Below are 48908 nucleotides of genomic sequence, written 5' to 3'. Positions count from 1 at the left end.
CGTGGCCCGTGGCCTGCTCGACGACCCAGTGGGCCACCTTCTCGCCGTTGCGGCCGGGGCGGGTGCTGCCGAGGATGATGCCGATCCTGGTCATGGTCGCAATGTCCTGATCTGTGGGTACGTGAGGGTACATGGAAAAGTAACTTGAAGCTTCAAGTCGTCTCACCGTACACCCGACCGACTTGAAGCTTCAACTTATTCGGCTAGCGTGGGCCGCATGACGATGAATCTGGACGAGTCGCGGGACCGCGAGGCGGCGGAGCCGCGCTGGCTGCGCAGCGACGAGCTCTCCGCGTGGATGTCGATGGCCCGGGTGCTGACGCTGCTCCTGCCCGCGCTCGAACGGCAGTTGGAGCGTGAAACCGACCTGAACTGGATGGAGTACCACGTTCTGGCGAGGCTTTCCGAGCAGGAGGGCCACACGATGCGGATGAGTGGGCTGGCCGGCCTCGCGAGTGCCTCGCTGTCGCGCCTGTCCCACGTGGTCAAGCGCCTGGAGGGGCAGGGTCTGGTCCGTCGTGAGACCGACCCGTGCGACGGGCGGTACACCAACGCCGCCCTCACGTCCGAGGGCTACGGCAAGCTCGTGGCCTCCGCGCCCGCGCACGTCGAGAGCGTCCGTCGCCTGGTCCTCGACCCGTTGGAGCCCGGTGAGTTGCAGATCCTCGGAGCGGTCTTCGACCGCATCTTCGCGGCCGTCGACGAGGTCGATCCCTGCCGCTGACGCCGGCGGGGCGTCCTGGTCCCCGCGCGGCGGGGCTCGCTGGTCCGTGATTGCTTGAAGCTTAAAGTCATGTGTTAGGTTAAGTTGAAGCTTCAAGTTGGAGCTCTGGCTGCCGGGCCTCGCCCGCCGCCGGACCGCACTGTCGCATCGGCCCCCGCCGGCCGACCACGGAAAGGAACACCCATGCCCGATTCGGTCACCGTCCAGCAGCCTCGCGCCCAAGCCGCCTTTGCGCTCGGACATGGCACCGGCCGGCATCGAGGTCACCCCTCCGAGGAGGACGTGCCGTCGCTCCCGGTCGTGGCGACGGCCGGACACGGCAGGCACCGTCGGTACTCTCACGTCCCGCGTACCCGGCCCGTCGTGCGTTCCGGGACGCCCGGCATGCGCGACGACGAGCGCTTCGAGAGGGAGGTGCTGTCCCTCCTCGGCCTGTCGTACCGGGCCGCGCTGTCCATGACGGGCCATCCCGACGACGCCGAGGCCCTCGTCCTGGACGCATTCGAACGGGCCTACCTGTCCTTCCCCGACGTGCCTCCGGATGCGGACCTGAAGTGCTGGATGCGGCGGATCCTCACCGCCGCGTACTTCGATGCCGGCCTCCCGCGCCACGGCGTCGAGCTGCCCGATCGGACAGCCACCCCGGCCCACGTCGGCCAGGACACCGACATCGCCGCCCTGGGCATCACGGTGACGACCGACGTCCACAAGGAACTGCAGCCGTGCTGAACCGCCACAGTGCGCGATCGCGCCACCGACGCGCTGTCCGGGACGGGCGAAAGCGCTCGCATCCTCCGCGCTCTGCGCAATCGACCACCCACCCGCCCGTCCGGAGTGACGGCCCCCGACGGGAGGCCGCCGCGCCCCTCGTCCCCGGTCCGCGACCCGGAGGGCGGCCGCGGCGTCCCGGAGTCACGGACCGCATCAGGTACGGCGTCCGGCACATCCGCCGCCTGCTGCACGACGGCGTGAGCGGCGGCTTCCGCCACCTGGCGCGGTCGGCCGCCGCTTCCTCACGCCTTCTGGCACGGACGGGCATCGTCCTCGCCGCCGTCGTCGGCTATTTCGCCGTCCGGGGCCTGACGCACAGCTCCCGGGCCGAGGCGCTGCGCAATGCCGCACGGATCGAGGGCGCGGAGCACCTCCTGCGCCTGGACAGGGAGTTCTGGCTGCAGGACCACGTGGTCCACGAGCACGCCGTCACCCGCATCCTGAACTGGATATACATCTTCGGCCACTGGCCCGTCATCGCGCTCACCCTGATCTGGCTGCTGACCCGGCACCCCGACCTGTACGTCCGGGCGGCTGGCGCGATGCTCGTGTCCGGGACCGCCGGCCTCATCGCGTTCGCCGCGTTCCCCGTCGCGCCACCCCGGCTGGCGGGTCTGGGCATGACCGACACGGTCACCCAGCAGTCCGCGGCCTACCGGCTGCTGCAGCCCCCGGCCTTCACCAACCAGTACGCCGCGATGCCCAGTCTCCACGTCGGCTGGAACCTGCTCATGACGCTGGCGATCCTCGCCGCCACCCGCAGGGCGTGGCTCCGCGTCATGGCCGTGACGCTCACCGTCGCCATGGACACCGCCGTGGTCCTGACCGCCAACCACTACCTGCTCGACGCCCTCGCGGGCGCCGCACTCGCACACATCGGCTGGTACGCGGCCGGGCAGTTCCAGCACCACCGTGACCGGCGCGGCACCAGTACGGCCGACTCCAGCGGCCTTCCGCCATCCGGCGCGGTGCTGCCCGTACAGGCCGACCGGCGGTCACGGGCGGCGTCCGCGCCCGGGTGGGGGACGCAATAGCGGGCCAGGCGCTGCACCCTGCCGCGCGGCCTGCCCTCGGGCGACGTCCGCGCAGGTCGGGCGGTGAGATCCACGACCAACCGGCTCGGGTGCCGGCACTCGCCCTGGCGCCCGGCCGTGACGGACGTCGCAGGCCGTCACGTCCCCGTGACCGACGAGTCCGTCCGGCCCGAACGGATTTCCCGACCCGCGGTTCCCGGGTGCGGCAGGCTCCACCCAGAATGCCTTGCATGAAGATCCTCACCATCGACGAGATCACCGGCTCGGAGACGACCGCCTACGGCAGCCGAGGTGTCCGACGGGTCCTTGTTCACGGCGGGGGCGGTTCCGCTGACGTGAACATCATGCATGTGGCGCCAGGTGGACGCCTTGGGCGGCACGCGGCGCCGGTGCCGCAGGTCCTCCTCGTCACGGAGGGCCAGGGGTGGGCCAGCGGCGCGGACGGTGAACCCGAGGCCCTGACGAGAGGGCAAGCCGCCTGTTGGGCCGCGGGCGAGGAGCACGAGACCTGGACCGATACCGGTATGACCGTACTCATCGTCGAAGCTCAGTCGCCGGTCCTGGAGAGCATGTTGGGGGAAGCGGCTCGGGGACAGCAGGAGTCCGGAGCTGTGGAGGGCACTTCTGTGCGCGTTCCGAGTGATCCGGTCAGGCCGTAGGCGCGTCCGGCCCCGGCTTTCGTTTCACGTCGGTCACCTCCACGGTCTCCGTCTCGGGAACCCCGAACGCTTCGACCGTCACCCCCCTGCCGGCGGCGGTGATCTCAAGGGCCAAGTGGCCTCCCATGAAGCGCAGATCGATCCTTGCCCGGGGCGCGCCCGCGGGATCCGGCATCCGGCGGATCTGTGACGCCGGGTAATCCAGGTCCGCCAGCTTCTGCTCAAGTGCCTGATAGGCGGTCGTCCTGGTGTTCTCGAACGCCTCGGTCACGCGCTCGGCGTGCTCGTCGCCCTCGCACTTCTCGATGCCGGTCAGCGTCACTTCCTGGGCCGGCTCGGGTTGAGTGGAGTCGGGGGTCGCCTCCGGCGGCCCGGGATCATCGAGGGGTACCGGTATGTCCCCCACGGCGTCGGGGACCCCCGGCGGGGTCTCGCCCGGGCCGTACACCGGCGTGGGCTCATCCCGCCCACCCAACACGTCCTCGGGTTCGGGCGGGGTGTCGCCGCCCTTGTTGCCGGCGGCGCCCGGTGCGCAGCCTTGCGCGACGCGGGTGATCAGCGCGAGGAAGCGCATCTGGGCATCATCGTCGCCGGACAGGGCGTCCTGCCGGGGTGCGGGGGAGACGGCGTGGTCTGCGGCGGTCTGAACGGTGGCGGTGGTCCGGGCGGCGCAACCGGACAGGATCACGCAAGTGAGTGCGGTCACCACCAGCAGTGGCTTTGCGAGAGATGTCGATGGCATGCAGGCATCGTGGAGGGAGCTGACCGATGCTCACATGAGTACGCGTACTCACCCTTCGCCCGGCTCGTACCCAGCTCCGACGCCGATGTCCGGCGTCGGCGTCGAGATCGGAACGGCCGGGGGCGGCCGCGTCCGGGCCGCCCCCGGCGTCGCCCTCGTCTACCAGGGAACGTCCCCGTTCTCGTCCTGGAACGTTCCCGTCGGCCCGTCCGCGTCGAGAGTTGCCAGACGTACGACGACCCTGGCGCTCTCCTCCGGCGTCCTTCCGATTCCGAACGCCGCGGTCAGGTCGGTCGCGGTGGTGCCGGGCTCGACCGCGTTGAACTTGATGCCCGGCTGGGATTTGGCGTACTGCACCGTGAGCATGGTGGCCGCGGCCTTGGACGCGGAGTAGAGCGCCAACGGCAGGTTGAACTCGGGCCGGTCCGGATTGGTCACCGCCCAGAAGGACCCGGCACTGCTCGAAACGGTGACCACGGTCGGGTTCGAGGACTTGCGCAGCAGGGGCAGCGCCGCTTCCGTGACGCGCACGACGCCCACCGCGTTGGTGTCGAAGGCCCGCAGCGCCGTGGGGCCGTCGGTGACTCCGTGCCCCAGGATGCCCGCGTTGTTCACCAGGACGTCGAGCCGCCCCTCGGCCGAGTCGATCGTCGCCAGCGCGGTGCCGACCGACGCGTCGTCGGTCACATCGAGCCGCACGAAGCGTGCGCCGAGCGCGGCCGCGGCCTTCTCGCCTCGTTCGACGTCGCGAGCGCCGATGTAGACAACGTGCCCCAACGCCAGAAGCTGCCTGGCTGTCTCGAAGCCGATGCCCTTGTTGGCCCCGGTGATCAGTGTGACGGTCATGCGTTTCCTCACGAGTCATGCGGCCCGAGCGGACCGCTTGGTGATGTTCGGACGGGTCTTTGCGTTGCCGGCACCGGTTCCGCGGGTCAGCCGGTCAGCTGCCGGAGAAGTCCGCCGGCGTCGTGCAGGGCGGTCATGTGCACGAACCGTCCGTTGCGGACCTGGTAGACGGCGTATTCGACGATCTCGAACGAGGCGCCGGTGGGAGTCACGCCGAGCCATTCCTTCACCGGCGTACCCGTGTTGACCAGACGGGCGGCCAGCCGGTCACCGTCGAAGAGCAGTTCCTTGAGCTCCCAGTGGAGGTCCGGAACCGCGTCCACGTCATGCCGTTGAACCGCGATGAGATCGTCCCGGGTGGCCGGCTCGCCGTTCAGGGTGGTGCGGTCGTCGATGAACTCGTCCATACCGTCGAACTCGTGTGCGTTGAGCGCCTCGATGTAGCGCAGGTAGAACGCGCGCAGATCGCTGTCGGACATGGGATGGCCCTTCTGTGGAGCGGTTCCCGACGGGAGCCGCGACCGGACGCCGGGTGAGACGGGACGCCCTCCATGGCCTCCCGGGCAGTGCCATGGGGGCAGCCCTCCTCGATTTCTGTAGCGATCGCTGCCGAAGTCGAACGTTAGCACTTCCGCAGTGATCGCTGCAGAAGCGGTAGGCTGCGGGGGTGGAGACGAGACAGAGCGGCCCGATCGGCCGACCGCGAGGATTCGACGCGGACGAAGCTCTCGAGCGGGCCATGCTGGTCTTCTGGAGGCACGGCTACGAGGGCGCCAGCACGTCCGGCCTGACGAGCGCGATGGGCATCTCCACGACCAGCATGTACGCAGCCTTCGGCAACAAGCAGCAGCTGTTCCGCAAGGTCCTGGAGCGCTACACCGAGGGCCCGAGCGCCTACCTGGCCCGGGCCATGGAGGAGCCGACCGCCCACGCCGTGGCCACCGCGATCCTGGCCGGCACCGTTCGCACCACCACCCGCCCGGCCCACCCCCATGGGTGCCTGGGCGTCCAGGGCGCCCTGACCACCAGCGACTCCGGGCAGGAAGTCCGTGACCTCCTCGTCGCCTGGCGCAACAACGGCTACTCCTGCGTCCGGGAGCGGTTCCAGCGAGCGATCGACGAGGGCGACCTGCCTCCGCAGGCCGATCCCGGGCTACTGGCCCGCTACCTCACCACCTTCGCCTACGGCCTCGCCGTGCAGGCCGCGAGCGGTGTCGGCCGCGACGAGCTCCAGGAGATGGCCGACGCCTTGCTGCGCAACTGGCCGCTCTCCTGAGATCTGCCCGGGCGTGCCACGGCCGGGCCGCCTGCCCCCGTACGGCGTCGCGCACCGGTGAATCGTCCGTGAACGGACGTTACGGGGGCCTGTCGTGCCGGAACAGCCGGGCGCTCCCGGAATTCCTGGGGGCCGGCTGCGGCGGCAAGTGCCGTGCGAGTGATCCACGACCGCTTGAGCACAGGGCAATCCATCGAGGGTCTGGACATGCGAAGGCACCGGCAGGGTGGCCGGGGCTTCGGCGGACTGTCAGAGGTGGGTGGCGGTGGCGTACGTCGATCCTGATGCCGGTGTGCAGGACGAACACCTCTTCGACCCGGTCATGCGCTTGTAGCGCCGGTGCGGCAACTTCTTCGCTCCGGCGAGCAAACTTTCGTATGAGCGTGATTCGTTCACGTCGGGACGGTAGCGACGCCTGCGGTACGGGCGTCGCGCAATGTGGGAAGCCTCAGCTCGGCCGGGGAGTTGGTGCTTCGAGTACAGGTGAGCGCTCCTTCGTCGGCTACGTCGAAACGGGTGAGCCGGGGGCGCGAGGTTTCCTGGCCGTCCACCGTCCCACCGTGCTCGTAGCAGTGCCGGGATCGGTGTCGAGGAGGACTTCTGCTCGGTGGGCACCTGCTCGGTGGACTTGGCGCGGTCGGCCGGGGAGGCGCCGAAGCCGATCGACTCACGGCCGAAGATCGAACTGTGCGCGGGGGTGTGCCGATGCTGCAGCGTGGGGTAGTCGGTGGTGAACCCGGCGAACTTCTGCCGGAGCAAGCGCCCGATTGAGTGCGCCCAGGTCGGCGGTGCCCCATTGATCGGCGGGTGGGCGGGGGGTGCACCGGCGGGTGGTGTCGAGGCGGGCACGGCCGAGCAGTTCGGCGAACGAGCCGAAGGCAGCCCCGTCATGTGTCACCGTCCGCGGTGGACTGCTTCGCGCACCCGCTCGGACAGGTCAACGGCGCACCCGATAGCGCAGGTGAAGCACCCGGTTGCCCTGAATCACCACGTCAGGATCCTCCAACAGGTGCTGCGCGTCGGCCGACCCGAAGTAGCGCTTGCCGGACGCGAACACGACGGGTACGACGTCCATGCGCACCTCGTCGATCAGGCCCGCGGCAAGCACCTGGCCACCGACGTCGCCGGCGGCGACCTCGACGATGCGGTCACCGGCGAGCTCCTGCGCCTTGGCCACGGCTGCCTCGACGCCGTCGACGAAGTGAAACGGCGCCCCGGGGTCCCAGCCCTCGGGCTCCGGCCGGTGCGTCACGACGACCACGTGGTCGATCCCGCCCGGCGGTTTCCCGTCCCAGCCGTCCGTCAGGTCGAAGACGTGGCGGCCGACGATCGTGACCCCGATCCGGTCCCAGTACGGCCGGGTGTAGTCGTAGGACGTCTGTGACACCGTGAGCACGCCGCTCTCGTCCAGCGGGACGTCACCACTGGACAACCAGTCGAACAGCGGTCCGGGCTGGTCATCCTCGTCCGCGACGAAGCCGTCCACCGACACCGAGCTGTACATGACCACCTTGCCCACGGGGCACTCCTCTGCTTCGGGATGCCCCAAATTAGCGTGCCGTGGCTGCCGCGCAGGTGAGAAATCAATCGCGGGCGGAAGCAGGACGTCCGGTGCGTGGCCGGGATGTCCGCGCGGGAACCGCCGGCCCGCCGTGGCGCGGGTGAACCGGCGTTGGATGCGCGAGCACCTGCCGCCGCCGGCGCTGGAAGCGCCGCGTTCGGTTCACCTTCCGGATCCCGCCCCGTTCGCCAGCAGCATCCGGGCGCCGCACCGTGCCTCGCGGGCCGGAGCGGCGCTGTGCTGCACGGCCGCCGTCGCCACGGCGCCCTCCACCAGGAGGTAGACGGCGTTCGCGACCGCGGGGGAGTAGCCGGATGCGGCGACGATGCCGGTGACCAGGGCGCGGAACGCCCGTTGATGGTGGTGCACTTCGGCCGCCACGACCGCGTTGGTGGGCCCGAGTTCCCCGTACACGTTCATCCACGGACAGCCGCGGAAGTCCGGTTCGTGGAACCACTCGTCGAGGTAGTCGAAGATCGCCAGCACCCGCGGACGCGGCTGGTCGACATCCGCGACGCGGTCTTCGATGGCGGCCATCATGCGGTCGTGGCGTCGCCGCAGGAACGCGACGACGAGGTCGTCCTTGCTGGGGAACAGCTGGTACATGCGCTTCAGCGGGAGGTCGGCCGCGGCGCGGACCTCACTCATGTTCACGGCCTGGATGCCGCGCGCATAGAAGACCTGCTCGGCCGCGTCGAGCAACTGCCCGCGCATGACCTCCTGGGCCGCTGTCGTCGATGGCACGGGACCCCTCTTGCTGGTGAGAACAGGCGTTCTCTAGACTACAGGCGACAGTGAGAATGGATATTCTCGCACCGGTGCGGCTCGGGAACCCCGCCCTCCCCGGTACCCGGGTCGCCCTCGATCGGCAGGAACCACCAGCATGAGCACGCAGAGCCCTCCCGCACCGGCCGGCCCAGGCATCGGCGCGCGCCGGCTGCGGCCGCTCGCCCTCAGCCTCACCCCCATCCTCGCCATGGCCTCCGCCTCCCGGCACTGACGGCCGGCCCGGCGGATCCCGAACTCGGCAAGGAGAACAACCGAATGCCCCTGTTGGAACGCATCAACGAGCCCGCGGACCTGCGCGGTCTGAGCCCCAGGCAACTCGACGCCCTCGCCGAGGAGATCCGCGGCTTCCTCGTACGGAACGTGTCCGAGACCGGCGGCCACCTCGGACCGAACCTGGGCGTGGTCGAGCTGACCCTGGCCCTGCACCGCGCGTTCGAGTCGCCCCGGGACATCCTGCTCTGGGACGTCGGCCACCAGGCCTACGTCCACAAGCTGGTCACCGGCAGGGCCGCCGAGTTCGCCGGCCTCCGCCGCCGGGGCGGGATGTCCGGCTATCCCAGCCGCGCCGAGTCCGCGCACGACCACATCGAGCACTCGCATGCCTCCATGGCACTCTCGTACGCCGACGGCATGGCCAAGGCCCGCTATGTGAAGGACGGTCCGGACCACCACATCGTGGCCGTCGTGGGCGACGGTGCCCTGACCGGCGGGGCCGCCTGGGAAGCGCTCAACAACATCGCGGCGGCGCCCGATCGCCCGGTCGTGATCGTCGTCAACGACAACGGACGGTCGTACGCGCCGACGGTCGGCGGACTGGCACGGCACCTGTCGGCGCTCCGCACGCACGCGGGCTACGAACGGGTGCTGGACTGGGGGAAGCACACCCTCGACAGCGCCGGGCCCGCAGGGCACACCGTCTACCGGGCCCTGCACGCGGCCAAGCGGGGGATCAAGGACGCGCTCGCACCCCAGGCGCTGTTCGAGGACCTGGGGTTGAAGTACCTCGGCCCCGTGGACGGCCACGACATCTCAGCCCTGGAGGAGGCGCTCGAACGCGCCAAGAGCGGCCCCGGCCCGGTGATCGTCCACTGCGTCACCCGCAAGGGACAGGGATATCCGCCGGCCGAGCAGGATCAGACGGACCACTTCCACGGGATCGGCGCCATCGACCCGGTCACGGGCAGCCCGCTGCGCCCGGGCGGGCTCACCTGGTCCGCCGCGTTCGGGCAGGAGCTGGCCGCGATCGCCGCCGAGCGCGAGGACGTGGTCGCGATCACGGCCGCCATGCCCGGATCGGTCGGTCTCACCGGCTTCGCGGCGGAGTACCCCACACGCTTCTTCGACGTCGGCATCGCCGAGCAGCACGCGGTCGGCTCGGCCGCGGGACTGGCCATGAGCGGGCTGCATCCCGTGGTCGCTCTGTACGGGACCTTCCTCAACCGGGCCATCGACCAGGTGCTGATGGACCTCGCGCTTCACGGGCTCGGGGTCACGATCGCGATCGACCGGGCCGGCGTGACCGGGGACGACGGTCCGAGCCACAACGGAATGTGGGACTTGGCGCTGCTCCAGGCGGTGCCCGGCCTGCGAATGGCGGCACCCCGTGACCTTCCGTCGCTGCGCGAGGAGTTGGGCGAAGCACTGGCGATCCAGGACGCCCCGACGGCGATCCGCTTCCCTCGCGGCCCGGTGGGTACGGCCGTGCCGGCGGTACGCCGCTCGGACGGGGTCGACGTGCTGCGGGAGTCGGGCGCCGGGGTCCTCGTGGTCGCCGTGGGAACGATGGCGCGTACCGCGCTGGAAGCCGCGGAACTCTGCTCCCGTCAAGGCCTGGAGACCACCGTGGTGGACCCCCGTTGGGTCAAGCCCCTGCCGCGGGAGCTGTTGCGGCTGGCCGCCCTGCACCGGCAGGTGGTGACCGTCGAGGACGGGCTGCGTACCGGCGGCGTCGGAACCACCCTCCTCCAGGAGTTGTCCGACGCGGGGATCGCCGCCGACGTCCACGTGCTGGGAGTGGCCGACGGCTTCCCCGGGCAGGGCACTCGCGCGGAGGTGCTGGCCGAGGCCGGACTGACGGCACGGTCCATCGCCGACGCGGTGCTGTCGAGGGCGGCGTCCGGCCCGAACGCCCTCTCCCACCTGGCGACGCAGTGACCTCCTGCACCGTGCCGGCGCTGTGGAGTTCGCCGGGTGGCGGGGGTCGGTTTCCGGGGTCAGCGGGCGGGTGTCCGCGGTGTCCTGCGCGGCAATGACCCCTTCAGGCTTCAGCGATCCCCGCGGCGGGTGCGCGCCGCGATCCGGAGCAGTTCTTCGACCGCGCCGGTCAAGGGGCGGTCCTTCGGCCACACGGCGCGCAGTCGGCGGCGCAGGTCGGCTCCTGTCACCGGGACTTCCGCGATGCGCCCCTCGGCCAGGTCGTCCCGGACACTCACCGCGCTGAGCACCGCCGGGCCGGCGCCTTCGGCGACAGCCCTTCGCACCGCCACGTTGGCGTCCAGCACCATCAGAGGTCTGGCCGGCTCGGCCCCCGCGCCGGCGAGTACACGCTCGATCGTCTCCCGTGTGCCCGAACCGGGCTCGCGGACGATCAGGCGGGTGCGGGCCAGCTCGGCCAGTCCCACCGGCTCCCGCCGTCGTGCCCAGGGATGCTGCGGCGCGACCACGACGACCAGCCGGTCGGCGCCCACCTGCCGCGAGCTGAGCCCGGTCGGCACGGTGGGCGCCTCGATGAACCCCAGGCTGATCCGACCACTCGTGGCGAGCGCGGCGACCTGTTCGGAATTGGTCACCTTGAGGCTGACGTAGACATCGGGCGATCCCCGCTGCAGCGTGCCGATCCATCGCGGTACGAAGTGCTCGGCCAGCGTCATGCTGGCCGCGAGATGCAGGTCGAGTGCATGGTCGCCGCGCAGTGCCGCGACACCCACCATCAGCGAGTCCACTTCGGCGAGCACCCTCCCCGCCCATTGGCACACCGCCTTGCCCTCCACGGTCAGCGCGGAGCCGCGGGTGTCGCGGTTCACCAGTGTCAGCCCCAGACGCAGCTCGAGCTGGGTCAGGCGCTTGCTCGCTGCGGGCTGGCTGATCCCCATCCGCCCGGCGGCCCGACCCAGGCTGCCGAGCTCGGCGACCAGCGTCAGCAACAGGAGACTGTCGAGGTCGGGAGGCGACGTGCTCATAACCTCAGTTTATGAGGGCATTCCCGATGTGGAGGTACCGGGCGGGTGCCCGCCCGGCGAGGATGAAGAAGTCCGGAAAACGCCCGGCACCACGGCGATCCGAACAGTGAAGGGCATACGGATTCACCCGACACTCTTTCCTCGAAAAACGCCGAGAGAATTGAGGACCGACCATGTCGCACCATCTCGACACTCCGCTGGCGGCCCAGAACGGCCAGCTGTTCATCGACGACCTGTACGTCTTTCCCGGTGGGCGCAGCACGGTGTTCGTCATGGACGTCAACTCCGACATCACCGGCGTCTACGCCGAGCCCGGGTTCCACCCGGAAGCACGGTACGAATTCAAGGTTCACTTCGACGGCGCCGAATTCGAGACCCTGACCTATCGGGTCTCCTTCGACGAACCCGGCCCGGACGGCAGGCAGAACCTGCGGCTGCACGTCCTGGCCGGCGACGCCGCGCGCGAGGACGCCGCGGACGGCGACCTGGTGCTGGAAGGCCGCACCGGTGAGTCGGCTGCCGCCGACGGCACCCGCATCTGGGCCGGGCGCGTCTCGGACTCCTTCTACATCGACCTGTCCCTGCTGGCCGTCGTCAACGGGGCGGTGGCGAAGGGGACGGCAGTGGACCTCTCGGACTGGCGCCCGCAGGAGGCGCGGAACAGCTTCGCCGGCACCACCGTGGAATCGATCGTGCTCGAGATTCCGCACGAGCACGCGCAGCTGAGGCCCGGGGCCCGCACGGGCGTATGGTGCGCGACGAAACTGGCCACGGACGCCGGTGGATGGCGGCAGATCAACCGCGGCGGGCACCCGATGATGTGGCCGATCTTCTGGCCCGGCGACACCGACTTCAGCAACCCCGCCAACGCCCGGCACCCCTCGCAGGACCGGGCCGCCGTCGGTGAAGCCGTTGCCGGACAGGTCGCGGCTGTTGTCGCGGCCACCGGAACCTGTGCCGACCCCGAGGGCTACGGCCGCACCGTGGCCGGGCAGCCGTTCCCCGATGTGCTGCCCTACGTCGTCGGGACGCCCGCTTCGTACGGCTTCGCCGCCCGCAACGGCCGCACCCTGGCCGACAACGCGCCTGAGGCGATGCTGTCGCTCGTCACCGGCACCGCTGTGCCGGCCGGACTCAAGCCGTCCGTCGCCGAGCACCTGCGGACCGACCGCTTCCCGTACGTCGTGCCCGTATGACCGTCCCCGCGTCCTGACCGGCGCCTTGCGCCGGCCCTGCAGAAGCTCGCTGGTGCCGGGGACGATCCGGAGTTCACCTCCCGGGCGCTGCGGGACTTCTGCGGGGCGTGACGTCCCCTCCGGCCGCCCGCAACCGGGTGTGATCGTCGTCGCGCGGCTGCGCGCCCTGCCCGACCGGGTGCCGGACGCCGGGCTCGCGCGGAAGCCGATCAGCCGGTCGTCAGTGGTCCTGGCCGGCGCGGAGGAGGCCGAGAAGCGCGAGGCGGTCGGCCGTGTCCGTACCGGGCACGGGAACGAAGAGCGCCAGGATCTGCGACCGGTCTTCCTCCAGGAGCGCCTGGCAGTCGAGTTGGAGGAGGCCCGTTTCGGGGTGCTGGATGCGCTTGCGGCGGCTGCGCAGGACGGCGACTTCGTGTGCGGACCACAAGGCGGCGAACTCTGTGCTGTCCCGCAGCAGGCGGTCCACCAGCGCCCGTGCCCGCGCATCGCCCCGCCGGACCGTCGTGGCGCGCAAGTCGGCCACCAGCGTGCGTGACTCCTCTGTCCTGTCCTCGGGCGGATAGGCCGCTCGGGCGTCGGGTGAGGTGAACCATCGGTACACGGCGCTGCGTTCCGGCCCGTCGAGTCGAGTGTGGTCGCCGAAGACCGCGGTGGCGAGCGTGTTCTGCGCCAGGGTCTCGCCGAGGTCGGTCATCACCTGCGCCGGCATGTCGTGCAGGCGGTCCAGAAGGCCGAGGAGTACCGGGGAGACGTGGTCGTCGGGGGAGAGCCGGTCAGGCGCGGTGTACCCGGCGAGCCGGAAGAGGTGGTCCCGCTCGTCCAGGGTCAGCCGCAGCGCCCGTGTCAGTCCGCGCAGCACCGACGGTGACGGCTGCGGGGCGCGGGCCTGCTCCAGGCGCGTGTAGTAGTCGGTGGAGATGCCCGCGCGTACGGCGACCTCCTCCCGGCGCAGGCCGGGCGTGCGCCGTCGCGTCGAGGAGACGACCCCCACCTCGCCCGGTGTGAGCGCCTCGCGCCGCACTCTCAGGAAGTGGGAGAGCTGTCCGGAGTCCATGGGCCCCAGTGTCACTCGGGAGCCATCGGTCAGCCAGGGACGGCCGGTCCCTGGAAAAGCCCGCTCTGCCTGCGCGGCCGCCGACTGCGGACAGTGGTGCGGGAAGGGCCGGACCACCGACCCTTCCGCCACGTACGACGACAGAGGAGTACCGTCATGACCGATCACCGCCCGAGGACCTGGTTCCTGACCGGGGCGTCCCGTGGACTGGGCGCTCAGTGGGCACGGGCCGTACTGGAGCGCGGCGACCGGCTCGCGGCGACGGCCCGGGACGCCGCGTCGCTGAAGCCGCTCGTCGATGCGTACGGTGACCAGGTTCTGCCGCTGGGGTTCGACGTCGCGGACGCGGCGGCCGTACGCGAAGCCGTGGCAGCCGCCGAGGCACACTTCGGCGGCATCGACGTGCTGGTCAACAACGCCGGGCACATGCTCGTCGGGGCCGTGGAGGAAGCCACGGACCAGCAGGCCCGTGAGCAGATGGACACGAACTACTTCGGCGCGCTGTGGGCCACCCGTGCCGTCCTGCCGGGCATGCGCGCCCGCGGTGGGGGCCGCATCCTCCAGGTTTCCTCGCTCGGCGGTGTCGTCGCATACCCGGCGCTCGGCCTCTACCACGCGTCGAAGTGGGCGCTGGAGGCCGTCAGCCAGTCGCTCGCGGCGGAGGTCGCTCCCTACGGCATTCACGTGACGCTCATCGAGCCGGTCGTCTTCCACACCGGCCTGATGGCCTCCTCGCCCCAGGCCCGAAAGGACGACGCCTATACCCACGCCCGCCAGGCGCTCTTCGCCGGCGCCGCGCACATCGTCCCGGGCGACGTAGCGGCCTCGGGCCGTGCGGTGCTCGAACTCGCCGACGCCGCCGAGCCGCCGCTGCGGGTTCTGTTCGGCATCGGAGGCCTGGACGAGGTGCGCGAGGAGTACGCGAGCCGCCTCGACGGCTGGCGGAAGTGGGACGGTCTTTCACGTGCCGCTCACGGGTCGCCTTTCGGCGGGGCTGACGGCGCGTAGGAACACCGTCGGTCCGCTCGCCCGCCCGTCCGTCCGCCTGCGGAGCGATCGGACCGAACCGGACACCGGGACGGTGCTGCCGCTCAACTGATCGGCCAGCGGGCGCCTTTGGCACGCGACCGCGCGCCCAGAGCCGAAGCGCGGGCCGCTGAGCCCAGGGTTGAGCGGCTGGTTCCACTCATGGACGCTTGAGCGGTGAACGATGCCGGCGCATACACGCGGAGAGGACTCCAGTCGCTGGATCCCGCGGTGCGGGCGGACGTCCCGCGTGTGCTGGACTGCGTCTGCCGGGGCCTCCCCGCCCACTGGCCGCGCCGCAGGGGGGTGCCGCAGCTCATGGTCTTCCTCGACGGCCCTGAGGACGTGCGGATGGAGAGGATCACCCTGCGGGAGCTGTCCGGTGACGGGTATCTCGACGAGTTCAGCCGGTGCGACAGCGGTGTCCCGGTGTCGAAGGCCCGGGAACACGGCTGTGCCGCCCTGGTCTACGGGAACCGGATTCACGCGAGGATCCATCGCATCGGGCCCTTCGGATCGCCTGGGACGCGTGCGTCACCACCACTGTGTGTCATTGCGCTGCCCGGCCGCGGCGCGGGCCGGCGATCCCGGCAGAAAAGCAGTTGCCCTGTACTTGGTCCTCCTGATGCGATCAGGATGTGACCACGTTGTTCCTGACGATCGGCCTGCCCGGGGCCGGAAAGACCACGAGGGCTCGGCAACTCGCCGAGGAGCACAGCGCCCTGCGGCTGACGCCGGATGAGTGGATGATTCCGCTGTTCGGCGAGTCGGAGGCGGATGGGAAGCGCGATGTGCTGGAAGGGCGGCTGCTCTGGCTCGGTCTTGAGGCGCTGAGACTTCGAACCAACGTGGTCCTGGATTTCGGATGCTGGTCCCGTGACGAGAGGTCCGCGATCCGCTGGTTGGCGGAGTCTGTCGGGGCAGCCTGTCGCCTTGTGTACGTGCCGGTGGACCGTGAGACTCAACGTGCTCGAATCGCCCAACGCCAGTTGACCGCCCCGGATCAGACCTTCCCGATGAGCGAAGCAGACCTCGTGCACTGGAGAACGCTCTTCGAGGAGCCCGACGCCACCGAACTCGGCGGGCACGAGATCGCGGGTCCGCCTCCTGGATGGTCGGGATGGCTGGAGTGGGCTGCTGATCGGTGGCCGTCGCTCGCGTGAACCCAACCTTGGCGCGGCCCAACGCCGGGAGCGTCAGACTTCGCTGGGGATTCGGCCACGAGGTCGTGCCAAGCATGCCGAGTCGAAAGATCCGCTGGACGGGCCCTTAGGCGGCCTGCAACGGGCGTGATCGGGTGCGGGATGCGCCGGGCAGTTCTTGTTCGGCCCAGACGACCTTGCCTTCCGGCGCCGGCCGCGATCCCCAGCGCCGGGAGAGCTGGGCGACCAGGAACAGGCCGCGGCCGTTCTCGTCGGTGATGCCCGCGCTGCGCAACTGGGGGACGCAGACGTTGGTGTCGGACACTTCGCAGGTCAGGGCGTTGTGTTGTTTCAAGCACAGGGTGACGGTGCCGGTTCCGTGGCGTACGGCGTTGGTGACGAGCTCGCTGACGATCAGCTCTGTCGAGTCGGCGAGGGCGTCGAGACCCCATGTGCGGAGCTGACCGGTCACCAACTGCCGTGCCTTGCCCGAGGCGCATTCGTCGCTGGGCAGCGTCCAGGAGGCGGCCCGGTTGGCGCCGAGTGAGCAGGTGCGCACCAGGAGCAGGGTGACGTCGTCGCAGGACGTCTGCTCCAGGAACGACTCCGTCGCGCGGTCGCAGAGGTCTTCCAGGGCCTGGTCCGGCTCGGCGAGGGCAGCGCCCAGGCTGTTCATCCCGTCGTCGATGTCGTGGTCGCGGGACTCGACCAGGCCGTCGGTGTAGAAGGCGATGAGGCTTCCTTCGGGGAGTTCCAGCTCCACCGACTGGAAGGGGTCCCCGAGGCCGAGGCCGAGGCCGAGCGGGGCTCCGGTGGGCAGATCCGGGAAGGCGACCCGGCCCTGCGGGTCGATGATCGCGGGCGGGGGATGCCCGGCCCTGGCCATGGTGCACACGCGGGTGGCCGGGTCGTAGACGGCGTACAGACAGGTGGCCCCCACGACCGCCGCCGTGCCGTCCGCGGGCTCGGGGTCCTCCTCGACCAGTCGCTGGAGCGTGTTGTCGAGGCGGGACAGCAGCTCGGCCGGTGGCAGTTCCAGATCGGCCAGGGTGCGGACGGCGGCGCGCAGCGTGCCCATCGTCGCCGCGGCGTGGAGGCCGTGCCCGACGACGTCGCCGACGACCAGGGCGACGCGCGCTCCGGACAGCGGGATCACGTCGAACCAGTCGCCACCCACGCCGTGTTCCACGTCGGCCGGCAGGTAGCGCGAGGCCGTCTCGACGGCGGTGCCACCTCGCAACCGGCGGGGGAGCAGGTTGCGCTGCAGGGTCAGGGCCGCGGTCTGCTCGCGCGCGTACCGGCGGGCGTTGTCCAGCGCCCGCACGGCGCGCCGGACCAGTTCTTCGGCGAGCAGCAGGTCACCCTCGTGGAACGGCGTGGGGTCCTCGGTGCGGAGGAACAGCACCACACCCAGCAGGGCGTTCTGCGCACGGATCGGGACGACCATCAGCGAGTGCACCCCGTGGGAGCGGACCTTCTCCCCGATCGCGGGAACCTGATCCATCCAGATCCCCGGTGTCCTGTCGAGCATCGGTTCCAAGTGCGACCTGCCCGTGCTCAGGACCGCGGCGAACGGCGAGGCCTGCGGCACAGTGACCGGCCCCCCGCGCACCCACGGCGATTCCGGAACTCCCGCGTGGATCGAGGCATGCCCGGCACGGCGCAGAGGCGGGCGGTGTCCGCCGGCCGAAGGCACACGGACCGCGGAGTGGTCACCGGACGGCGTCGACTGCTCCAGATCCACGGCGACGAGGTCGGCCAGCAGCGGTACCGCTAGGTCGGCCAGTTCCTGGCTGATCCGCATCACATCCAGGGTCCCGCCGAGCCGCGCTTCGGCCTCTCCCACCGCGGCGAGGCGCTCCCTGGCCAGACGGCTCTCGGCGAGGTCGGCGCTGACGAGACACACCCCGAGCGATTCACCGTCGGCCCCCTGGAGGCAGTGGAACGACGCCGCGAGCGGGTACCCCCGGCCCTTGCCCATCGGCAGCCACGTCCGGTACTCGTGCACCTTCGTGGTGCCGCTCTGCAGCACCTGCTGCGTCATGGCCTCGAGCGCCTCCGACCTGGGACCGGGAACGACCTCGGTCAGGCGGCGTCCGAGCCGCTTGTCGCAAGGGATGCCGTCATGCTCCGCCATCACGTCGTTGGCGAACACGCACCGCAGCTGCGGGTCGCGCACAGCGACCCCGATCGGTGCGCGGCCCAGGAGCGGTCCACTCACCAGGCTGCTCATCGCGTCCCCGGAGAGAGTGCCGGTGTCGATCAGCGAGACGAACCACCGCACCGCTCCGGCCATGCCGCGCAGCATCGTGATCCGCAAGCACGCCTCCATGACGCGTCCGTCGCGATGGCGCACGGCTGTGGTCCCCGACCAGCCGTTCTGGGCGCGGCAGTGCTTGACGAAGTCCGAGGTGCTCTGCCGCTCGCCGAACAACGGCAGCACAAGTGCGGCCGAACGCCCCACGACGGATTCGGCCGAACGTCCGACGAGGTGCTCGGCGGCCTGTGTCCATCCGACGACGGTCCCCTGCTCATCGAGCATCGCGAGTGCCGTGTCCGGCATGTCGAGCCCGTTCGAATGTTTACCGAGCGTCAAAGTGTCGAAGCTCTTCGTGGTCATCGAACCGTCGTCCTTGTGTGGGTGTGATGGGTTGGGCGGAGGGTGCGGCCGAAAATCCGCCGCACGTGATGGAAAGACCGGCCAAGGCTCCCGTTTGTGACAAATCGGACGCCTTGCTCCGTGGGGCCGCACACCCTGCCTGTCGACAGGGTGCTGCGCCATGCGAAGGGAGTGAGCGGCAGAGCCCGGGGGAGTCGACGGCCTCAGGGACCGGTGGAGCGGGTCCGCCGCCAGCGCGTCCGCCGGGAGATCCGCGACCACATCCACCACGCGTCCGCGAGGCGTCCCGGACGAACGGCCTGCTCGGATACGTCGGAACGCATACGCAGCAGTCCGGCCCGCGCGACCTCACATCCGGGATCTGAGCACGTCGGCCTCGCAGCCCGGCGCGAACGGGTCGAAGCCGTGCTCGGCCAGCCAGCGGATCACCAGCAGGCTTCGCAACGACCACCACCCGTGGATCACGTCGAGGTCGATGTCGGCGCCGTAGCCGGCGACGAGATCGTCGAGGTGCTCCTCGTGTCCGAGCGTGAAGGTGGCGAGGTCGTACAGGGCGTCACCCTGGCCCGCCTCGGACCAGTCGATGATGCCCGTGACCTCGTCGCCGTCGAGGAAGACGTGCGCGATCTGCAGGTCGCCGTGCGTGAAGGCCGCGGTCCACGGCCGGAGCGCGGCCTCGGCGACCTGGCGGTTGCGGGTGACCATGTCGGCGGGCAGGAGGCCGCTGGTCACGAGCAACGCGCACTCGGCGTCGAGTTCCGCCGCCAGCGCGGCGATGCTCCGCCCGGCCCGGCCCGGCCGGGGTGGCAGAGGGGCGTCGTGCAGCCTCCGGATGGCGGCGCCCGCCGCGGCCCACGCCGCGCGCGACCCGGTCGCGGGCCCGCCGAGGACCCCGAGTGTCGTCCCGGGGAGTGCGGCGAGCGCGAGTACGGGCGGCCTGCGCCACAGGATTTCCGGGGTCGGGACCGGCGCGAGGGACATCACCTCGACCTCGACGTCGATGCGTGCCTGATCGGCGTCCACCTTCAAGAACACGTCACCCACGCGCAGCGTCGCGCGCTCGGAATGGGCGACGACGACTTCGACCTCATCCATGGTCGACCAGTATCCCGGGGACGATCGCCGACGTCGCCGGGTTTGCCGCGTGCGACGACGCGGCTGTCCGCGCCCCGATACCCGGCGGGTCGCCGGACTCGCCCTGGCGGTTGTATGCGGACACGATCGCGACGTCGGTGCTGCCGGCTGCCACGGCTGCTGCCGCGGGGCCGGATCCGTTCCGTGCGACCCGGCGCGCGCGGTGTCCGCGCCCCGGCAGGATGGGTGCATGCATCTCGATGTCCTGCGAATCCGTGACGACTTCCCCGCGCTGAAGGAAAAGGTGGCCCACTTCGACGGGCCGGGCGGCTCACAGGTGCCCCGCAAGGTCGCCGAGGCGATGGCCGCGGCGATGTGCTCGGGCATCTCCAACCGGGGCGCGGTGACAGCCGCCGAGCGCCGTGCCGAGCACGTCGTCAAGGAGGCGCGGCAGGCCATGGCGGACCTGCTCGGCTGCGCGCCGCGCGGCGTCGTCTTCACCCGGTCGGCGACGCAGGCGGCGTACGACGTCTCCCGTGCCCTGGCGCGGCAGTGGACAGCCGGTGACGAGGTGGTCGTCACCCGCCTCGACCACGACGCCAACATCCGGCCGTGGATCCAGGCGGCCGAATCCGCCGGTGCGGCGGTGCGGTGGGCCGCGTTCGATCCCGCGAGCGGTGAGTTGAGCGTCGACGCCGTCCGGGAACAGCTGTCCGGCCGGACCCGGCTGGTGGCGGTCACCGGGGCGTCGAACGTCCTGGGTACCCGCCCCGACATAGCGGCGATCGCCGCGGCCGTCCACGAGGCCGGAGCCCTGCTGTACGTGGACGGGGTGCACGTGACGCCGCACGCGCCGGTCGATCTGGCCACCCTGGGCGCCGACTTCTTCTCGTGCTCGCCCTACAAGTTCTTCGGCCCCCACCACGGTGTCGTGGTCGCCGATCCCGGACGGTGGGAGCAGTTGCACCCGGACAAGCTGCTGCCGTCCACCGACGACGTGCCGGAACGCTTCGAACTGGGCACCCTGCCGTACGAGATGCTCGCCGGCACCACCGCCGCCGTGGACTACATCGCCGCACTGGCGTCCTCGGCGGGCGACCGGCGCAGCCGGGTACTGGAGTCGATGCGAGCGGTCGAGGCATACGAGCAGAAGCTGCTGGAACGGCTGCTGGAGGGTCTGTCGGGCATCGGCGGGGTGCGGCTGTACGGCGCGCCGGCGCGCCGTACCCCGACGGTGTTCTTCTCGGTGGCGGGAGTGCCCGGCCGGGAGGTCTACGAGCGGCTGGCACGGCGCGGTGTGAACGCCCCCGCGGGCAACTTCTACGCCCTGGAGGCATCGCGGCTGCTGGGGCTCGGCGACACCGGCGCGGTGCGTGCCGGGCTCGCCCCGTACGTCGACGAAGAGGACGTGCAGCGGCTGATCGACGGCGTCGCGGCGGTGGCCGGGTGAACCGCGGAGTGCTGGTCACGGGCGCGTCCCGGGGCATCGGCCGGGCCGTCGCCGAGGCGTTCGCGCGGGCCGGGGACCGGGTCGCGGTGCACTGCAACAGGTCGGTGCGGGAGGCCGAGCAGGTGGCCGCGTCGCTTCCGGGCCAGGGGCACGTCACCGTCCGGGCGGACATGGCCGACGCGGAGGCGGTGCGGCGTGCCGTGGACACCGCCGCCTCGGATCTTGGGGCGCCTGGACGTGCTGGTCAACAACGCCGGCGTGTTCCTGGCGCACCCGCCGTTGAGTACCTCGTACGAACAGTGGCAGGCGGTGTGGTCGGCGACGCTGGCAACCAATCTCACCGGCGCGGCCAACGCGACCTTCTGCGCGGTGCCGCACCTGGTGGCGGCGGGCGGCGGTGCGGTCGTCAACGTGTCCAGCCGCGGGGCGTTCCGCGGCGAACCCGACTGCCCGGCGTACGGCGCGTCCAAAGCGGCGCTGAACGCCTTCGGGCAGTCGATGGCCGTGGCGTTGGCCGGCCGGAACATCAGCGTGGCCACGGTGGCGCCGGGTTTCGTGGACACCTACATGGTCCGCTCGGTCCTCGACGGCCCGGAGGGCGAGGCGGTGCGCCGGCAGTCGCCCTTCGGGCGGGTGGCCCACCCGGAGGAGGTCGCGGCCGCGGTGCTGTGGCTGGCCTCGCCGGAGGCGGTGTTCGCCAGCGGCACCGTCATCGACGTCAACGGGGCCTCCTACTTGCGCAGCTGACCACAGTGGCGGACGGGCGGCGGGCACTGCGGGCGGCCGGTCGCCCGGCGGCGTACGGCACAGGTCGCCGGGTTAGACTCGCGGCCCGGCTGTGGGAAGGAACGGACACGTGAGCGCAGCACCCATACGGTTCGGCATCGTGGGCAGTGGCTGGCGGGCCGAGTTCTTCGCCCGGCTGGCGAGGGCGCTGCCCGAACGGCTGGCGGTGGCGGGCGTGGTGACGCGCTCGGCCGAACGCGCCGCCCAGGTGGAGGCCGAGTGGGGGGTGCCCGCCTTCCGGACGGTCGGCGAACTGTGCGGCAGCAAGCCGGAGTTCGTGATCCCGTCGGTGCCGTGGGAGGTCACGCCCCAGGTCGTACGGGAACTCGTCGAGCAGGAGGTGCCGGTCCTCGCGGAGACGCCGCCGGCGCCCGACGTGAACGGGCTGCGGGAGTTGTGGGACGCCGTGGGAGGCGCGACGCGCGCCGGGGGTGGCGCACTCGTCCAGGTCGCGGAGCAGTACACACTGATGCCCGGCCACGCCGCCCGTATCGCCCTCGTACGGGAAGGGGCGATCGGCGAGGTCACGTCCGTCCAGGTGTCCTCGACCCACATGTACCACGCGATGTCGCTGATCCGGCACACGCTGGACGTCGGTTGCGGGCCCGTGACGGTGACGGCCCGGGCGTTCACCGCCCCGCTCGCCGACCCGTTGTCGCCCGGCGGCTGGTCGGACGACCTGACGCCCAAGGACGCCGTCACCACCCTTGCTCTCCTGGACTTCGGCGGGGCCCGCACGGGCGTCTACGACTTCACGGACAACCAGTGGTGGAATCCGCTGCGCGCCCGCCGGATCGTGGTGCGCGGCTCGCTCGGCGAGATCGTGGACGACACGGTGGTGCGGATGGCCGACCCGCGCACGCCGGTGGAGTCGGCGCTGATGCGCCGCCGTACCGGCACCGACCTCAACCTCGAAGGGGCGGAGGTGCACCACATCTCGTTCGACGGACGGGTGCTGTGGCGCAACGACTACCTGGGCGCGAGCCTGTCCGAGGACGACCTCGCGGTGGTGGACCTGCTGTGCCGTACGGGCGCATGGGTCCGGGACGCCGGCCCGGAACCGTATCCGCTGGCCGAGGGCTGCCAGGACCATCTGCTGGCATTGGCCGTCGAGGAGTCGGCGCGTACGGGGGCGCCGGTGACGACCGCGCTGGAGGCGTGGGCGGCCCGCTGATCCCGCGGCCGTGAAGCGCCGCGGTTCGTACCCCGGCACCTCACGGGCCGGCGCACACTGAGCGGCGTCCCGAGCTGCCGATCCCGCGGTTCGGTTTCTTGCCGAGACCCGGGAGGGACGGATCTCCGGGGACGCATGGACGCATGGACGCATGGACGCGTGTACGTCGTGCCGGGCGCCGGTCAATACGACGATGCGCGGCTACGGCGCGGGCGCCGGTGGCCCGCTTCGCCCTACGGCCGGCGGACCTGTGCGCTCGCCGTGCCGGCGTACGACGTGCGACGTACGACGTACGACGTACGAGTGCACGGTCTGCCGGGGCGGGACGTCGTACCGCACTTGCCGCCACGCGCAGCCCGTCTGCACCGCGTGGAAGACCGCGTCCACGATGCGTTGTCACGTGTGCTTCTCGCACCGCCCGCGCTTCGGCCCCGTCCGCGGTGGCGGGAGCAGCGGCTCCACCGGCGTCGCGGCGGCGCGGCCCCCGTCCGGAACCCCCCGGCTCGCGGCCCCCGGCCACCCTCCGGCGGTGGGCCCGCTCCGGGACGGCCGCCCCGGTACCGGCCGGCCTGATGTAACATACCTTGTTACATCAGTGTGCGGCGGTCCAGGCTGAACGTCGCCCGGGCGAACGCCCGCCCGCGTTCTCAGGTCACACCGGCGTGACCGCTTGCCCGCTTCCGTCTCTGTGAAGCGCAGCCTTCGTGTCCCACGCGGGACGCATCAACGGGGCCCAGGCCCTTCCAGGAGAGAGCATGAGTAACCCTTCCCGCACGGCTTCGGCCGTCCAGCAGCCGGAGTCGATGCATGGCGTGGTCGGAGGCGGGCGCTCTCCGCGAGGCGGCTGGTCGGCCGTCGTCTCCGTCGCGCTGATGTCCTTTGTCCTGGTGCTGTCGGAGTTCCTGCCGATCGGGCTGCTGCCGGTGATCTCCTCCAGCCTGCGTGTGTCCATCGGGACGGTCGGCCTGGTGGTGGTCGTGCCCGGTCTGATGGCCGCGGTGACGGCTCCCTTGGTCACGATGGCGTCAGGGCGACTGGACCGGCGCAGAGTCCTGATCGTCCTCGCCCTGTTCATCGCGGCATCCAACGCCCTGGCAGCCATGGCACCCAACATGGCCGTGATGGCGACCGCCCGGGTGCTGCTCGGCGTCGGCGTGGGCGGATTCTGGGCCATGGGCGCCGGTGTCGCCGCGCGACTGGTGCCCGCCCGGGCCGTCCACCGGGCCACATCACTGATCACCGCCGGAATCTCGGCGGGCACGGTGGTCAGCCTGCCGCTCGGCGCGCTGGTGGGCCACCTTGCCGGGTGGCGCACCGCGTTCGTCGTGGCCGCCGGTGCCGCTCTACTGGCCCTGGCCACCCTGGCGGTGAGGCTGCCCGCGCTGCCGCCCACCGGGGCGATCCGCCTGGCCGCACTCACCTCCGCTCTGCGCAGTCCCGCGGCCCGTGTCGCCCTGCTGGCCACCGTGCTGATCTTCTTCGGGCACTTCGCCGCCTACACCTATGTGACGCCGTACCTGGAGGATCGGGCACACTTCGGGTCCTCGGCCGTGACCGCGGTCCTGCTGATCTACGGTCTGGCGGGGCTGGCCGGCAACTTCGCCGCCGGCGCGGTGATCGGCCGCCGTCTGCGCTCGGTGTACGTCGTCTCGGCCGTCCTGGTCGCGGCCGCAGCCGCCCTCCTCAACGCCGCGGCAGGCGCGGCACCCGCGGTGGTCGCCCTCGTCGTGGTCTGGGGAGCGGCATTCGGTGCGGTGCCCCTGGCGCTGCAGACCTGGATTCTGCGCGCGACCCCCGAAGCCCCCGAAAGCGGCATGGCGCTCCTGGTCAGCGCATGCCAAATCGCACTGGCCGCAGGGTCGTTCATCGGCGGCATCGTCGTCGACGGATACGGCACGTGGGCCGGCTTCGCCGTCGGCAGCACGCTCGCACTGCTCAGTGCGGCCACTCAGATCCGCCCCCGCCTGCCGCTCGGCTGACCTCCGGGCGGTGACGGCGCGTGCATCGCCCACGTGCACGGCGCCGCGGCCCGGTGAGGGACTGCGCCATGGCGATGTAACCTTGAATGTTACGATGCGGGATCGTGAGGAGCGGGGTGGACAAGGGCCCCGGACAGCCGGAGAGGAGGCCAAGGTGAGTGCCAACAGCAGAATGACGATCGGGACCCATGTACTGACCTGGATGTCTCTGGACCGGCAGAACAACGAGGTCGCCACCTCGGAGCGCATCGCGGGAAGTGTCAACACCAACCCCGTGGTGATCCGCCGATGCCTGGGCGACCTCCGCAAGGCGGGACTGGTGGAGGCCAAAAGGGGTGTGGGGGCCGGCTGGATCCTGAAGCGGGAGCCCGAAGAGATCACCCTGCTCGAGGTCTACCTCGCCGTGGAGGGTGAAGGCCCGTTCGGGATGCACCACACCCCGCCGAACGCCGACTGCCCGGTCGGCTTCGGAATCCGGCCGGCCCTGCAACAGGTGTACAGCAGCCTGGAACAGCAGATGCGGCAGCAACTGGCCCGCACCACGATCGCCGACATGCTGCGGGATGTCCTCGCCGAGCAGGGGGCGAAGGTCCGCCCCCTCTGAAGCCCGGACTCCGATGGCGTCCTCCGCCGGCGGGAGAGGTGATGCCGCCCTGCGTCAGGACCTGGCTTCGGACACGCCGGGGGAGTTCCGCAAGGGCGCCGGCCTCACAAGCCGCTTGAACGGCATGCGAGGCGCGCGTCCCGGCACAAGGAACGCTCCCGCCTGAAACCGCGCCTCAGTGATCGCGCCTCGACTCCGGCTTGGCAGGTCCGACGGGCAGGCCGCGTGGCGGGATGACGGGCGTCGAGGAGGGGCGTCGAGGAGGGGCGGCGACCGAGGTGCGGCCATTCGGCCATGCAGAACGCCCCGCGATGGGGCAAAGTGGGCGGAGGGTCGAACGGCAGAGACAGCGCCTCCTCGGGGCGCGGGCCCCCAAGGTGAGCGCGGCACTCGCGTGCGGCCGATCGGCGACGCAATCCGCCGCATCCGCTCGGGAACAGACCTCGCGTCACCGGACCACCGGAATGTGCTTCGGAAAGACCTCCGCTGTACCGAACAATTGTCACCCCGCACCAGTGGTGTGTGATCGCGTGAGGAGCGTCACGTGGAAATCAAGAAGGCCGACACGGCGGTGGTGTTCATCGACCCGCAGAACGACGTGCTGAGCGAGCACGGGGCGAACTGGGACGTGGTGGGAGCGAGCGTCACGGAGAACCGGACCGTCGAGAACATGGAGAGGATCTTCGAGGCGGCGAAGGCGGGCGGATACGAGGTCTTCATCTCGCCCCACTACTTCTACCCGACCGACAACGGGTGGCGAATGAACGGGCCGCTGGAGACGAGCGAGCTCGAGACCCACACGTTCGCACGGGCGGGACAGCTCGATCTCACCGGGTTCCGGAACTCCGGAGCAGACTGGCTCGACCGCTTCAAGCCCTATATCGAAGACGGCAGAACGGTGGTCGCCAGCCCACACAAGGTATTCGGACCGCAAACCAACGACCTGGTACTGCAACTGCGCAAGCGCGGAATGCAGAGAATCATTCTCGGCGGGATGCTGGCCAACATGTGCGTCGAGTCCCACCTGCGTCACCTCGTCGAGGAGGGATTCGAGGTCGCCGTGGTCAGGGATGCCACAGCCGGACCCCGGCACCCGGTCTGGGGCGACGGCTACCAGGCGGCGATCATCAACTACCGCTTCTTTGCGCATGCGCTGCTGTCGACTGACGAAGTACTCGATGGAATGCGCTGAGGAGTGCGGAGCCGGGAGACAGGGATGACGTTCCGACGGGTGTTCCGGGCCGATGATCCTGAGCGGACGCGTGCCCTGTGATCCACGGCTCTCCGCATTGTCGCCGCCGACCGCCGACTCCGCTGGTCAGGAGCGGCCGTGTTCCAGCCGGGAGGCCGCGTACCCCGTTTCCCCCGCGTCGACAGGTCGAGCCGATCAGGCGGTTCGAATCACTCGCCCAGTCACCCGCGTGGGATTGATGCGGACCCACAGGTCGCGTTTCCCGCCGGCCCATGGGGCCGTCGCCGCTTGTTCGGACAGTTGCCGCACGACGCCGGGATCGTCGACGTGCTCGGCCCTGCCGACGGTCAGGATGCTCCATCCCGAGCTCATCGCCTCGTCGACGTGATCGACCTCGAAGGCGACCTCGGTTCCCGGCGCGGCAGCCGTCACCGCGTCGGGATCCGTGCGGTAGACGATGCTGCCGGCGAGGACGGTGTAATTGACCGGCAGGACCACCGGTCCCTCGGAAGTGGCCATCGCGACGCGGCCGATTCCGTGCGTGCCGAGCCTGTCCCGGCATTCCTCAGGACCGAGTTTTTGCAGAACCGGATGAGACGCGGTGGGGCCCTGCCCCGGAGGCTGGTCAGCGGCGCCCCCGAGCAGTTCGCCAGGGGTGGTGCGCAGCGCCGCGGCAATCCGGAGCAGACCGGCGGGATCGAAGTCGGCACCGGCTTCCTGCAGCAGTTTCAGATAGTGGGGGGACATGCCTGCCCGACGCGCCACCTCCTCACGGCTGATCCCCAGCATCGCGCAGCGCTGCGTCACACGGCGAGCCACCTCGCCCGGCTCAGGTTTCGGCGTGCCGATAGGCGCGTGGGAGGGTATGCGGTTCTCGCTCACGGCTCTGCACCTCCTACCGTCGAGGATGTCACCGTCGGCGGCCGCGGTCCTGTCGGCCGGGCGACGGGGTTCATCGGCAGGCCGAGTGCAGCGGCTGCCTGTGTAGCCGTTCGAGCCAGTGCGGATCTGGTGCCTCTGCACCGCGGCGTTCCCAGCGCGGCTGGGGCCACTCGGCTGGAGACCCGAGGCTCCGGGGCTTCCGACGCCGGGCCCGCCGTTGCCGCTGCGACGGCACCCGACGAGGCTCTGTGGCCGGAGGCCGTCCCGATGGACACCAGCGGCGATCGCGAGAGCGGTGGCACAGGCACGGGTGTCGATTCATCCGCCGGCCATCTGTCCGGCCAGGCCGTTCCGCCGCGAAGGGAACCGGGCTGACGTGCCGGACACGGCCCCCGGGCGTCCGAGGTGCGTCGTGCGATCGAGGCCGTTCGGCGCTGTCCGGCAAGGCGGTGCAGCGGTTGGCTGGTCCGCGGATGGTCATCGGCCATGAGCGTGCGAGCGGCACGTCGCGGGGACGCATCCTTCCACACGTCGGGCCGCGGCAGCTCCCGCTCGGTTCCATGGCCGACGCGGTCAGCCGGTCCCGCTGCGGCAGAACGATCCCACCACGGACAACCCGGCGCCGGCAGGGACCGAGGTCTCGGAGATCCACGACTTCACGGAGGACGCCCACCCCATCCACGTCCACGAGGTCCAGTCCCAGATCGGCGGAGCCACCGAATCGCCTCCCTCGGCAGTCCGGGCCCGCCAGGCGGTCCCCCCGCCCCACCCGGGCTCGACGGGGATGACCCGCGAGGCCCTCGTCGGCGAGGCAACCGCCGGGGGTACGCCCCCGCCCGCTGAGCCTCGTGTACCCGGCGACGGACGAGGGACCACACGGCTATGTGACATGCCGTCAGATGCGGCCGCCGGACGCGGAATCCGGTCCCGCAGGCGCCGCGGGGCGCTTCGGCCCGTGCATGGGGGCCGTCCGGCCCCGGGCGCCGCCGGCTCACCGCGTTCACGCTGGTCTCGACGGCCGATGAAGCATCGCGCCTGGAGAGCGAAGGAGGGGCACGATGGACGCGGATCCGGACCAGGACTTGGGCTCCACGTGGTGGGAGCCGCCGCCCAACCCGGAGTTGTTCGGACATGTGGTCGTCGGGGTGGACGGCTCGCCGGCCTCCGGGCGTGCGCTGGACGCCGCGGTGGCGGAGGCCGACAGGCGTGATGTGCGGCTGGAGATCCTGCACGGGCAGCCCTGGGGCGGCCACCGCAAGGCCGCGCGCCAGGGGGTCCGCCCCTACCATGTCGCGCAGGCGTTGCTCGCGTCGGCCGCCGCACGCGCCGCCGAACTGCGCCCGGGCCTGCGGGTGAGTACCTCGCTGGTCGACCGGCACGCCGGGGGAGTGCTGGTGCGCCGCAGTCGCGACGCGGGTCTCGCCGTGGTCGGGACGCGGGGGCACGGCGCTGTCACGGGCGCGCTCCTGGGCTCGGTGAGCCTCCATGTGGCCGCGCACTCGGCGTGTCCGCTGCTCGTGGTGCGCGGGGAGTCACCTGCGCGACCCACTGGACACGGTCACGTGGTGCTGGGCCTGGAAAGCGACGCCGACACCGAGGCGGCGGCGTTCGCTTTGGCCGAGGCCGACCGCCGCCACGTCTCGTTGACCGTCCTGCATGCCTGGACCTCCCAGCCGACCGCGCCCCGAAGGCAGCGGACGGGCGAGTGTTCCGAGGGAGTGTTCACGGGGCACTCGGAAGTGATCCGGACGGTCGCTCGGCTGGGCAAGGCCCACCCGGAAGTCGCGACCGACATCGAAACCGTCCACGGTACGGCGCCCCACGTTCTTCTTGAGGCCACGCGTACCGCCGACGTGGTCGTTGTGGCCGCGCATCGCCGCGCAGGCGGGCCCGGTCCGCGGCTCGGTCCTGTCACCCGCGCGCTGCTGCATGGTGCGCACTGCCCGGTGGCGGTCGTTCCGGTCCCTACGACGGCACAGCCGTGAGGACACGGCAGGCATTCCCGCGCCCGGACACCCACGCGGATTCGGCCGCGACGCGCATGCGGGCCGAGCGGGACAGGCCACGACCGTCAGTGCGGCGGCGCGCAAGGCGGATCGGGCCGGGAACCGCTGTGCTCCTCCGTCCCCCGAGCGACCGCGGGGACGCCGGCGGTCGTGGGTGCGTACGGTCGCTGCCCGTGCCGTCTCCGGAACCTCGGCCACCCGGTCGGCCCAGCCGACGGGGTCGGCTCCGGCGGACGGCGGACCGCCCGGCGGGAGAGCCGCCTGCCCGGTACGTCACCAGGCAGGTCCGCAGAGGCCGCTGCGGGGAATCCGGCTGTCATGGTGGGTGTCCCTCCTCGACCGAGGGCCGCTCCCGCGGAAGCGCGGTTGGGCGCGCATCCGTGGCGGACCCCGCACGCCGCGGGTGCCGCCCCCTGCCGTCGCCACGACCGGGCCTCCGGCCTGTGGTGCACGCGGCGCTGTCACTGTCATCGGCGCGGTTCCCCCACCGGCACGACCCTGCCTTCGGTTCCGGCGGCCACCTCGCGCCGCCGACAGCGCCCGGTGACTTCGTAGCGATCAGCGATGAGTGCTTGGGCTCCCTCCCGCACAAACGCAGCAGGGGAGGGACGGAAACGTCAGTGCCGGGCTGTACCGTCATCGCCCCCGCGATGCGGACGGTGTCGCCCCCGGACCTCGGACATCCGCCGACGCAACCGAACTGTGCCGGCCTCCGGTGGGGGCGCCGCGGCATTGCGGCTCGGCAGGTCCGCGCACACGCTGGGACGTGCGGGCCCAGCGGGCGCCGTACCCGTCGGTGCCCCGTCGCCGTGCCGCGCCAGGCGCGCCGTGGGTCCCTTTCCCACCGCGTGCGAAGACCGTTCCCGCGGGCGACGGTGACGCGGCGAGGGTCGCATGGGAACCAGTGCGCCTGGGAGGCAATGATGACGGTTTCACCAGGTCACCGGCCCATCGTGGTCGGTGTCGCTCCGGAACCCGAGCGCCGGTCCGCGCTGACCTGGGCGGCCGACGAGGCCGCGCGGCGACGGCTTCCGCTGCTGCTGCTGCACGCCCAGGGTGTTCCCACCGCCGGATACCGGCCGGACCAGGTCCCGCCTTCCTGGGAGCAGTGGAACGCGGCCCTGCACACGGCGGGGGAGCAGTTGCTGGCCGAGGCCGTGGCGTTCGCCGAGTCCCGGCAGCCGGACGTGAAGGTCTCCGCACTGCTTGCCGAGGGCGATCCCGTGTGGGTGCTGCGCGAGCAGGCCCAGGACGCCGCGCTGGTGGTACTCGGCTCCCGGCATCCGGCCACGGCCCAGGATCTGTTCCATTCCGCGTCGGTCACCCTTCCGGTGGTCGCCCAGGCCCGCTGTCCCGTGGCTGTCGTCCCGGAGTCGGCAGCCACAGGGCAGACGCAGAAGCACTGGGTCGTCGGTGTGGACGGCAGCACGCATTCGGCGGCAGCCGTGGACTTCGCCTTCGACGAGGCATCCCTGCACGGTGTGGGCCTACATGCCGTGTACGCCTGGCACCCGGGGCTGCTCGGCGGCCCGAACAGGTCGGCGGCGGAGGAGGAGGCACGGCAGGCTCTGACCCGAGCGGTGGAAGGGCCTGCCGCCGGCCATCCGGACGTGGACCTCCGCCAGGAGGTCGTACGGGGGCACCCCGTCCAGGCGCTCACCGACGCCTCGGCCGACTGCAGGGGACTGGTCGTCGGCTCGCGCGGCCTCGGCGGCTTCACCGGCATGCTGATGGGATCGGTCAGCCAGGGCGTTCTCCACCACGCGCGCTCGCCGGTCGTCGTCGTACCGCACCCGGACGGCGGGAGCGGCGATGAGACCTCACGTCACCAACGGTCGCGCGGTCGCGCCGACGGGACCGTCGCCGAGGAGGCAGTGTGAGTACGCAGCAGGACAACAGGCCGCGGATCGTGGTCGGTGTCGACGGTTCACCGTCCTCGAAGGAGGCGCTCGCCTGGGCGGTACGGCAGGCGTCGCTGGTGGACGGGGTGATCGACGCAGTGATCGCGTGGGAGTACCCACAGTTCTACGGCTCGTTCGGCTGGATGCCCCCCATGGGACAGGATCTGAATCTCGATGGCGCGGCGGCGCAGGTCCTCGACGACACCATCGCCACCGTGACGGGGGCGGAGCCCGCGGTGGACATCCACAGCCGCGTGGAGTACGGCACACCGGCGGGTGTGCTGCTCGCGGCGGCCGAAGGCGCCTCGTTGCTGGTGCTCGGGAACCGTGGACACGGCGGGTTCGCCGAGGCGTTGCTGGGATCGGTGGGACAGCACTGTACCCAGCACTCACCGTGCCCGATCGTCATCGTCAGAGGCCAGGAGCAGCCGCAGCCGGCCGCGCCCGGACCCGAGGCGGCGAGCCTGCGCCGGGACGCACCGGACGCGCCGGACGCGCGGGACCAATGATCGACGGCAGGCGCCGGATACCGCCGGCGAGGGGCTCGACGCCATGGACCGCGGGCGGCGCGGTCCGTTCCCGTCGGACGGCGATCATGGCCACGTCGTCGCCCTCGTCGTGGAGGGCCGCGGGCAAGTCTTCGGGCGGCAGAGCGGTCCGTGGCTCCCGCGGTAAACGCGAAGACGGCTTCGGGGGTGCCGACCCCGTCGAGATCTGCCAGGCCCAACGGCAGGGCCGTGGCAGCGGGGGCCACAGCCGTGGCCGTGCCGCCGTGGAGCATGAACGGCGCGGGATGCCCGCTGCGGGACGCGGTCCGGTTCCCAGCGCGCTCACGGCGTGCCGCCGATGTTCCTTGCGGCGGTGCGTCTCCGGTGCGCGGTACGCCGTCGACACGTCGGCGGATCGTGCCCGCGAGCCCTACTCGCACAGGCCGGCCGCGTGGTCCGGCACGAACGTCTGCAAGTCGCGCGGCGGACGCTGATAGCCCGTCGAAGGCGGCCTCTGCGGCAGTTCGATGGCAGACAGCGGAACCTCCTCGTAGGGGATGCTCGACAAGAGATGCGCGATCATGTTGATGCGCGCCGCGCGTTTGTCGTCGCTCTCGACGACGTACCAGGGGGCCTCGGGGATGTCGGTGTGCACGAACATCTCGTCCTTGGCACGTGAGTACGCCTCCCAGCGCGTGATGGACTCCAGATCCATACCCGACAGCTTCCAGCGGCGGGTCGGGTCGTCCAGCCTGGCCCTGAAGCGCTGTTCCTGGACGGCGTCACTGACGGAGAACCAGTACTTGCGCAGCAGAATGCCGTCCTCGATCAGCAGCCGCTCGAAGATCGGGCACTGGTGGAGGAAGCGCGCGTGCTCCTGGGGGGTACAGAAGCCCATGACGTGCTCGACACCGGCACGGTTGTACCAGCTGCGGTCGAACAGCACGATCTCCCCGGCCGCCGGCAGGTGGTCGACGTACCGCTGGAAGTACCACTGCGTGCTTTCACGTTCGGTCGGTGCCGGGAGGGCGGCAATGCGCGCGATGCGCGGGTTGAGATGGGCCGTGACCCGCTTGATCGTGCTGCCCTTCCCCGCCGCGTCGCGGCCCTCGAAGACGACGACGAGCCGGTGGCCCTCGGCCCGCACCCATTCCTGCAACTTGACCAACTCGACTTGCAGGCGCAAGAGTTCCCGCTCGTAGGCGCCCAGGGACAGGCGGCCCTGCCGCTTCTTGTCACCCATCTCCCGGTGCCCTCGCTTTCCTGGAACGCTCACTTCGTGCGGCGGACGCTTCGCGGCGCGGCCGTCCGTGGCCTGATCGGCGGAGTGGTTGTGGCCGAGAACCCTCCCCTCAGTCCCACTCGACGTCCACGACGCCCTCCACGGCGCGGGCCAGGCGGGCGGCGACGGGCACAAGGGCCGTGTCGCGTGGCGTACCGCTGAAGCGGACGACGCCTTCCTTCACATCCGCGCGCACCGGCGACGGTTGTCCGGGGAACAGATAGGCCACCACCTCACGGCGCACCTCCTCCGCGATGTCCTCGTCGGGCCGCAGGAAGACCTTCAGCAGGTCGCCCCGGCTGACCACGCCGCACAAAATGCCCTCGCCGTCGGTCACCGGCAGGCGCTTGACCCGGCGCTGTGCCATGGCCCGTGCGGCTTGGGCGAGCGTGGTGTCGGCGCGTACGCACACCGCTGGAGCGCTCATCAACTCCTCGGCGGTCACCGCTCCGGCCTTGGCGATCTCGGCCAGATGGCGCATCTGCTCGGCCCGGGTCGGATCGCTGTCGCGGTACTCCTCCTTGGACAGCAGGTCGGCTTCCGAGACCACACCGATCACCCGGCCATCACCTTCCAGCACCGGGACGGCGCTCACCTTCCATTTCGCCATCGTCTCGACGATTTCCTTGAACGAAGCACCACGGGCGACGGCCACCACCGTCTGTGTCATGACGTCGCTCACGATGTGCGGGCTCCCGTGCACGAGATCCTCCTTCCGCCGCGGGGACGCGCCCCGGCGGTCATCCGCGTTGGCCGCTCCCGTAGGGGGCGTAGAGGTCGAGGAGACGTGTGCGGGCGCCCTGCAGCCGATGCGCGACGATCTCCGCGACGCGCCGCGCGACATCACGGCCGAATTCGGCGTCGGCCTCGCACAGTGCCCGCACGATCGTCGCGTCGAACTCCAGCGCCCGGACGGGGCTCTGGGTCTGAGCTCCCAAGTGCCAGGTGTACGGGGGGAAGAGCCAGGAGCAGCCGAGCAGATCGCCCGGTCCCAGTGTTGCGACGACCGCGGCGCGCCTGCCGGGCACATGCAGATCGAGGGAGACGGAGCCGGTCCGGATGACCCAGAAGCGGTCCGCTCGCTGCCCCTCTTCGAAGACACGGGTCCGCTCGGGGAAGTCGACCTCGCGGGACAGTTCGGTCAGGCGCCCGCGGGCAGTCGGCGGCAACGCGTCGAGGAGCCCGGTCGTGCGGCTGGTGGTCATGACTGCCTCCGAGTGTTTCCGTGGCCCTGCGGCCGGTACGGGCGTTTCCTGTTCCGGTCCCGCAGGCCCCTACCGCGGTCCGTGCGGCTCTGCCCGGCTCGCCGGGTGTCGGGCCGGTTTGTCACGGGACTTCGATGCGACGCCCGGTGAGGTCGTTCACGTCGATGCGTATCCACAGGTCGCGGTCGTCCCTGCCGGGCCAGGGGCCGGTGTAGGCCAGCCGTTCCAGTTCCTCCGCCTGCCTGCCCGCCACGGCACGGGCGTGGCCGCGTGCCAGGACGCTCCAGCCCTGGCTCAGGGCCTCGTCGACACTGTCCACCTCGAAGGTGACATCGGTGCCCGCTACGGCGGCGGGTGCGGACCCGGTCGCCGTCCGGAACACGATGGCCTGTCCCACGATGCTGTAGTTGACCGGCAGCACCGCCACACCGTCGTCGGCGAACGTGACGACACGACCCACACCGTGAGTGCCCAGCAGTTCCCGGCACTCGTCGGGTTCGAGTTCCAGGAAGCGCGGGTGCGCGGAAGCCTGTCCCAGTCCGGGGGGAAGATCCGCCTCGCCTCCGTTGAGTGCGACGACCGTGGTGCTCAACGCCGCCGCAAGGCCGCGCAGCGTTCCCATGGCGGGAGCCGCCGTGGCCTCCTCCTCGAGGAAACGCAGGTAGCCGGTGGAGAGGCCGGCGCTGAGGGCGACCTCGTCGCGTGACAGCCCCAGTTCCTCACGGCGCCGGGCGACCCGCCGGCCGATGTCGCCGCGGGCATGGGACGTGGTGTTGCCGGTCATGATCATGCCTCTCTGTTGCTCAGCGGTCGCCAGTCGCCGGGGATGAACGGCGCCGCGACGGGAGGAGCCCCGTGGGTCAGGCGGGCTGGCGGTGAGTCGGCGCGGGACGGCTGGAGTCGTCCTCGTGGTACCGCAGGTGCTCACGGACGTCGACGACCCCGTCGACGCCGCTGCACAGCGCGACCAGGACGGGAATCAGACTCCGCCGCTCGATCGTCCCCTCCAGGGTCACGCGGCCGTCGACCACGTGCACCGTGACCGCCAGGGGCGACAGCCGCAAGGCACGGCCCATCACCTCGGAGTTGATCTCGTCGCGGATCGCACGGTCCTGCCGGAGGAACACCCTGAGCAGGTCCGACCTGCTCAGCACCCCGGCCAGGCAGCCGACCTCGTCGACCACGGCCAGGCGCTTCACCCGGTGCTGCTCCATCGTCCGGGCGGCTTCCACCACGGTCCACTCGGGCCGGGCCGTGACGGCCGGGCTCGTCATGAGTTCGCCGGCGGTGACGGCTTCCGCCTTCGCGCGGTCCGCGGGCGAGGCGTACAACGGCGGCATGAGGTCGGCCGGATCGCGTTGCCCGGCCGCCTTGCGCATCAGGTCCGCCTCGGAGACGACCCCCACGGGACGATCGTCGCGGTCCACGACCGGGAGCGCCGTGACGTCGTGTTCCGCGAGGAGTTTCGCGATCTCCTTGAAGGCCGTGTCCGGCCGCGCGCTCACCGCGGGCGTCGTCATCAGGTCACTGACGTTTCGGTGCCACATCACTGTCTCCTCTCCGTCCTCCGTCCTCCGTCCCTCGCCATCACTCTCCCTCGTTCCGGTGGGGCGGCGCATGGGCCGGTAGGACCCGTACTCCGGCCGACCGGACCCCGGGCAGGGCCGGGCAACCCCTGTCTCCGGGGACTGCCGATCCCGAAACTGACAAAAGGGCGAAAGCCGGAGAAAGGCGGTGGCGATCATGCCGCTTCCCCTGGTCGTGGGCACGGACGGCTCCGATGCCGCGCTCATCGCCGTGGACTGGGCCGCCGATGAAGCGGCCCTGCGCGGTTCGGAACTGCGCATCGTGTACGCCTCCCTCTGGGAGCGCTACGAAGGATCCGCGCCGTCCCTCGGGGCGGGCCGTACAACCGAGCGGGGCATGACCGAGCGCATCCTGGCGTCGGCCGGGCAACGCGCGCTGCTGCGCCGGCCGGAGATCGAGGTCACGCGCGAGGTCCTGGCCGAGGAGGCGGAGGAAGCACTGCTGCACTTGAGTCACCAGGCCGCCGCCATCGTGGTCGGCAGCCGCGGGCGTGGCGAGTTCGCCTCTCAACTGCTGGGTTCGGTCGGTCTGACGGTGGCGGCGAAGGCGACCTGCCCGGTCGTCGTGATCCGCGGCGACGGTGCCGATCCGGGGGGCAGGCCGTGGATCACCCTGGGCATCGATCCAGCTGGTGGGTCAGGGGATGCCGCCTGCGTGTTCGCCTTCACCGAAGCGCGACTGCGCGGCTGGGGCGTCCTGGCCGTCCATGCCTGGAGGACGCCGCACGGCGTGGGCCCCGACTGGGAGGGATGGCGGGATTCGGCCGCCCACAAGGATCACGCCGTGGCCGTGGAACGGCTGGACCAGGCTCTGAGGCGGCCGACGGCTGATTTCCCGGACGTGCCCGTCGAACGCCTGATGCCCGAGGGGCGTGCACGCCCGTCGCTGCTGGATGCCGCCGGAGGCGCCGGCCTGCTGGTCGTGGGCGCGCGGCGCCGTCGCAGTCCCGTCGGACTGCAGTTGGGGCCGGTGAACCATGCCGTGCTGCATCACGCACCGTGCCCCGTGGCCGTCGTTCCCGACCAAGCCTGAGCTCTGACGGCCCGACCCTTTCCGCCGGGCCGTGAGAGGCGTGCCCATACGCGGCGGCCGTGTCAGGCGTGCGGGACCACCGCCACGGGGACGGCGCAGTGGTGCAGCATCGCGTGCGCGACAGGACCGACGTGCATGCCCGCAGCGGACCGGCGGATACGACGGCCCACCACGACGAGGCAGGCGTCTGCCGCGGCGTCCAGCAGGAGCGGTACGGCACCTCCGAGGAGGGAGTGCTCGGACACCGCCACCGACGGGTACTTCTCCCGCCATCCGAGCAGTGCCTGCGCCAGAGCGCCCGCCTCCGTGACGGCGATCTCCTTCTGCAGCTCCGCGTAGGCGGCCCCGGCGTCATAGCCGTACGCAGGCGGCAGGTTCCAGCCGTGCACGACACGCAGGGGGACCCGGCGCAGTGAAGCGGCCTCGAAAGCGAAGGAGACCAGCTCTTCGCTCGGACGGGTCAGATCCAGTCCCAGCACCACGTCGCGTGACGCCGCCGCATCGGAGCGGCCGCTCGTGGGGTCTCCCTCGGTGCCGCCGGCCCGCACCAGGACGACCGGGCGGGCGGCGCGGGCGACCGTGGCGGAGGCCACCGAGCCGACGAGGAAGCCGGTCACCGGGCCGAGGCCACGCGAGCCGAGCACCAGCAGTTCCGACTCCTGCGCGGTGGCGGCCAGCACCGCGGCGGGCTCCCCGCCCAGGTGCCGGGTGGAGATCTCCAGGCCCGGATGGCGGCGCCCGAGATCCGTGGCGGCGTCCCGCAGAGTGCGCTCCGCCCAGTGGGCTTGCGTCCCGGCGTCCAGCGGAGCGATCCCACCGGCCAGGGGCGCGTAGGTGTACGCCCGCGGTTGCCAGTCGTGGACGTGTACGAGGACCAGGGGAAGGCCTCGGAGCCGGGCCTCGCGGGCGGCCCAGTCCGCGGCGGCCAGGCCGGCGGGCGATCCGTCGACTCCCGCGGTGATGGCAAGGGACATGAAGTGCCTCCTGATGAACCGGCGCACAGGCGACCCGGGTTCGAGGGGAAGGTCTGACGGGTTCAGGTTCCCGGGCACCGTCGGGGGCCGGGCAGGGGCCGCTGGTCCCGTCTCCGGGGCCGGGCGGCCCATGGAGCGGGCTTCAGGACCCGGCGTGCACGCCGAGCAGCCGGCTGCCGCCCGCTCTGGTGGGCCGCTCGGCCGACTCCCGTGGCCCCACTGGCCCATGCCGGGACCCCGCACACGGTTCGACAGTGGAGGTGCAACACCGCAGAGCCCGCAGAGGGCGGGCACGGGCTACAGGCAGGAGGCGGAGACGATGCATCACCGCAACGTCGGCGACCTGATGACCAAGGGCGTCGTGTCAGTACGCAGGGACACGTCGTTCAAGGACATCGCGAAGCAGCTCACGGAGCACGAGATCACCGCCGTACCCGTGGTCGACGACGACGGACGACCCGTGGGGGTGGTGTCGGAGGCCGATCTGCTGCGCAAGGAGGCGGGGCTGCTCGACCCGGCCGGCCTGCTGCCGCCCCCGCACCCGCGGCCCCAGGACCGTGCCCGCATCGACGCCACCACCGCGGAAGGTCTGATGAGCAGCCCGGTGGTCGTCGCACGGTCCGAGTGGTCGGTCGTGGAGGCGGCACGGGTCATGGAACGCCACAACGTCAAGCGGCTGCCGGTGGTGGACGAGGCGGGTCGGCTCGTGGGGGTGGTGAGCCGCACGGACCTGCTGCAGCTGTTCCTGCGCAGGGACCACGCGATCCTCGAGGAGATCACCGGTGACGTGCTGGTGAGGACTCTCGGTCTGGCCCCGGGAGCTGTCGCCGTGACGGTGACCGACGGGAAGGTGTCGCTGGACGGCGTGGTGGACCGCAGGAGCCTCATCCCCGTCGTGACGCAGCTGTGCCGTGGAGTGGACGGCGTCGTGGACGTCCGGGCGCGTCTCGGTTTCAAGGCCGACGACACCACCAGGCCGGCGGCCGCTCCACGCTGAACCGAGACAGTGAGGGGGCCGCCCCGCCTGAGGCCGCGCCGTCGCGGCCGGAAGGAGATGACGATGAGGCTCCGCAAGACCGGGCACGTCATGACCCCGGATGTCGTCAGCGTGCGGGCCGAAACCCCGTTCAGGGACATTGCCGCACTGCTCGGCAGGTATGGGGTGAGCGGCATGCCCGTGGTGGACGACGACGACAAGGTGCTGGGGGTCGTCTCCGAGACCGACCTGACGGCGCGGCAGGCCGAGCCCCAGGGCTCCGCCCGTCAGCAGTCCGCACGGTCCGGCGCCGCCGGCCTCCACGATCGCACCGCAGGGCAGCTGATGTCCGCACCGGCCGTCACCGTCCGTGCGACCGATGCCGTCGCCGTCGCGGCCCGTGCCCTGGCCGAACACAAGGTCAACCGCTTGCCCGTGGTCGACGAGGAGGACCGCCTCGTCGGCATCGTGACCCGCGGGGACCTGCTCCAGATGTTCCTGCGCCCCGACGCCGACATCCGTGCCGAAGTGGTCGACGAGGTGGCGATCCGAGCCCTGTGGCTCGGTCCGGATGCCCTCGCGGTGAGCGTCCAGGGCGGGGTCGTCATCCTTGAGGGCCGGCTGGAGCGCCGCAGTGAGATCCCTCTTGCCGAGGGTCTGACGCGCCGTATAGACGGTGTCGTCGCCGTGGTGAACCGGCTCACGTACCGGCTGGACGACACACAACGACGGTCCGTCGCGCCCCATGTCCACGAAATCGCCGAGGGCTCGCTTCGCAGCTGAGCGTCGGGAGAACGCCCCCGGCGTGGCCACGACGGCGCCTCCGCTGACTGGGGGTCGCCGAGGCGACGGGCCGCCTGCGGCGGTACGGTCCGAACGAAATGCCCGCGACGGCTGGTCGAGGCCTGTGGCGCCGGCTGCCGGCCCGGTTCACGGACCTGTGCGCGATCGTGCTGCTCATCGCCTTGGTCATCACGTTCCTGGCATACGGACTGCAGAGCCCCCACGACCGTGGGGCGCTCCAACTCGCCCTGGCCATCGTAGGAGTGGTGCTGCTCGACGCGGTGATCGGCTTCACCCGGGAGTACTCGGCGAAGCGCACGGCGGAGTCCCTGCGAGCGATGGTCCGGCACACCTGTACCGCGCTGCGGGACGGCGAGCGCGAGGTGGTGCCCGTACGGGAACTGGTGCCCTGTGACGTACTGGTCCTGGACGCGGGCGACGCGGTACCCGCCGACTGCCGACCACTGCCGACTGGTGGAAGCCCGGGCCGGCGCCCTCCACAACGCGGCGCCCGGTCTGCCGGCTCATGTGCGGAGTACCACGCGGAACGCGGTGTGTCCTGGGCGGCTGCTGACGTGGACGGTGCCCTGGTGGGCGGTGACGACGGCCTGGACGATGGCGAGCCCGAGTCCGGTACTGCCGGTACTGCGCGAGCGCGCCTGATCGGCGCGGACGAAACGGGTGAAGACCTCGGGCAGGAGGTCCTCGGGGATGCCCGGTCCGTCGTCACTGACGGTCAGGCAGGCACCGCCCTCGTCCGAGGTGAGGGCGACCGTCACCTGGGTGCCGGGCGGGGTGTGGGTGCGGGCGTTCGCAAGCAGGTTGCCGACCGCCTGCTGCAGGCGGTGGGCGTCGCCGGTCACGGTGACGGGTTCCTCGGGGAGGTCCAGGAGCCAGCGGTGGCCGGGGCTCGCGGCGCGGGCGTCGTGGGTGGCGTCCAGGACGAGCAGGGTCAGGTCGACGTCCTCGTGTTCCAGGGGGCGTCCCGCGTCGAGCCGGGCCAGGAGCAGGAGGTCGTCGACGAGGCGGGACATACGGTGGGACTCGGACTGGATGCGTTCCAGGGCGTGGCGGATGTCGGCGGGCACGGGGCCGTGCCGGCGCAGAGCGAGCTCCGCGTGGCCGCGGATGTTGGCGACGGGGGTGCGCAGTTCGTGACTGGCGTCGGCGGCGAAGTGCCGCAGGCGTTCCTCACTGGCCTGGCGGCGAACCAGGGCGTCCTCGACGTGTCCGAGCATCTGGTTGAGTGCGACCGAGACCTGTCCGACCTCGGTGCGCGGGTCGGAGTCCGGGAGGGGCTCGGGCATGGCGACGTCGCCGTCGGCCAGGGGCAGCCGCGCGACGCCCGTCGCCTGTTCGGTGACCTTGCGCAGGGGGCGCAGCGAGACCCGCACCCACAGCGCCCCCGCGATGCCCGTGGCGAGGAGCGCAGCGCCGAACACCCCGGCCTCGACGGCTTCGAGCCGGTGCAGCGTCGCCTCCACGGGGTGCAGGGGGAGCCCCGTGAGGAGGATGTCGTTGTCGTCGCCCTGAACCGCTACGACCCGGTAGCCGCCCAGGGGGGAGAGGCGGATGCTGTGGCCTGTCCCGTCGACCGGGATGCGGGCGAGGGCGCGACGGTCACCGGGGAGGAGCGTGAGGGGTCGGTCCGTCGTGTCGTCGACCACCGCGGCCTGGGTGACGACGCCGTCGAGCAGCCGGGCACCGAAGGTGGCGTCGGCCTGTCCCCGGGTGTCCGGCCGGTTGTCCGCGTCGGGGGCCCTCTCGTGCTCCAGGCTGGCGGCGAAGCGGCCGTCGGCCGCCGTGAGCTGCTCGTCGAGCCGCCCCACCAGGAATCCGCGGAGGGCGAGGACGGTGGTGACGCCGACGGTCAGGCAGGCGACGGCGAGCAGGACGAGGAGACCGGCGGTGAGCTGACCGCGCAGGGTACGCGGAGGGAGCCGTCTCATGGCGTCTCCGGCTTGAGGACGTAGCCCACCCCGCGAACGGTGTGGATCATCGGGGGGCGTCCCGTGTCGATCTTCTTGCGCAGGTAGCTGATGTAGAGCTCGACGACGTGAGCCCGGCCGCCGAAGTCGTAGGCCCAGACCCGGTCGAGGATCTGGGCCTTGGACAGCACACGGCGCGGATTGCGCATGAGGAACCGCAGGAGTTCGAACTCGGTACGGGACAGATCGACCGCCGTCCCCCCGCGGCGGACCTCCCTGGCCTCCTCGTCCATCGTGAGATCGCCGACCACGAGCAGGCCGGCGTCGGCTTCCGCGGTCATGCCGGCCCGGCGCAGCAGGCCGCGCAGCCGGGCGAGGACCTCCTCCAGGCTGTAGGGCTTGGTCACGTAGTCGTCACCGCCGGCGGTGATCCCGGCGACGCGGTCCTCGATCGCGTCGCGGGCGGTCAGGAACAGCACGCACACGCGGTGCGCGTCGCGTCGCAGTTCGCGCAGGACCTGCAGGCCGTCGGCGTCGGGGAGCATCCAGTCCAGGATCACCGCATCGGGGCGGAACTGCCGGGCCGCGGCCAGTGCCGACGCCCCGTCGGCGGCCGTGCGGACCTCCCAGCCCTCGACGGTCAGGACACCGGACAGCACGTCGGTGACATCGGGTTCGTCGTCGACGACCAGAATCCGCACCGGGCTGCCGTCGGGACGTCGCAGGGCGGGGGGCGGCGTACTGCGTTCTTCCATGGTCCGTCCAGGATCTCTCGTGAGCCGCCCCCCTGTCGGCGGGGGAAGCCTCTGAGTTCCCTCTGAAACGTCGCTGTGGCTCCCCGTTCAGAGGGTACGCAGAGGTTCGGTGGTGATGCTGGGCGCGCCGACACCCGATCGAGCCCCAGGGAACTCCATGGCCACGACATCCACGAGTGCCGCATACGAGGGCCGCCACGTGCAGCACCGGCGGCCGCCTCGCAGCGTCGTCCCGGTGCTCGCGCCGCTCGTCATCTGGGCGGGCGCCGCCGGGACCCTGGCGCTGTGGTGGAGCGACACCTCCTCCGTCGTCGGCCCGGCGGGCTGGCTGACCGGTGCCGGCCGCATCACCGGGCTCCTCGCCGGATACGCATGCGCGGTCCTGCTCGCCCTGATGGCCCGGGTCCCGCTCCTGGACCACGGTGTCGGTACCGACCGGCTCGCCCGCTGGCACGCGTGGGGCGGTCGCTGCACCGTGTCGCTGGCCCTGGCCCACACCCTGCTGATCATCTGGGGCTACTCCCTGGCCTCGCACAGCTCCCTCGTGGGGCAGACCACGACCTTGGTCCTGGACTATCCCGACCTGCTCAAGGGCACCGCCGGTTTTCTGCTGTTCCTCGCCACAGCGGTCCTCTCCGCCCGTGCGGCCCGCCGGAGGATGAGCTACGAGACCTGGCACTACCTGCATTTCCTCACCTACCTGGCGGTCTTCCTCTCCTTCGGCCACCAGCTCTCCAACGGTGCGGACTTCGTCGGCGACCGGGCCGCCCAGGCCGCCTGGTACGCGCTGTACCTCTCTGTCGCCGCCATGGTCGCCTGGTACCGATTCGCCGTGCCCGTCCGGCGCGGGCTGCGCCACAGGCTCAGGGTCGTCGCGGTCCGGCCGGAGGCGCCGGGCGTCGTGTCCGTCCACCTCGGCGGTGAGCACCTGGACGAACTGGGCGGCGTACCGGGGCAGTTCCTGCGCTGGCGCTTCCTCACCCGCGGCCTGTGGTGGACCGCCAACCCGTACTCCCTGTCCGCCCCCGCCCACCCGCGGCACCTGCGCATCACCGTGAAGGCGGCAGGCGGCCACAGCCGGGCACTGGCCCGGCTGACCCCCGGCACCCGCGTCTGGGCGGAAGGCCCCTACGGCGGCTTCACCGCGAACCGCCGCACCGCGGCCAAGGTGCTGCTGCTGGCGGGCGGCGTCGGCATCACACCTCTGCGGGCCCTGTTCGAGACCCTGCCGGGCCAGGTGACCCTGGTCTACCGGGCACGCCGCCCCGAAGACCTCGCGCTGCGCGGCGAACTCGATGCGATAGCCGAGCGCCGTCGCGCGACCGTCCACTACGTCGTCGACACCCCGGAACGGTTCTCCTCGCCCCTGACGGCACAGGGGCTGAACGGCCTCGTACCCGACCTGGCCGACCACGACGTCTACCTCTGCGGCCCGCCGCCCATGGCGGAAGCCGCTGTCCGGGCCCTGCGCGAGGCCGGTGTGCCGGCGCGCCGCATCCACCACGAGTTGTTCGCGTTCTGAGGAGTACCGCCGTGCGCCGAGCCGTCCTCACCACGACCGGGACCAGCGCCCTGATCGTTGCGCTGCTCTCCCTCAAGCCCCATCATCCGGCCCCTCTGGCAGAAGCTCCGGCGGCCCCCTCGCCGACCTCTTCCTCACCGCCGTCCGGACGACAGGCGGCCTCGGGCGGGAGCGCTGCCACCAGCGGCACCTTCACCGGTACTCCCATCGACACGCGCTACGGGACGGTCCAGGTGGCCGCCACCCTCACCAGAGGGAAGATCACCGCCGTCCGGGTCCTGCAGGCACCCGACGAGAACGGCCGGGACCAGCAGATCGCCTCCTACGCCCTGCCGCGCCTGACGCAGGAGGCACTGGGCGCCCAAAGCGCCCACATCGACGCGGTGTCCGGCGCCAGCTACACCAGCCAGGGTTACATCCAGTCCCTGCAGAGCGCTCTGGACCAGGCCCGTGCGTGACACTGAGCAGGGTCTGCGACACGTCGAGCACGTCATGGGCACCGTCTTCTCCTTCGACATCCGGGACAGGCCCACGACCGCGATCCACCGTGCCCTCGGCGACGCGGTCCGCCACCTGCACACCGTGGACGCGGTGTTCTCCACGTACCGGCACGACAGCGCCGTCAGCAGGCTCGGCCGCGATGAGATCCGCCTGGCCGACTGCCCGTCGGAGGTTCACGAGGTGCTCTCGCTGTGCGCCCGGGCGAACCGCGACACCGAGGGCTGGTTCAGCGCCGTGGCGGACGGCACCCTCGACCCCTCGGGCATCGTCAAGGGCTGGGCCACCGAGAACGCCTCCCGGCTGCTCCACGAAGCCGGCGCACGCCACACCTGCGTCAACGGCGGCGGTGACATCCAGGTCCGCGGCCAGGCCGCTCCCGGAACACCGTGGCGCATCGGCGTCGCCCATCCGCTGCATCCCGCTGCGCTGGCAACGGTCGTGATCGCGAACGGAGACCTGGCCGTCGCCACCTCGGGCACCGCGGAACGCGGCGCCCACATCCTCGATCCCCACGACGGCTCTCCCGCCGCGGGGCTCGCCTCGGTCACCGTCGTCGGATCCCGCCTGACGATGACCGACGCCTACGCGACCGCGGCCTTCGCACGGGGTGAGGAATCCCGCGACTGGCTGGAATCGCTGGCCGGGTACGAGGCACTCGCCGTCCTGCCCGACGGCCGTACCTGGCGCACCTCGGGATTCGACCGGCTCGCCTCCTGAGCGGCGCTGCCGCGTGCAGTCCGCCCGGGTCCCGGCCGCCCGGCGGTACAGCGGCCGCTCGCCGCAGGCCCCGCGGGGCCCGGGTTCGTTCAGCGGGCCGGGAGCAGCCGCGTCTGGAGGCGCATCACCAGGTATCCCAGGACGGACAGGCTGCAGGCGATGGCCAGGTCCCCCGCCGAGACGGGGTCCGTGCCCAGCAGCACACGCAGCGGGGGCAGGCAGACACCGGCGATCTGCAGCGCGAGCGCGGTGGTGACGGCCACCAGCAGGAAGGGGTTGTCCAGCGAACCGTGACGAGCCCGGGACGCCAGGGCGATGCCCAGCTGGGTGGCGCCGAGACGAGGAAGACCGCCGCGGCGCACGCCTGAGGGTGGTCCACACGTGGACCCGCCCGCTGCTGAGGATGGGGCAGTGGCCGGTCTCACCGCGGCAGGACGTGCCGGCCCAGGCCCGTCAGCACGAGGACCTCGCCCGGTTCGCGACGGCCGAGCGGGCCGAGCAGTTCCCCGACGTCGCGGTGCGGGTCCACACCGTCTCCGGTCCGGCCGCCGCCGCTCTGGTCGAGGCGAGCCGGTCAGCGGACGTGCTGGTCGTCGGCGCCCGGCGGCAAGGCGACCCACTGGGAATGCGCATGGGCCCCGAGACACACGCGGTGCTCCATCACGCGCACTGCCCCGTGGTTCTCATTCCGATCGGCTGAATGCCGCTACCGGTGGCACATCCCGGCTGGAGCGCTCAGGCCTGGCGGTGTGCCCAGGAAGGTTCGACCTGCGACCACTCCCGGTCCCAGGCATCGGCGCGACGCCGGTCGATCCGCAGCCGTACTGCCCAACGGCCCGCCAGGAGCAACGCACCCGTTCCCACGGCGCCGTGGATTCCCGACACCACCCCCTGTACGCGCGCCTGCCCGGGAGTCGGCGGGGCCACCTCGTGGATCCGCCCGCCCCGGTCAACCCAGACAGTGGTGATCGAACCTGCCGGGCTGTCCGAGTCCACCCGGGCGCTTCCGGTGTGCACCGAGCCATCGGGAGCGGCCCATCGCACGGGTGCTTCGACCTTGCCCCGGGAGCCCGTGTAGGCGTTCGGCACGGCATGGGCGGCGTCCTTGGTCACCACGGCGGCGACCCGACGCATGTCCTGTCCCTGCCGGAGTGCGGAGTCCTCCGCGCGGAACGCGGTGACCGCGCCTACCGCCGGTGCTCCGACGGCTGTCAGAAAGGCCGCCGTGACCCCCGTCCACGCTGCGAGAACGTCCGATCGGCGCCGAAGCGGATTCCGCCGCTGATGCCAGAGCACCGTCGTCGCGTCCATGGCCACGCCCCCTTGTCTCGTACCGCGACGATCGCACGGGGCCGGCCGAACGCGGCAGGGGCCGAAGAGGCAGGGCCCAGGGGCCGTGCGGGTCGATCCCCGCATTTCATGGGCCCGTTCGGCCCTGGTGTGCGTACGGCTCATGGGCGACGATCGTCGGGACGGAACGCCACACAGGGCAGGGGGCCGGGATGACCGGTGCACGGGAGTTCACACCACAGACGCCGATCAGAGTGTTCCTGGTCGACGACCACGAGGTGGTGCGCCGCGGTCTGCACGACCTGCTCGACGCGGAGCCGGACATCGAGGTGGTCGGAGAGGCGGGCTCGGTGGACCACGCACTGGCCCGCGGGCCGGCCCTGCGCCCCGATGTGGCGGTCCTCGACGTGCGTCTCCCGGACGGGGACGGCATCGCGGTCTGCCGTGAACTGCGTTCCCGCCTGCCGGGACTGGCCTGCCTGATGCTGACTTCGTTCGACGACGACGACGCGCTGCTGGACGCCATCATGGCCGGTGCGGCGGGCTATGTCCTCAAGCAGATCAAGGGGGCCGACCTGATGTCCGCCGTGCGGACAGTGGCTTCCGGCCAGTCGATGCTCGATCCGGCCACCACCGCTCGTTTGATGAGTAGTCTGCGCCACCAGGAGGACCCCGGCACCAGCCAGGAGGACGTGACGCTGGCCGCACTGTCCCCGCGGGAACGGGAGATTCTCGAACTCATCGGTGAGGGCCTGACGAACCGCCAGATCGGCAGCCGGCTGTTCCTGTCGGAGAAGACCGTGAAGAACCACATTTCCCGGCTGCTCGCGAAACTCGGCGTCGAACGCCGCATCCAGGCCGCCGTCCTCGCCACTCAGCACCAGGGCACGGGCACGGGGGGCACCGCACCCCGTCCTTGAGATCGGGCCACGTGGCCCCTCGCTCCGGTCCGGTCGGCCCCTCCCGCCCGGCACGGCCCGGCCGGAACCTTGAGACAGGTTCCGGCTGGAGGGAGAGTGCCATGCCGACTTCGGTCATCGACGCGGTGGCCCTGGAGAAACTGATCTCCGCCGCGGTAGCCGCACCGTCGTTCCACAACAGCCAGCCGTGGCGTTTCCGGCTGGAGCCGGAGACCGCCACGCTCTTGGTGCGGGCCGTGGGGGAGCGGGGGCTGAGGGAGGCCGACCCGATGGGCCGGGCCGTGCATCTGTCCGTCGGCGCCGCGGTGTTCAATCTGCGGGTCGCGAGCGCACACCTCGGCTGGGAACCGGTCGTCCGGCTGCTGCCGGTGCCGGCACAGCCGGACCTGCTGGCCTCCGTACGCCTGGCCGGTCCACCCCGCGCCGCTCCGGAGCACCGCGGGGACCTGTATCAGGCGCTGTGGCGCCGGCACAGCAGCCGCTTCCCGTTCTCGGCCCACCGGCCTGCGGGACCCGTCCTCGCCGAGCTGACGGACGCAGCGCACACCGAGGGCGCGGCGCTGCACCTGCCGGACGCGGACGAGACGGAGAGGCTGCTCGAGCTGACCGCGGAAGCCGAACGACGAGACGCCTCCGACACCGCGCGCCGGACAGAAAGCCGCAGCTGGATCCGCGACGGCGCGCGGGACGGGTTGCCGACCGCAGTCCTCGGCCCGCTGGACTCCTCGGGTCGGCTGCCGGTCCGCGACTTCTCCACGCTTCGACCCGAGAACCAGGTGCCCGCCGCCGCCTTCGAACAGCGCCCGCTCATCGCCGTCCTGTCCACCGCCGACGACCGGCCCGCAGACTGGCTCCGGGCCGGTCAGGCACTGGAACGCGTGCTGCTGGTCGCCACGACGCACCGGCTGCGCGCGTCGCTGCTGCACCAGGCGTTGGAGTGGCCGGACCTGCGCTGGGAGCTGCGCAGTACCGGCAGCGGACCGGTGCACGTCCAGATGCTCATCAGGCTCGGCTACGGTCCCGAGGGACCGGCGAGTCCCCGCAGGCCGGCAGCGGAGGTCCTGGAGGGGCCGCGGTGACGACTACCTGTCGAGCGGTACCCGCCACCGCAGGAGCGCTCCGCCGTCGGCGCCTGTGCCGGCGGTGAACGACCCGCCCAGTGCACGGGCCCGCTCGGAGAGGTTGTCCAGGCCGCTGCGGCGTCCGCCGTCGGGGATGCCCACGCCGTCGTCCGTCACGGTCAGGGTGACTTCGCCGTCGGCGACGACCAGGGACACGTCC

At 71.4% G+C, this 48908-nt stretch carries 47 protein-coding genes and 3 pseudogenes; 28 read left to right on the top strand and 22 right to left on the bottom strand.

All coding sequences use genetic code 11. The annotated features are described in order from the left end of the window. Positions 1-217 precede the first annotated feature (217 nt). The 4 genes from ACIP98_RS37000 (at position 218) to ACIP98_RS36985 (ending at position 3188) form a co-directional block, all read left to right on the top strand. Complete coding sequence (locus ACIP98_RS37000) at positions 218-724, top strand: MarR family winged helix-turn-helix transcriptional regulator (protein WP_401980578.1); 507 nt, start codon at positions 218-220, stop codon at positions 722-724. 183 nt (positions 725-907) lie between these two features. After that, on the top strand, positions 908-1453 hold the full coding sequence (locus ACIP98_RS36995; RefSeq protein ID WP_401980576.1) for an RNA polymerase sigma factor: 546 nt from the start codon (positions 908-910) through the stop codon (positions 1451-1453). A 239-nt stretch (positions 1454-1692) separates the two neighbouring features. Further along, positions 1693-2529 (top strand): phosphatase PAP2 family protein, encoded by an 837-nt coding sequence (locus ACIP98_RS36990; RefSeq protein WP_401980573.1) that lies wholly within the window; start codon positions 1693-1695, stop codon positions 2527-2529. A 230-nt stretch (positions 2530-2759) separates the two neighbouring features. After that, on the top strand, positions 2760-3188 hold the full coding sequence (locus ACIP98_RS36985) for a cupin domain-containing protein (protein ID WP_401980570.1): 429 nt from the start codon (positions 2760-2762) through the stop codon (positions 3186-3188). Here the strand turns inward: ACIP98_RS36985 and ACIP98_RS36980 are convergent. The 3 genes from ACIP98_RS36980 to ACIP98_RS36970 all read right to left on the bottom strand — a co-directional run bounded on the left by ACIP98_RS36980 (position 3178) and on the right by ACIP98_RS36970 (position 5255). Next, positions 3178-3897, bottom strand: coding sequence for a hypothetical protein (locus ACIP98_RS36980; protein ID WP_319665228.1), 720 nt, complete (start codon positions 3895-3897; stop codon positions 3178-3180). The two genes, ACIP98_RS36985 and ACIP98_RS36980, sit on opposite strands and share 11 nt — an antisense overlap. A gap of 192 nt (positions 3898-4089) precedes the next feature. After that, positions 4090-4776, bottom strand: a complete 687-nt coding sequence (locus ACIP98_RS36975) for an SDR family NAD(P)-dependent oxidoreductase (protein ID WP_319665226.1) — start codon at positions 4774-4776, stop codon at positions 4090-4092. Between the two features lie 86 nt (positions 4777-4862). Next, the gene (locus ACIP98_RS36970; protein ID WP_319665224.1) at positions 4863-5255 is read right to left on the bottom strand and encodes an ester cyclase; all 393 of its coding nucleotides are present in this window, start codon (positions 5253-5255) and stop codon (positions 4863-4865) included. Between the two features lie 188 nt (positions 5256-5443). On the opposite strand from ACIP98_RS36970, the gene ACIP98_RS36965 reads away from it, so the two are divergent. Then, entirely contained in the window at positions 5444-6052 is a 609-nt protein-coding gene (locus tag ACIP98_RS36965; RefSeq protein ID WP_319665222.1) for a TetR/AcrR family transcriptional regulator, read from the top strand. Between the two features lie 937 nt (positions 6053-6989). On the opposite strand, the gene ACIP98_RS36960 is transcribed toward ACIP98_RS36965, so the two are convergent. Continuing rightward, a complete protein-coding gene (locus ACIP98_RS36960; RefSeq protein WP_401980568.1) occupies positions 6990-7571 on the bottom strand; it encodes a dihydrofolate reductase family protein in 582 nt (193 codons plus the stop codon). A 204-nt stretch (positions 7572-7775) separates the two neighbouring features. Next, positions 7776-8357: a TetR/AcrR family transcriptional regulator gene (locus ACIP98_RS36955; protein WP_319665218.1), complete on the bottom strand. Its 582-nt coding sequence runs from the start codon at positions 8355-8357 to the stop codon at positions 7776-7778. A gap of 300 nt (positions 8358-8657) precedes the next feature. On the opposite strand from ACIP98_RS36955, the gene dxs reads away from it, so the two are divergent. Continuing rightward, positions 8658-10556, top strand: a complete 1899-nt coding sequence (gene dxs / locus ACIP98_RS36950; protein WP_319665216.1) for a 1-deoxy-D-xylulose-5-phosphate synthase — start codon at positions 8658-8660, stop codon at positions 10554-10556. Between the two features lie 110 nt (positions 10557-10666). On the opposite strand, the gene ACIP98_RS36945 is transcribed toward dxs, so the two are convergent. Then, positions 10667-11581: a LysR family transcriptional regulator gene (locus ACIP98_RS36945; RefSeq protein ID WP_319665214.1), complete on the bottom strand. Its 915-nt coding sequence runs from the start codon at positions 11579-11581 to the stop codon at positions 10667-10669. 173 nt (positions 11582-11754) lie between these two features. Here ACIP98_RS36945 and ACIP98_RS36940 point away from each other — a divergent pair, with 173 nt between their 5' ends. Further along, a complete protein-coding gene (locus ACIP98_RS36940) occupies positions 11755-12777 on the top strand; it encodes a DUF4331 family protein (protein ID WP_401980563.1) in 1023 nt (340 codons plus the stop codon). 220 nt (positions 12778-12997) lie between these two features. Here ACIP98_RS36940 and ACIP98_RS36935 read toward each other — a convergent pair whose 3' ends face one another. Beyond that, positions 12998-13831: a helix-turn-helix transcriptional regulator gene (locus ACIP98_RS36935; protein ID WP_401980560.1), complete on the bottom strand. Its 834-nt coding sequence runs from the start codon at positions 13829-13831 to the stop codon at positions 12998-13000. A 156-nt stretch (positions 13832-13987) separates the two neighbouring features. Here ACIP98_RS36935 and ACIP98_RS36930 point away from each other — a divergent pair, with 156 nt between their 5' ends. After that, positions 13988-14839, top strand: a complete 852-nt coding sequence (locus ACIP98_RS36930; protein ID WP_319665208.1) for an SDR family NAD(P)-dependent oxidoreductase — start codon at positions 13988-13990, stop codon at positions 14837-14839. Positions 14840-15495: 656 nt separating this feature from the next. Further along, entirely contained in the window at positions 15496-16020 is a 525-nt protein-coding gene (locus ACIP98_RS36925) for an ATP-binding protein (RefSeq protein ID WP_319665207.1), read from the top strand. Positions 16021-16126: 106 nt separating this feature from the next. Here ACIP98_RS36925 and ACIP98_RS36920 read toward each other — a convergent pair whose 3' ends face one another. Further along, positions 16127-18619 (bottom strand): SpoIIE family protein phosphatase, encoded by a 2493-nt coding sequence (locus tag ACIP98_RS36920; RefSeq protein WP_401980557.1) that lies wholly within the window; start codon positions 18617-18619, stop codon positions 16127-16129. 348 nt (positions 18620-18967) lie between these two features. After that, positions 18968-19714 carry a phosphotransferase gene (locus ACIP98_RS36915; RefSeq protein WP_319665204.1) on the bottom strand — a complete coding sequence of 249 codons (747 nt, stop codon included), beginning with the start codon at positions 19712-19714 and terminating at the stop codon, positions 18968-18970. 229 nt (positions 19715-19943) lie between these two features. Here ACIP98_RS36915 and ACIP98_RS36910 point away from each other — a divergent pair, with 229 nt between their 5' ends. From ACIP98_RS36910 to ACIP98_RS36885, 6 genes and pseudogenes are all read left to right on the top strand, one after another. Then, on the top strand, positions 19944-21143 hold the full coding sequence (locus ACIP98_RS36910) for a cysteine desulfurase-like protein (protein ID WP_401980555.1): 1200 nt from the start codon (positions 19944-19946) through the stop codon (positions 21141-21143). Further along, positions 21140-21890, top strand: a pseudogene (locus ACIP98_RS36905) (SDR family NAD(P)-dependent oxidoreductase). Before ACIP98_RS36910 ends, ACIP98_RS36905 begins: the two are co-directional and overlap by 4 nt. Positions 21891-21999: 109 nt before the next feature. Next, a complete protein-coding gene (locus tag ACIP98_RS36900; protein ID WP_401980552.1) occupies positions 22000-23103 on the top strand; it encodes a Gfo/Idh/MocA family protein in 1104 nt (367 codons plus the stop codon). Positions 23104-23858: 755 nt separating this feature from the next. After that, entirely contained in the window at positions 23859-25082 is a 1224-nt protein-coding gene (locus tag ACIP98_RS36895) for an MFS transporter (RefSeq protein WP_401980549.1), read from the top strand. A gap of 154 nt (positions 25083-25236) precedes the next feature. After that, positions 25237-25686, top strand: coding sequence for an Rrf2 family transcriptional regulator (locus ACIP98_RS36890; RefSeq protein WP_319665197.1), 450 nt, complete (start codon positions 25237-25239; stop codon positions 25684-25686). A 544-nt stretch (positions 25687-26230) separates the two neighbouring features. Continuing rightward, positions 26231-26878, top strand: coding sequence for a cysteine hydrolase (locus ACIP98_RS36885; RefSeq protein ID WP_319665196.1), 648 nt, complete (start codon positions 26231-26233; stop codon positions 26876-26878). Positions 26879-27073: 195 nt separating this feature from the next. On the opposite strand, the gene ACIP98_RS36880 is transcribed toward ACIP98_RS36885, so the two are convergent. Both ACIP98_RS36880 and ACIP98_RS36875 read right to left on the bottom strand, forming a co-directional pair. Then, complete coding sequence (locus ACIP98_RS36880; RefSeq protein ID WP_319665195.1) at positions 27074-27760, bottom strand: pyridoxamine 5'-phosphate oxidase family protein; 687 nt, start codon at positions 27758-27760, stop codon at positions 27074-27076. 573 nt (positions 27761-28333) lie between these two features. Next, positions 28334-28477 (bottom strand): hypothetical protein, encoded by a 144-nt coding sequence (locus tag ACIP98_RS36875; RefSeq protein WP_319665194.1) that lies wholly within the window; start codon positions 28475-28477, stop codon positions 28334-28336. Positions 28478-28818: 341 nt separating this feature from the next. Between ACIP98_RS36875 and ACIP98_RS36870 the strand changes: the two genes are divergently transcribed. The 3 genes from ACIP98_RS36870 to ACIP98_RS36860 all read left to right on the top strand — a co-directional run bounded on the left by ACIP98_RS36870 (position 28819) and on the right by ACIP98_RS36860 (position 32176). Further along, positions 28819-29745, top strand: a complete 927-nt coding sequence (locus tag ACIP98_RS36870; protein WP_319665193.1) for a universal stress protein — start codon at positions 28819-28821, stop codon at positions 29743-29745. A 944-nt stretch (positions 29746-30689) separates the two neighbouring features. After that, positions 30690-31646: a universal stress protein gene (locus tag ACIP98_RS36865; protein WP_319665192.1), complete on the top strand. Its 957-nt coding sequence runs from the start codon at positions 30690-30692 to the stop codon at positions 31644-31646. After that, positions 31643-32176 (top strand): universal stress protein, encoded by a 534-nt coding sequence (locus ACIP98_RS36860; RefSeq protein WP_319665191.1) that lies wholly within the window; start codon positions 31643-31645, stop codon positions 32174-32176. The genes ACIP98_RS36865 and ACIP98_RS36860 overlap by 4 nt, the downstream gene beginning before the upstream one ends. A 409-nt stretch (positions 32177-32585) precedes the next feature. On the opposite strand, the gene ppk2 is transcribed toward ACIP98_RS36860, so the two are convergent. The 5 genes from ppk2 to ACIP98_RS36835 form a co-directional block, all read right to left on the bottom strand. Then, positions 32586-33398, bottom strand: a complete 813-nt coding sequence (gene ppk2 / locus ACIP98_RS36855) for a polyphosphate kinase 2 (RefSeq protein WP_319665190.1) — start codon at positions 33396-33398, stop codon at positions 32586-32588. A 109-nt stretch (positions 33399-33507) separates the two neighbouring features. After that, a complete protein-coding gene (locus ACIP98_RS36850) occupies positions 33508-34140 on the bottom strand; it encodes a CBS domain-containing protein (protein WP_319665189.1) in 633 nt (210 codons plus the stop codon). A gap of 37 nt (positions 34141-34177) precedes the next feature. Then, a complete protein-coding gene (locus ACIP98_RS36845; protein ID WP_401980545.1) occupies positions 34178-34642 on the bottom strand; it encodes a Crp/Fnr family transcriptional regulator in 465 nt (154 codons plus the stop codon). Positions 34643-34763: 121 nt separating this feature from the next. Continuing rightward, positions 34764-35426 carry a pyridoxamine 5'-phosphate oxidase family protein gene (locus tag ACIP98_RS36840; RefSeq protein WP_319665187.1) on the bottom strand — a complete coding sequence of 221 codons (663 nt, stop codon included), beginning with the start codon at positions 35424-35426 and terminating at the stop codon, positions 34764-34766. Positions 35427-35502: 76 nt separating this feature from the next. Next, positions 35503-36189 carry a CBS domain-containing protein gene (locus tag ACIP98_RS36835; RefSeq protein WP_401980543.1) on the bottom strand — a complete coding sequence of 229 codons (687 nt, stop codon included), beginning with the start codon at positions 36187-36189 and terminating at the stop codon, positions 35503-35505. A 196-nt stretch (positions 36190-36385) separates the two neighbouring features. Between ACIP98_RS36835 and ACIP98_RS36830 the strand changes: the two genes are divergently transcribed. After that, positions 36386-37261, top strand: coding sequence for a universal stress protein (locus tag ACIP98_RS36830; protein WP_319665184.1), 876 nt, complete (start codon positions 36386-36388; stop codon positions 37259-37261). Positions 37262-37323: 62 nt separating this feature from the next. Here the strand turns inward: ACIP98_RS36830 and ACIP98_RS36825 are convergent, their stop codons facing one another. Further along, complete coding sequence (locus tag ACIP98_RS36825) at positions 37324-38235, bottom strand: universal stress protein (RefSeq protein ID WP_319665182.1); 912 nt, start codon at positions 38233-38235, stop codon at positions 37324-37326. A gap of 319 nt (positions 38236-38554) precedes the next feature. Between ACIP98_RS36825 and ACIP98_RS36820 the strand changes: the two genes are divergently transcribed. The 3 genes and pseudogenes from ACIP98_RS36820 to ACIP98_RS36810 all read left to right on the top strand — a co-directional run. After that, on the top strand, positions 38555-39232 hold the full coding sequence (locus ACIP98_RS36820) for a CBS domain-containing protein (protein ID WP_401980540.1): 678 nt from the start codon (positions 38555-38557) through the stop codon (positions 39230-39232). Between the two features lie 63 nt (positions 39233-39295). Then, positions 39296-39994, top strand: coding sequence for a CBS domain-containing protein (locus tag ACIP98_RS36815; RefSeq protein ID WP_401980537.1), 699 nt, complete (start codon positions 39296-39298; stop codon positions 39992-39994). A gap of 47 nt (positions 39995-40041) precedes the next feature. Next, a pseudogene (locus ACIP98_RS36810) lies at positions 40042-40173 on the top strand (cation-transporting P-type ATPase); the annotation flags it as partial. 345 nt (positions 40174-40518) lie between these two features. On the opposite strand, the gene ACIP98_RS36805 reads toward ACIP98_RS36810, so the two are convergent. Beyond that, on the bottom strand, positions 40519-41943 hold the full coding sequence (locus tag ACIP98_RS36805) for a HAMP domain-containing sensor histidine kinase (RefSeq protein WP_319665175.1): 1425 nt from the start codon (positions 41941-41943) through the stop codon (positions 40519-40521). Next, a complete protein-coding gene (locus ACIP98_RS36800) occupies positions 41940-42677 on the bottom strand; it encodes a response regulator transcription factor (RefSeq protein ID WP_319665173.1) in 738 nt (245 codons plus the stop codon). Before ACIP98_RS36800 ends, ACIP98_RS36805 begins: the two co-directional genes overlap by 4 nt. A 157-nt stretch (positions 42678-42834) precedes the next feature. Between ACIP98_RS36800 and ACIP98_RS36795 the strand changes: the two genes are divergently transcribed. The 3 genes from ACIP98_RS36795 to ACIP98_RS36785 are packed head-to-tail and all read left to right on the top strand — an operon-like array spanning position 42835 to position 45417. Next, a complete protein-coding gene (locus ACIP98_RS36795) occupies positions 42835-44199 on the top strand; it encodes a ferric reductase-like transmembrane domain-containing protein (protein WP_401980534.1) in 1365 nt (454 codons plus the stop codon). A gap of 11 nt (positions 44200-44210) precedes the next feature. Then, entirely contained in the window at positions 44211-44657 is a 447-nt protein-coding gene (locus tag ACIP98_RS36790; RefSeq protein WP_401980532.1) for an FMN-binding protein, read from the top strand. Next, positions 44650-45417 carry an FAD:protein FMN transferase gene (locus ACIP98_RS36785; protein ID WP_401980531.1) on the top strand — a complete coding sequence of 256 codons (768 nt, stop codon included), beginning with the start codon at positions 44650-44652 and terminating at the stop codon, positions 45415-45417. Before ACIP98_RS36790 ends, ACIP98_RS36785 begins: the two co-directional genes overlap by 8 nt. 89 nt (positions 45418-45506) lie before the next feature. Here ACIP98_RS36785 and ACIP98_RS36780 read toward each other — a convergent pair whose 3' ends face one another. Further along, on the bottom strand, positions 45507-45779 hold the full coding sequence (locus ACIP98_RS36780; protein ID WP_401980529.1) for a cation transporting ATPase C-terminal domain-containing protein: 273 nt from the start codon (positions 45777-45779) through the stop codon (positions 45507-45509). A gap of 41 nt (positions 45780-45820) precedes the next feature. On the opposite strand from ACIP98_RS36780, the gene ACIP98_RS36775 reads away from it, so the two are divergent. Beyond that, positions 45821-46117 (top strand): universal stress protein, encoded by a 297-nt coding sequence (locus ACIP98_RS36775; protein WP_401980527.1) that lies wholly within the window; start codon positions 45821-45823, stop codon positions 46115-46117. 35 nt (positions 46118-46152) lie between these two features. On the opposite strand, the gene ACIP98_RS36770 is transcribed toward ACIP98_RS36775, so the two are convergent. Continuing rightward, entirely contained in the window at positions 46153-46728 is a 576-nt protein-coding gene (locus tag ACIP98_RS36770; RefSeq protein WP_401980525.1) for a hypothetical protein, read from the bottom strand. Between the two features lie 191 nt (positions 46729-46919). Here ACIP98_RS36770 and ACIP98_RS36765 point away from each other — a divergent pair, with 191 nt between their 5' ends. Then, on the top strand, positions 46920-47627 hold the full coding sequence (locus tag ACIP98_RS36765) for a response regulator transcription factor (protein ID WP_319665162.1): 708 nt from the start codon (positions 46920-46922) through the stop codon (positions 47625-47627). 101 nt (positions 47628-47728) lie between these two features. Beyond that, entirely contained in the window at positions 47729-48706 is a 978-nt protein-coding gene (locus ACIP98_RS36760) for an Acg family FMN-binding oxidoreductase (protein ID WP_401980523.1), read from the top strand. A gap of 3 nt (positions 48707-48709) precedes the next feature. Here ACIP98_RS36760 and ACIP98_RS36755 read toward each other — a convergent pair. Further along, positions 48710-48908, bottom strand: a pseudogene (locus tag ACIP98_RS36755) (histidine kinase); the annotation flags it as partial.

The sequence above is a fragment of the Streptomyces sp. NPDC088354 genome (assembly GCF_044753585.1).
Taxonomy (GTDB): domain Bacteria; phylum Actinomycetota; class Actinomycetes; order Streptomycetales; family Streptomycetaceae; genus Actinacidiphila.
Note: the sequence above shows the minus strand (reverse complement) of the source record. Positions and strands in the feature narration are given on the sequence as shown.

Bases quoted from the DNA above. Each gene is read 5' to 3' on its own strand.
- ACIP98_RS36895 (WP_401980549.1), top strand. From the start codon at position 23,859: ATGAGTAACCCTTCCCGCACGGCTTCGGCCGTCCAGCAGCCGGAGTCG.
- ACIP98_RS36975 (WP_319665226.1), bottom strand. From the start codon at position 4,776: ATGACCGTCACACTGATCACCGGGGCCAACAAGGGCATCGGCTTCGAG.
- ACIP98_RS36770 (WP_401980525.1), bottom strand. From the start codon at position 46,728: ATGGACGCGACGACGGTGCTCTGGCATCAGCGGCGGAATCCGCTTCGG.
- ppk2 (WP_319665190.1), bottom strand. From the start codon at position 33,398: ATGGGTGACAAGAAGCGGCAGGGCCGCCTGTCCCTGGGCGCCTACGAG.
- ACIP98_RS36915 (WP_319665204.1), bottom strand. From the start codon at position 19,714: ATGGATGAGGTCGAAGTCGTCGTCGCCCATTCCGAGCGCGCGACGCTG.
- dxs (WP_319665216.1), top strand. From the start codon at position 8,658: ATGCCCCTGTTGGAACGCATCAACGAGCCCGCGGACCTGCGCGGTCTG.
- ACIP98_RS36825 (WP_319665182.1), bottom strand. From the start codon at position 38,235: ATGTCCCTTGCCATCACCGCGGGAGTCGACGGATCGCCCGCCGGCCTG.
- ACIP98_RS36765 (WP_319665162.1), top strand. From the start codon at position 46,920: ATGACCGGTGCACGGGAGTTCACACCACAGACGCCGATCAGAGTGTTC.
- ACIP98_RS36845 (WP_401980545.1), bottom strand. From the start codon at position 34,642: ATGACCACCAGCCGCACGACCGGGCTCCTCGACGCGTTGCCGCCGACT.
- ACIP98_RS36795 (WP_401980534.1), top strand. From the start codon at position 42,835: ATGGCCACGACATCCACGAGTGCCGCATACGAGGGCCGCCACGTGCAG.
- ACIP98_RS36935 (WP_401980560.1), bottom strand. From the start codon at position 13,831: ATGGACTCCGGACAGCTCTCCCACTTCCTGAGAGTGCGGCGCGAGGCG.
- ACIP98_RS36760 (WP_401980523.1), top strand. From the start codon at position 47,729: ATGCCGACTTCGGTCATCGACGCGGTGGCCCTGGAGAAACTGATCTCC.
- ACIP98_RS36830 (WP_319665184.1), top strand. From the start codon at position 36,386: ATGCCGCTTCCCCTGGTCGTGGGCACGGACGGCTCCGATGCCGCGCTC.
- ACIP98_RS36945 (WP_319665214.1), bottom strand. From the start codon at position 11,581: ATGAGCACGTCGCCTCCCGACCTCGACAGTCTCCTGTTGCTGACGCTG.
- ACIP98_RS36835 (WP_401980543.1), bottom strand. From the start codon at position 36,189: ATGTGGCACCGAAACGTCAGTGACCTGATGACGACGCCCGCGGTGAGC.
- ACIP98_RS36800 (WP_319665173.1), bottom strand. From the start codon at position 42,677: ATGGAAGAACGCAGTACGCCGCCCCCCGCCCTGCGACGTCCCGACGGC.
- ACIP98_RS36805 (WP_319665175.1), bottom strand. From the start codon at position 41,943: ATGAGACGGCTCCCTCCGCGTACCCTGCGCGGTCAGCTCACCGCCGGT.
- ACIP98_RS36970 (WP_319665224.1), bottom strand. From the start codon at position 5,255: ATGTCCGACAGCGATCTGCGCGCGTTCTACCTGCGCTACATCGAGGCG.
- ACIP98_RS36820 (WP_401980540.1), top strand. From the start codon at position 38,555: ATGCATCACCGCAACGTCGGCGACCTGATGACCAAGGGCGTCGTGTCA.
- ACIP98_RS36930 (WP_319665208.1), top strand. From the start codon at position 13,988: ATGACCGATCACCGCCCGAGGACCTGGTTCCTGACCGGGGCGTCCCGT.
- ACIP98_RS36815 (WP_401980537.1), top strand. From the start codon at position 39,296: ATGAGGCTCCGCAAGACCGGGCACGTCATGACCCCGGATGTCGTCAGC.
- ACIP98_RS36870 (WP_319665193.1), top strand. From the start codon at position 28,819: ATGGACGCGGATCCGGACCAGGACTTGGGCTCCACGTGGTGGGAGCCG.
- ACIP98_RS36865 (WP_319665192.1), top strand. From the start codon at position 30,690: ATGACGGTTTCACCAGGTCACCGGCCCATCGTGGTCGGTGTCGCTCCG.
- ACIP98_RS37000 (WP_401980578.1), top strand. From the start codon at position 218: ATGACGATGAATCTGGACGAGTCGCGGGACCGCGAGGCGGCGGAGCCG.
- ACIP98_RS36985 (WP_401980570.1), top strand. From the start codon at position 2,760: ATGAAGATCCTCACCATCGACGAGATCACCGGCTCGGAGACGACCGCC.
- ACIP98_RS36910 (WP_401980555.1), top strand. From the start codon at position 19,944: ATGCATCTCGATGTCCTGCGAATCCGTGACGACTTCCCCGCGCTGAAG.
- ACIP98_RS36775 (WP_401980527.1), top strand. From the start codon at position 45,821: ATGGGGCAGTGGCCGGTCTCACCGCGGCAGGACGTGCCGGCCCAGGCC.
- ACIP98_RS36840 (WP_319665187.1), bottom strand. From the start codon at position 35,426: ATGACCGGCAACACCACGTCCCATGCCCGCGGCGACATCGGCCGGCGG.
- ACIP98_RS36920 (WP_401980557.1), bottom strand. From the start codon at position 18,619: ATGACCACGAAGAGCTTCGACACTTTGACGCTCGGTAAACATTCGAAC.
- ACIP98_RS36940 (WP_401980563.1), top strand. From the start codon at position 11,755: ATGTCGCACCATCTCGACACTCCGCTGGCGGCCCAGAACGGCCAGCTG.
- ACIP98_RS36995 (WP_401980576.1), top strand. From the start codon at position 908: ATGCCCGATTCGGTCACCGTCCAGCAGCCTCGCGCCCAAGCCGCCTTT.